This window comes from Bradyrhizobium sp. Crot121, from assembly GCF_059512385.1.
On record NZ_JCAMOR010000035.1, the window covers coordinates 1 to 54,616 of the forward strand.

58 protein-coding genes and 5 pseudogenes are annotated in these 54,616 nt (G+C 59.8%); 37 read left to right on the plus strand and 26 right to left on the minus strand.

The window, feature by feature from the left end:
* The 3 genes and pseudogenes from AC5ZGW_RS26430 to AC5ZGW_RS26440 all read left to right on the plus strand — a co-directional run.
* A pseudogene (locus tag AC5ZGW_RS26430) lies at positions 1 to 99 on the plus strand (IS5/IS1182 family transposase); the annotation flags it as partial.
* A 1,967-nt stretch (positions 100 to 2,066) separates the two neighbouring features.
* Positions 2,067 to 2,684 carry a glutathione S-transferase family protein gene (locus tag AC5ZGW_RS26435; RefSeq protein ID WP_165435118.1) on the plus strand — a complete coding sequence of 206 codons (618 nt, stop codon included), beginning with the start codon at positions 2,067 to 2,069 and terminating at the stop codon, positions 2,682 to 2,684.
* Positions 2,685 to 3,159: 475 nt separating this feature from the next.
* Entirely contained in the window at positions 3,160 to 3,396 is a 237-nt protein-coding gene (locus tag AC5ZGW_RS26440; protein WP_130224903.1) for a DUF2867 domain-containing protein, read from the plus strand.
* 621 nt (positions 3,397 to 4,017) lie between these two features.
* Here the strand turns inward: AC5ZGW_RS26440 and AC5ZGW_RS26445 are convergent.
* Positions 4,018 to 4,569 (minus strand): PAS domain-containing protein, encoded by a 552-nt coding sequence (locus AC5ZGW_RS26445; RefSeq protein ID WP_130224901.1) that lies wholly within the window; start codon positions 4,567 to 4,569, stop codon positions 4,018 to 4,020.
* 498 nt (positions 4,570 to 5,067) lie between these two features.
* Here AC5ZGW_RS26445 and AC5ZGW_RS26450 point away from each other — a divergent pair, with 498 nt between their 5' ends.
* The 13 genes from AC5ZGW_RS26450 (at position 5,068) to AC5ZGW_RS26510 (ending at position 12,572) form a co-directional block, all read left to right on the plus strand.
* Positions 5,068 to 5,379 carry a site-specific integrase gene (locus tag AC5ZGW_RS26450; protein WP_245474613.1) on the plus strand — a complete coding sequence of 104 codons (312 nt, stop codon included), beginning with the start codon at positions 5,068 to 5,070 and terminating at the stop codon, positions 5,377 to 5,379.
* A gap of 440 nt (positions 5,380 to 5,819) precedes the next feature.
* The gene (locus AC5ZGW_RS26455; protein ID WP_130224899.1) at positions 5,820 to 6,233 is read left to right on the plus strand and encodes a cupin domain-containing protein; all 414 of its coding nucleotides are present in this window, start codon (positions 5,820 to 5,822) and stop codon (positions 6,231 to 6,233) included.
* Between the two features lie 269 nt (positions 6,234 to 6,502).
* Positions 6,503 to 6,955, plus strand: a complete 453-nt coding sequence (locus AC5ZGW_RS26460) for a hypothetical protein (protein WP_130224897.1) — start codon at positions 6,503 to 6,505, stop codon at positions 6,953 to 6,955.
* A gap of 123 nt (positions 6,956 to 7,078) precedes the next feature.
* Positions 7,079 to 7,492: a hypothetical protein gene (locus tag AC5ZGW_RS26465; protein ID WP_130224895.1), complete on the plus strand. Its 414-nt coding sequence runs from the start codon at positions 7,079 to 7,081 to the stop codon at positions 7,490 to 7,492.
* A 223-nt stretch (positions 7,493 to 7,715) separates the two neighbouring features.
* Entirely contained in the window at positions 7,716 to 8,381 is a 666-nt protein-coding gene (locus tag AC5ZGW_RS26470; RefSeq protein ID WP_130224893.1) for an ImmA/IrrE family metallo-endopeptidase, read from the plus strand.
* Between the two features lie 258 nt (positions 8,382 to 8,639).
* Entirely contained in the window at positions 8,640 to 8,939 is a 300-nt protein-coding gene (locus tag AC5ZGW_RS26475; protein WP_130224891.1) for a hypothetical protein, read from the plus strand.
* A 377-nt stretch (positions 8,940 to 9,316) separates the two neighbouring features.
* On the plus strand, positions 9,317 to 9,802 hold the full coding sequence (locus tag AC5ZGW_RS26480) for a Rid family hydrolase (protein ID WP_130224889.1): 486 nt from the start codon (positions 9,317 to 9,319) through the stop codon (positions 9,800 to 9,802).
* Between the two features lie 10 nt (positions 9,803 to 9,812).
* A complete protein-coding gene (locus AC5ZGW_RS26485) occupies positions 9,813 to 10,481 on the plus strand; it encodes an isochorismatase family protein (RefSeq protein ID WP_496113985.1) in 669 nt (222 codons plus the stop codon).
* Between the two features lie 128 nt (positions 10,482 to 10,609).
* Entirely contained in the window at positions 10,610 to 10,915 is a 306-nt protein-coding gene (locus tag AC5ZGW_RS26490; protein ID WP_130224887.1) for a hypothetical protein, read from the plus strand.
* A gap of 429 nt (positions 10,916 to 11,344) precedes the next feature.
* The gene (locus AC5ZGW_RS26495) at positions 11,345 to 11,551 is read left to right on the plus strand and encodes a helix-turn-helix transcriptional regulator (protein WP_130224885.1); all 207 of its coding nucleotides are present in this window, start codon (positions 11,345 to 11,347) and stop codon (positions 11,549 to 11,551) included.
* 326 nt (positions 11,552 to 11,877) lie between these two features.
* Positions 11,878 to 12,060, plus strand: a complete 183-nt coding sequence (locus AC5ZGW_RS26500) for a hypothetical protein (RefSeq protein WP_130224883.1) — start codon at positions 11,878 to 11,880, stop codon at positions 12,058 to 12,060.
* Positions 12,061 to 12,080: 20 nt separating this feature from the next.
* Entirely contained in the window at positions 12,081 to 12,278 is a 198-nt protein-coding gene (locus tag AC5ZGW_RS26505; protein ID WP_245474611.1) for a hypothetical protein, read from the plus strand.
* Between the two features lie 87 nt (positions 12,279 to 12,365).
* The gene (locus AC5ZGW_RS26510) at positions 12,366 to 12,572 is read left to right on the plus strand and encodes a hypothetical protein (RefSeq protein ID WP_035691046.1); all 207 of its coding nucleotides are present in this window, start codon (positions 12,366 to 12,368) and stop codon (positions 12,570 to 12,572) included.
* Between the two features lie 167 nt (positions 12,573 to 12,739).
* Here the strand turns inward: AC5ZGW_RS26510 and AC5ZGW_RS26515 are convergent, their stop codons facing one another.
* The 3 genes from AC5ZGW_RS26515 to AC5ZGW_RS26525 all read right to left on the minus strand — a co-directional run bounded on the left by AC5ZGW_RS26515 (position 12,740) and on the right by AC5ZGW_RS26525 (position 14,858).
* The gene (locus AC5ZGW_RS26515; RefSeq protein ID WP_165435117.1) at positions 12,740 to 12,883 is read right to left on the minus strand and encodes a hypothetical protein; all 144 of its coding nucleotides are present in this window, start codon (positions 12,881 to 12,883) and stop codon (positions 12,740 to 12,742) included.
* Positions 12,884 to 12,991: 108 nt separating this feature from the next.
* Positions 12,992 to 13,345 (minus strand): hypothetical protein, encoded by a 354-nt coding sequence (locus tag AC5ZGW_RS26520; RefSeq protein WP_474418946.1) that lies wholly within the window; start codon positions 13,343 to 13,345, stop codon positions 12,992 to 12,994.
* Between the two features lie 1,342 nt (positions 13,346 to 14,687).
* The gene (locus AC5ZGW_RS26525) at positions 14,688 to 14,858 is read right to left on the minus strand and encodes a hypothetical protein (protein ID WP_165435116.1); all 171 of its coding nucleotides are present in this window, start codon (positions 14,856 to 14,858) and stop codon (positions 14,688 to 14,690) included.
* A 476-nt stretch (positions 14,859 to 15,334) separates the two neighbouring features.
* Here AC5ZGW_RS26525 and AC5ZGW_RS26530 point away from each other — a divergent pair, with 476 nt between their 5' ends.
* Positions 15,335 to 15,922 carry a hypothetical protein gene (locus AC5ZGW_RS26530; RefSeq protein WP_496113986.1) on the plus strand — a complete coding sequence of 196 codons (588 nt, stop codon included), beginning with the start codon at positions 15,335 to 15,337 and terminating at the stop codon, positions 15,920 to 15,922.
* Between the two features lie 994 nt (positions 15,923 to 16,916).
* On the opposite strand, the gene AC5ZGW_RS26535 is transcribed toward AC5ZGW_RS26530, so the two are convergent.
* The 3 genes from AC5ZGW_RS26535 to AC5ZGW_RS26545 form a co-directional block, all read right to left on the minus strand.
* A complete protein-coding gene (locus AC5ZGW_RS26535; protein WP_130224875.1) occupies positions 16,917 to 18,011 on the minus strand; it encodes a DUF7482 domain-containing protein in 1,095 nt (364 codons plus the stop codon).
* 61 nt (positions 18,012 to 18,072) lie between these two features.
* On the minus strand, positions 18,073 to 18,690 hold the full coding sequence (locus AC5ZGW_RS26540) for a cytochrome P460 family protein (protein WP_130224873.1): 618 nt from the start codon (positions 18,688 to 18,690) through the stop codon (positions 18,073 to 18,075).
* 9 nt (positions 18,691 to 18,699) lie between these two features.
* Positions 18,700 to 19,347, minus strand: a complete 648-nt coding sequence (locus tag AC5ZGW_RS26545) for a cytochrome P460 family protein (protein ID WP_130224871.1) — start codon at positions 19,345 to 19,347, stop codon at positions 18,700 to 18,702.
* Between the two features lie 972 nt (positions 19,348 to 20,319).
* On the opposite strand from AC5ZGW_RS26545, the gene AC5ZGW_RS26550 reads away from it, so the two are divergent.
* The 4 genes from AC5ZGW_RS26550 to ccmB all read left to right on the plus strand — a co-directional run bounded on the left by AC5ZGW_RS26550 (position 20,320) and on the right by ccmB (position 24,004).
* Positions 20,320 to 20,841, plus strand: a complete 522-nt coding sequence (locus AC5ZGW_RS26550) for a hypothetical protein (RefSeq protein ID WP_130224869.1) — start codon at positions 20,320 to 20,322, stop codon at positions 20,839 to 20,841.
* A gap of 186 nt (positions 20,842 to 21,027) precedes the next feature.
* Positions 21,028 to 22,284 (plus strand): 5-aminolevulinate synthase, encoded by a 1,257-nt coding sequence (gene hemA / locus AC5ZGW_RS26555; RefSeq protein WP_130224867.1) that lies wholly within the window; start codon positions 21,028 to 21,030, stop codon positions 22,282 to 22,284.
* A 294-nt stretch (positions 22,285 to 22,578) separates the two neighbouring features.
* The gene (gene ccmA / locus AC5ZGW_RS26560) at positions 22,579 to 23,205 is read left to right on the plus strand and encodes a heme ABC exporter ATP-binding protein CcmA (protein ID WP_130224865.1); all 627 of its coding nucleotides are present in this window, start codon (positions 22,579 to 22,581) and stop codon (positions 23,203 to 23,205) included.
* A gap of 127 nt (positions 23,206 to 23,332) precedes the next feature.
* Positions 23,333 to 24,004: a heme exporter protein CcmB gene (ccmB, locus tag AC5ZGW_RS26565; protein WP_130224863.1), complete on the plus strand. Its 672-nt coding sequence runs from the start codon at positions 23,333 to 23,335 to the stop codon at positions 24,002 to 24,004.
* A gap of 174 nt (positions 24,005 to 24,178) precedes the next feature.
* Here ccmB and AC5ZGW_RS26570 read toward each other — a convergent pair whose 3' ends face one another.
* The 7 genes from AC5ZGW_RS26570 to AC5ZGW_RS26600 form a co-directional block, all read right to left on the minus strand.
* A complete protein-coding gene (locus AC5ZGW_RS26570; protein ID WP_130224861.1) occupies positions 24,179 to 24,661 on the minus strand; it encodes a cytochrome c-type biogenesis protein in 483 nt (160 codons plus the stop codon).
* Positions 24,658 to 26,655: a heme lyase CcmF/NrfE family subunit gene (locus tag AC5ZGW_RS26575; RefSeq protein ID WP_130224859.1), complete on the minus strand. Its 1,998-nt coding sequence runs from the start codon at positions 26,653 to 26,655 to the stop codon at positions 24,658 to 24,660. Before AC5ZGW_RS26575 ends, AC5ZGW_RS26570 begins: the two co-directional genes overlap by 4 nt.
* 42 nt (positions 26,656 to 26,697) lie before the next feature.
* On the minus strand, positions 26,698 to 27,153 hold the full coding sequence (ccmE, locus tag AC5ZGW_RS26580) for a cytochrome c maturation protein CcmE (RefSeq protein ID WP_130224923.1): 456 nt from the start codon (positions 27,151 to 27,153) through the stop codon (positions 26,698 to 26,700).
* Positions 27,154 to 27,164: 11 nt separating this feature from the next.
* Positions 27,165 to 28,046: a c-type cytochrome biogenesis protein CcmI gene (gene ccmI / locus AC5ZGW_RS26585; protein ID WP_245474610.1), complete on the minus strand. Its 882-nt coding sequence runs from the start codon at positions 28,044 to 28,046 to the stop codon at positions 27,165 to 27,167.
* Positions 28,047 to 28,260: 214 nt separating this feature from the next.
* A complete protein-coding gene (locus AC5ZGW_RS26590; RefSeq protein ID WP_130224857.1) occupies positions 28,261 to 28,884 on the minus strand; it encodes a DsbE family thiol:disulfide interchange protein in 624 nt (207 codons plus the stop codon).
* On the minus strand, positions 28,881 to 29,030 hold the full coding sequence (ccmD, locus tag AC5ZGW_RS26595) for a heme exporter protein CcmD (RefSeq protein ID WP_130224855.1): 150 nt from the start codon (positions 29,028 to 29,030) through the stop codon (positions 28,881 to 28,883). The genes AC5ZGW_RS26590 and ccmD overlap by 4 nt, the downstream gene beginning before the upstream one ends.
* Before the next feature lie 7 nt (positions 29,031 to 29,037).
* Complete coding sequence (locus tag AC5ZGW_RS26600) at positions 29,038 to 29,811, minus strand: heme ABC transporter permease (RefSeq protein ID WP_130224853.1); 774 nt, start codon at positions 29,809 to 29,811, stop codon at positions 29,038 to 29,040.
* Positions 29,812 to 30,495: 684 nt separating this feature from the next.
* Between AC5ZGW_RS26600 and AC5ZGW_RS26605 the strand changes: the two are divergent.
* Positions 30,496 to 31,151, plus strand: a pseudogene (locus AC5ZGW_RS26605) (IS110 family transposase); the annotation flags it as partial.
* A gap of 240 nt (positions 31,152 to 31,391) precedes the next feature.
* Here the strand turns inward: AC5ZGW_RS26605 and AC5ZGW_RS26610 are convergent.
* Together AC5ZGW_RS26610 and AC5ZGW_RS26615 are read right to left on the minus strand one after the other, a co-directional pair.
* The gene (locus tag AC5ZGW_RS26610; RefSeq protein WP_245474609.1) at positions 31,392 to 32,693 is read right to left on the minus strand and encodes a DUF3095 domain-containing protein; all 1,302 of its coding nucleotides are present in this window, start codon (positions 32,691 to 32,693) and stop codon (positions 31,392 to 31,394) included.
* 949 nt (positions 32,694 to 33,642) lie between these two features.
* Positions 33,643 to 34,152, minus strand: a complete 510-nt coding sequence (locus AC5ZGW_RS26615; protein WP_245474608.1) for a sensor histidine kinase — start codon at positions 34,150 to 34,152, stop codon at positions 33,643 to 33,645.
* A 569-nt stretch (positions 34,153 to 34,721) separates the two neighbouring features.
* Between AC5ZGW_RS26615 and AC5ZGW_RS26620 the strand changes: the two genes are divergently transcribed.
* Complete coding sequence (locus AC5ZGW_RS26620) at positions 34,722 to 34,901, plus strand: helix-turn-helix domain-containing protein (protein ID WP_496113987.1); 180 nt, start codon at positions 34,722 to 34,724, stop codon at positions 34,899 to 34,901.
* A 442-nt stretch (positions 34,902 to 35,343) separates the two neighbouring features.
* Here the strand turns inward: AC5ZGW_RS26620 and AC5ZGW_RS26625 are convergent, their stop codons facing one another.
* The 3 genes from AC5ZGW_RS26625 to AC5ZGW_RS26635 form a co-directional block, all read right to left on the minus strand.
* Positions 35,344 to 35,553 (minus strand): hypothetical protein, encoded by a 210-nt coding sequence (locus AC5ZGW_RS26625; RefSeq protein ID WP_130224849.1) that lies wholly within the window; start codon positions 35,551 to 35,553, stop codon positions 35,344 to 35,346.
* Positions 35,550 to 35,741 carry a hypothetical protein gene (locus tag AC5ZGW_RS26630; protein ID WP_130224919.1) on the minus strand — a complete coding sequence of 64 codons (192 nt, stop codon included), beginning with the start codon at positions 35,739 to 35,741 and terminating at the stop codon, positions 35,550 to 35,552. Before AC5ZGW_RS26630 ends, AC5ZGW_RS26625 begins: the two co-directional genes overlap by 4 nt.
* Before the next feature lie 152 nt (positions 35,742 to 35,893).
* A complete protein-coding gene (locus AC5ZGW_RS26635; RefSeq protein ID WP_130224847.1) occupies positions 35,894 to 36,091 on the minus strand; it encodes a hypothetical protein in 198 nt (65 codons plus the stop codon).
* A 1,172-nt stretch (positions 36,092 to 37,263) separates the two neighbouring features.
* Between AC5ZGW_RS26635 and AC5ZGW_RS26640 the strand changes: the two genes are divergently transcribed.
* Positions 37,264 to 37,599, plus strand: a complete 336-nt coding sequence (locus AC5ZGW_RS26640; RefSeq protein ID WP_130224845.1) for a hypothetical protein — start codon at positions 37,264 to 37,266, stop codon at positions 37,597 to 37,599.
* 305 nt (positions 37,600 to 37,904) lie between these two features.
* On the opposite strand, the gene AC5ZGW_RS26645 is transcribed toward AC5ZGW_RS26640, so the two are convergent.
* Positions 37,905 to 38,084 carry a hypothetical protein gene (locus AC5ZGW_RS26645; RefSeq protein WP_130224844.1) on the minus strand — a complete coding sequence of 60 codons (180 nt, stop codon included), beginning with the start codon at positions 38,082 to 38,084 and terminating at the stop codon, positions 37,905 to 37,907.
* Positions 38,085 to 38,279: 195 nt separating this feature from the next.
* On the opposite strand from AC5ZGW_RS26645, the gene AC5ZGW_RS26650 reads away from it, so the two are divergent.
* Together AC5ZGW_RS26650 and AC5ZGW_RS26655 are read left to right on the plus strand one after the other, a co-directional pair.
* Positions 38,280 to 38,813, plus strand: coding sequence for a cytochrome b (locus AC5ZGW_RS26650; protein ID WP_245474607.1), 534 nt, complete (start codon positions 38,280 to 38,282; stop codon positions 38,811 to 38,813).
* A 92-nt stretch (positions 38,814 to 38,905) separates the two neighbouring features.
* Positions 38,906 to 40,197: pseudogene (locus AC5ZGW_RS26655) on the plus strand (IS701 family transposase).
* Between the two features lie 1,032 nt (positions 40,198 to 41,229).
* Here AC5ZGW_RS26655 and hemC read toward each other — a convergent pair.
* From hemC to AC5ZGW_RS26675, 4 genes and pseudogenes are all read right to left on the minus strand, one after another.
* Positions 41,230 to 42,207 (minus strand): hydroxymethylbilane synthase, encoded by a 978-nt coding sequence (gene hemC / locus AC5ZGW_RS26660; protein ID WP_130224838.1) that lies wholly within the window; start codon positions 42,205 to 42,207, stop codon positions 41,230 to 41,232.
* A 197-nt stretch (positions 42,208 to 42,404) separates the two neighbouring features.
* The gene (locus AC5ZGW_RS26665) at positions 42,405 to 42,881 is read right to left on the minus strand and encodes a redoxin domain-containing protein (RefSeq protein ID WP_028164538.1); all 477 of its coding nucleotides are present in this window, start codon (positions 42,879 to 42,881) and stop codon (positions 42,405 to 42,407) included.
* Positions 42,882 to 43,146: 265 nt separating this feature from the next.
* Positions 43,147 to 43,377, minus strand: a complete 231-nt coding sequence (locus AC5ZGW_RS26670; RefSeq protein WP_028164537.1) for an SDR family oxidoreductase — start codon at positions 43,375 to 43,377, stop codon at positions 43,147 to 43,149.
* A 49-nt stretch (positions 43,378 to 43,426) separates the two neighbouring features.
* Positions 43,427 to 43,651: pseudogene (locus AC5ZGW_RS26675) on the minus strand (SDR family NAD(P)-dependent oxidoreductase); the annotation flags it as partial.
* Between the two features lie 316 nt (positions 43,652 to 43,967).
* Between AC5ZGW_RS26675 and AC5ZGW_RS26680 the strand changes: the two are divergent.
* Positions 43,968 to 44,552, plus strand: coding sequence for a Rid family hydrolase (locus AC5ZGW_RS26680; protein WP_349645059.1), 585 nt, complete (start codon positions 43,968 to 43,970; stop codon positions 44,550 to 44,552).
* 63 nt (positions 44,553 to 44,615) lie between these two features.
* Here AC5ZGW_RS26680 and AC5ZGW_RS26685 read toward each other — a convergent pair whose 3' ends face one another.
* Positions 44,616 to 44,861 (minus strand): hypothetical protein, encoded by a 246-nt coding sequence (locus AC5ZGW_RS26685; RefSeq protein ID WP_207230980.1) that lies wholly within the window; start codon positions 44,859 to 44,861, stop codon positions 44,616 to 44,618.
* A gap of 1,202 nt (positions 44,862 to 46,063) precedes the next feature.
* Here AC5ZGW_RS26685 and AC5ZGW_RS26690 point away from each other — a divergent pair.
* From AC5ZGW_RS26690 to ccoS, 10 genes and pseudogenes are all read left to right on the plus strand, one after another.
* Positions 46,064 to 46,168, plus strand: a pseudogene (locus tag AC5ZGW_RS26690) (peptide-methionine (R)-S-oxide reductase); the annotation flags it as partial.
* 202 nt (positions 46,169 to 46,370) lie between these two features.
* Complete coding sequence (locus tag AC5ZGW_RS26695) at positions 46,371 to 46,736, plus strand: c-type cytochrome (RefSeq protein ID WP_028164535.1); 366 nt, start codon at positions 46,371 to 46,373, stop codon at positions 46,734 to 46,736.
* Positions 46,737 to 46,901: 165 nt separating this feature from the next.
* The gene (ccoN, locus tag AC5ZGW_RS26700; RefSeq protein ID WP_130224831.1) at positions 46,902 to 48,557 is read left to right on the plus strand and encodes a cytochrome-c oxidase, cbb3-type subunit I; all 1,656 of its coding nucleotides are present in this window, start codon (positions 46,902 to 46,904) and stop codon (positions 48,555 to 48,557) included.
* Between the two features lie 3 nt (positions 48,558 to 48,560).
* A complete protein-coding gene (ccoO, locus tag AC5ZGW_RS26705) occupies positions 48,561 to 49,292 on the plus strand; it encodes a cytochrome-c oxidase, cbb3-type subunit II (RefSeq protein ID WP_130224829.1) in 732 nt (243 codons plus the stop codon).
* 2 nt (positions 49,293 to 49,294) lie between these two features.
* On the plus strand, positions 49,295 to 49,465 hold the full coding sequence (locus AC5ZGW_RS26710; protein ID WP_028164533.1) for a CcoQ/FixQ family Cbb3-type cytochrome c oxidase assembly chaperone: 171 nt from the start codon (positions 49,295 to 49,297) through the stop codon (positions 49,463 to 49,465).
* Entirely contained in the window at positions 49,456 to 50,337 is an 882-nt protein-coding gene (gene ccoP, locus AC5ZGW_RS26715) for a cytochrome-c oxidase, cbb3-type subunit III (protein ID WP_130224827.1), read from the plus strand. The genes AC5ZGW_RS26710 and ccoP overlap by 10 nt, the downstream gene beginning before the upstream one ends.
* Complete coding sequence (locus AC5ZGW_RS26720) at positions 50,334 to 50,579, plus strand: hypothetical protein (RefSeq protein WP_130224825.1); 246 nt, start codon at positions 50,334 to 50,336, stop codon at positions 50,577 to 50,579. The genes ccoP and AC5ZGW_RS26720 overlap by 4 nt, the downstream gene beginning before the upstream one ends.
* Before the next feature lie 5 nt (positions 50,580 to 50,584).
* A complete protein-coding gene (locus AC5ZGW_RS26725) occupies positions 50,585 to 51,382 on the plus strand; it encodes a DUF2189 domain-containing protein (RefSeq protein ID WP_130224915.1) in 798 nt (265 codons plus the stop codon).
* 48 nt (positions 51,383 to 51,430) lie between these two features.
* On the plus strand, positions 51,431 to 53,710 hold the full coding sequence (locus tag AC5ZGW_RS26730) for a heavy metal translocating P-type ATPase (RefSeq protein WP_130224823.1): 2,280 nt from the start codon (positions 51,431 to 51,433) through the stop codon (positions 53,708 to 53,710).
* A complete protein-coding gene (gene ccoS / locus AC5ZGW_RS26735; RefSeq protein WP_035690432.1) occupies positions 53,707 to 53,901 on the plus strand; it encodes a cbb3-type cytochrome oxidase assembly protein CcoS in 195 nt (64 codons plus the stop codon). Before AC5ZGW_RS26730 ends, ccoS begins: the two co-directional genes overlap by 4 nt.
* Before the next feature lie 174 nt (positions 53,902 to 54,075).
* On the opposite strand, the gene AC5ZGW_RS26740 is transcribed toward ccoS, so the two are convergent.
* A complete protein-coding gene (locus tag AC5ZGW_RS26740) occupies positions 54,076 to 54,303 on the minus strand; it encodes an integrase core domain-containing protein (RefSeq protein ID WP_245474615.1) in 228 nt (75 codons plus the stop codon).
* Positions 54,304 to 54,616: the final 313 nt, after the last annotated feature.

Consider the following 54,616-nt stretch of genomic DNA (forward strand, 5'->3'; position numbering starts at 1 on the left):
CTGAAGCGTTTCAGGCGCGTTGCTACGCGCTACGAAAAAACCGCACGAAATTACTTCGCTGTCGTCGCTATCGCCGCAACTCTGCTCTGGCTAACATAACTGTCCACGCGACCTAGCCGTCGGTCGAATCCCAAGGGGTGCACACAAAAAGAAAGGCCGCCTGCGTTGCCACAAGCGGCCCAAGTCCAGGGAGGAAACGCCCAAAGGGGCAGCGATAGCGATAACCGGCGTGCGCTCGGAGAATTCCGCGCAGATGCGCCCAGCCTAGGACAATGATGTGGTCCAGACGTTCTCGGCGGGTTGGAAGCGTCGGCGTTGAAAAAGACCCTTGATCGAGTGCCGTCGGTAACGCAAATGCCGCGCTTTGCTCGCCCGCGTGTTCGATCGGGCCGCGGCCCAAACGAGGGCGAACTAGTCACGCGACTCGATGGGCTGACTGGATGTCGACTTCGGGCCGAGGTCGTGTATCGCTCCACTGGACGTTGAACGCATTCGCCTGAAGCTGAACGCTCCTCGCGGCTTCTCTCTTGAATTCGCGCGCAAGTTGAGGAGGTGCGTTCTTTCATTTCGGGGGCACATGCGGACATTCATGATCGTAGCGGCTGGACCGGCCGTGTTGGGCTACGCCCCATCGGCCGGCGGCGCTCCCGACTTCTCCCGCCATCAAGGTTGCCCTCGCTGCGCTGCCCAGGGGCGCAGGAGCCGCCTCCGAGGGCGATGCCCGCGGCGCCGCGTCAGGAGTCCGCTCGGCCGGTCCGCACTGCTCTCCCCACGCCCAGAGGGAACCAGCGAACTACCCACCGGCCGGGACACGCGGCACCGGCGGTGAAGCGAGCGGCAGAGCTCTTCACCGCCGCGGCCATCGCCGCCCTAATCGTTCAGGACAGCCGTGGCGCCTACCATGCTACTGGCAGCCCTGCGCATGCCCGGACGCCCAATGCGCAACAGGCGAGCCTGCGGCGGCCGAAGCGCGTAAAGCCGTCCCGACGACCGCGCACCGCTCTGAACGGCTGTAGGTAGTGCCGCTTGCCGAGCGTTTTTGCAGCTTGTCGATCATGCGCAACGTGTAGTCGCGCCGGTCGGTCGCTCCAGCATACGTCGACGATCGCAATCCGCGTCCGCGACCATCTTTTTCCGCGGTTCCTCAGCAAAGACTCGGGCGAGCCACTCAGGCGAAATGTCGTCTTAGCCTGCGAGCTCTGTCTACCGCCTTGTCGATCGCGGCTTGGTTGCGCTCGATGGACACAACGAGCTCATGGCGAGACATTTCTGACATCGCCTTTTGCGGCGGCGGAGCACGGGTCGAAGGATAACGTGACCCGCACGATCCAGGATCTTGAAGGACAAGTCCGCGCGGACGCAGCTGCTCACCCTTTCATCGACCAAGAGCGTCTTCGCAACACAATACGCAAGCGGCGCGATGGTAGTCTGCAGGTCATCCTGGATAGCCCTAGTCCGTCGGCGCCCGGCTGAGTGACGAACGGAAACTTTTTGCCAAGCCGGCCTGTAAACCCCGCCCGGCGCGCGGTGCGGTGGCGGCTTTTCGTAGCTCGGCGCGGGCGTGTTCGGTAATCAGGCCGCTCGCTAACACACTCCGCGGTGCTCTGCTTGCAGACAGCGACACGATGATCGCCAAGACGCCGCATCGTATCTGACTCCGTGAGGGCATGAGCACTCCTCACAGTACTCCGCGGACCCAAGCGGAACAATGTGAGGGACCATCGAATTGCAGCAAAACGATCACTGACCTTCGTACATGCCCTGCAGAGGCTTGCGGCGACCGCGGCAACCAAAACCTGATCCTTGCGAGATTTTCGGAGCCCCTCAATTCTCGACTTTTCGACAGCATCGGCCACTTCCAGGCTCTTGCAGCGCAGCAAAGTTGTACCAGCGGTGGATTACCTCGATGCGGGCCAAGCTCGTGAAATGCTTCGCAGACCGATCAGGCTGATGGATCCGATACACACCGCCTGTGATGGTGCGCGACTGCATGGCGGTTGTCGCCCCGGATGGCGCAAAGTATCCTTTCAGTTTGCGGATCGGTCCTATCCCGAAGGGAAAATCGCATGCTCAAGATTTATGGAGCGCCTCACTCCCGTGCGTTTTGCGTCATCTGGCTCGCAAACGAGATCGGCATTCCCTACGAACTCATTCCTGTAACGTTCAGCGTGCCAAACGCCCGATGCAAAGAACCCTGGTATCTCGCGCTGAACCCGAACGGACTTGTGCCCGCTATTGATGACGGCGGCTTTGTCATGTGGGAGACCGCAGCGATTAACCTTTATCTCGCCGAGACCTACAAGAACTCACTATATCCGTCGAAGCCGCAAGGTCGCGGACGGATGCTTCAGTGGACATTCTTTGCGACCACAGAGGTCGAACCGCCGCTGATGACGCTGTTCAGAAATCGGATCTTCTTTCCGCCGGAGCAGCGGGACGAGACCTTGGCCGTTCAGGCTGAAGAAACCCTGCGCGCAAAACTCGCGATACTTGAGGATCAACTCGTCGAAACTCGGTTTTTCGGCGGTGACAGATGGAACATGGCCGATTTTATGGTTGCGTGCGTGCTGTGCGTTCTCGCCCGTCTAGAGTTGGACCTCACGTCCTATCCAAGAGTTGATGCTTGGCTGGCTGCGAGCCTCAATAGACCGGCGGCGCAGGCGGCTCGTAAATTACGAGAATAGAATTGTCGCGGTCATTGCGGGCGCCTCATCCGCTCGCCCGCCCAACGCCGCTCGGCAGGGGAAGGAAGGTACGCGTTGCGTTCGATTTTTGCCTGGTTACCGGGTTTGGTCTTTCCAGCTCTTCCACGCAGGCAGGGGCATAGTTCGCCTGCGAACGTCCGCGGTGCAACATCATGTTACTCCGACACCAGGAATGAGTGTCGTCGAGTGCGAGGTGCCTTCCGAGAGCGCCCTAGGCAAGGCTCTGATCGAACGCGCGGATTTAGTGATGCATACCGCGCACCACTGTGCCGCCCCGAAGCGGGCGTCATTGAAATCTTCTTTGCGATCTTTGCCCACCGCCGGTCTGGATGAACCTGTTACTGATCGCGCGGAACAACGTTGGAGGCTTCGCCGGGGTTGAGACGCCGACTACCTCCGAAATTCTGAACATCCAAAAGAAGGATCGTTATATCGTGGGACAGAAGACTGGCGCTTGGCCGATTTTCTTTCTGGGGTCGGACGAATTGATTCGGGACGGGACAACAAGCATATGGATTTCCGGCTGTCGATCATGAAGGTTCGCGATGGCAGCGGCCCAAGCGTCGCCGTGTCTACGCTGTGCATGTTTCACAGTCGCTTCGGGTGGCACTACCTGTCCTCCATCACTCCTTTCCACAGATTTGGTTTGCGCAAATTAATGGCGAGTGCCTTTGCCGCTGGGCGCCTGTAGAACCCATATCGTGCAACTGAGATACTATTTCACCGAGGTAACGGCCTTCCTGAGTTCTGTTTAGGCTCAGGCACAAGCGGCTGAAATACACACGCCGATTGGCGAGGTTCGCGACTTCTGCTCAGGGTCAAGAGCGTCGTCCTCCGCAATAGTCGGCCGCCCGTCAACTTCCACTATGCTTCGTTAGCGACCGAAATCGCGCGGCGGTGCAATGTGTCGCGAAGGGCCAAGAGCTGCTATCGTGCGCCTCCTTATATGCTAAACTTCCTGTTCCAGCTCGGCCTGGCCAGGCGGGCGGTTGAGTGTCGCAGGACCTTCTCAACCCGAGAGCGGCCGGCGCGATGGCGGAGGCCAGTGGTTGGATCCATCCAGTCTGTTCGGCACCACTCGCTTCATCAATTCTGTGGCGAGCAATCGTTCCCAATGGTTGTCGAACCGGCTCCAGCCATTGACGCAGTGCATGTCCAAAAATAGTTCGCTCTGCGGCAGATTGGAGAGCTCTTCCCATGAGAGCCGCAGCTGCTTGCGGCGGACATCCCAAACATTGGGTTTCTGTAGCCCGCACTCCGAGAGGCGACCTATCAATATGCTAGTCCAGCCCGAAGCAGCGAAGGGGTAGCCTCACTGCTCCCCCTCACCGATCTTGGAGTTAGAACTACTTGCAGACTCGGAGAGTAAGCCAGGAACAGTCTTGCTGGTATTGTGACGGAAAATGTTGACGGCTCCGATCACCTCGTCCTCGTTGTCACGAATTGGAAAGACATTAACGAGTGCCAGAAGACGATTACCGTTGGGCTGCTCGCAAATCACATCGGCGTTCCGAACGGTGCCGCCGTTGTTGATCACTACGGAAGGTGGTGCAAGTTCGTGCGGCATCACTTCTCCTGAGGGGTAACGAAGAAGGTGTGACCCGCAGTACTTTTCCGAGGTTCCCAGAGACGGCGTGCGTCCCCAACCCGCGATTGCAGCTTTGTTGCACTTGACGACGGTGGCATCCTTCTCGAGAACGTATATCCCTACTGGGATAGAATCCATCGCCTCTTGGTCTGCGAGAATTCCCTTTGCGACGAGGTGCCCGTCGACGACTTCTCCGCGAAAGTCGATTCTGTCGAAGTCGCCATCCAAAATCATTGTGCTTGTTGCTAAGCCACTATCTGTCACGCTGGTTGCCATTTTCAACCTCCTTTGCGCGAGAGACTCAGTAAATCGTCGAGCACCATGGCGAGCAGACGATTTTCCTCGATCGTCCTCTTTTTCACCGTCGCGCGTCATGAGCCTGTGCGCTTTTCCAATCGCTACAGACTAAGACGATCGCGATCAGCGGCTCGATTCAACGTAGGTAAACGTCGGGCATCCAAAGGCGGTCTCGGAACTATACGAAGGTTTATGGCGCTCGCCCCTAAAGCCGACCACTTCCGCGACGGGTCAAAGGACTAAACAGCTCGCGCGGTAGGGCGCTGCGGCGGGCGACTGAGGCCATGGGATAGCGCAACGGGGCGTCCTGTCTTGAGATGAGGGGGTCGCAACCTTCACTCAAAACAGGAGCATCCCCATGACCGACGAGACAGTGACCCCGCTGCGCCGGCGCATGATCGAAGACATGACGATCCGCAAGGTCGCCGAAGACCCAACATGACTGCGTGCAAAGGGTCTATAACTTCGCGGCGTTCCTTGGGCGATCGCCGGGATACGGCGAGCTTCGAGGACGTGCGCCGCTGCCAGCTCCATCTGGCCGCGAGCGGCGTTGGCGTGCCGACCATCAATCAGACCGTGTCGACGCTGCGGTTCTTCTTTACGGTCACGCTCAAGCGTCGCGAGATCGTCGAGCATACCCATGTCATTCACGAGCCGCGCAAGCTGCCGGTGGTGCTGAGCATGGACGAAGTAGCGCGGCTGATCGCGATCATCTTAGATAGCGTATGCGGTAGCGACCCCCCACCCCACACCTCGCTATCGCTGCTCGCCTTGGGCGGTACTCCCTGAGGCGGGGGCCGCCTCTGGCAACGCAGGCGGCCTTTCTTTTTGTGTGCACCCCATCGGTTTCTCGGGTCCTTTGGGCTGACAGAAAAGTGCGGGGTCCGCGCGACCGTGCGCTCCAAGTATATTTTCAATCCATCATATCGCGCTAAATTATTGTACCATTTCGCACACAAAGGCGGTGCGCGATGTGGCCCAATGCCGTCGTCCGACATGTCGAAAGTCCGACTTCCGTCCGACCGTGAGCGGTTCCGGTTTTTGCGCAAACCGGACATTCGGCCGGACCCCACAAGGGGCCGCGAGTGGCGAGTCCGATGCGGAAGGCGAACGGCCATCATAACGCGCGGTTATTGACTTCATCGCGTGGTGTCATTTCCAATTTGCCGCGCGGAATTTCATGCTTACGCGGTACCGGGCTCATCCGGCGCACAATCAGGAGGCTACAAATGTCAGTCCAGAAGCCGGTTCTAACGCCGCCCCACGGTGGCGAGAAGGTGACGACGAGCGGAGGCTCGAGCATCGAGATTAAAGTGGAGAGCAGCCAGTCCGGAGGCGAATATGGCGCTGTCCTGTGGACGGTGCGAGCTGGGGAGGAGCCTCCGATGCACACTCACTCGCGTGAGGACGAGCTAGTCTACGTGGTTGAGGGGCAGCTAATCGCGCGGGTCGGCAATTCCCGCGTTGAGGTGGGGGCAGGCTCCTACGCGGCTCTTCCCCGTGGTGTGCCGCATACGATCGAAGTGGTCGGCGTTCAAGCGACCCTGCTGGCCACCTATGTGCCAGGTGGGCTGGAGCGTTTGTTGGTGCCCCGGAAAGGCGAGAAGCCCGATCCGGCTGCTTTCGGCATAACGTTCCCGTAGGGTCGAGGACCACGGCGCGTGGCGTTCGTGACCGTGCGTCCGCGCGGGCGCTCGGGACCGCGCCAGATGATCGATTGCACGCGCCAGCCAGGTGCGCGTAGGAAGCAATGGGCATCTGAAGGGAGCACGCGACCGACACGAAGGTTTATGGCGGTGCGCGATGTGGCGAATGTCGCGGATCGAGACTGCGATCTTCGTGGCGGCGGTCGTCGTCATGGTCGCGCTGGCGGTGTGGATTGGCCTGTAGCCAAGGATCGAGAGAGGTGACGATGACAGATCGATCAGATAGCCCGACCTATTTGGCGCTGCCACAGAGTGCGCGCGGGGTGCTCGCTGCGATTGAGCAGGCGATCGGCGGCAGCGACAGCGCGAGCGTGTCCTACCTCTCCTTCATACTGGATCACCGCATCACGCATACGGTGGTGTCGCCATCGCTGAAGCTGCTCGACCGCCTCGGCCTGATCGAGATGGAGCCGGGTCCGCGCGGCAGCAACGTGTTCCGGTTATCGAACCGCTGGCGCGGCATTGACGAGGTCGAGGCCAAGCGGCTGTTGGAGTTGGCGGCCGAGGTGAAGCCGCATCGAACCTTCAAGAAGACGCCGGAGTCAAAGCCGGTGAAGCCACCACCGCCGCCGAAGCCCATGATGGTCGAGCGACCGCGAGTCATGCAGCGCCGGGTGCCGTCGCTGCCGACGATGCCGTGGCAGGACGACGGACGGTGATCGGCGGGGCTACTTGCTCCGTTGCTTGAGCGCCCGCAGCCGGTTTCCTCTCCGTTGTGTCCGGCACCACCGCAATCCCTAGCGGCTTGCCCCAGCCGATCCGCCCGGTGCATCTTCTCTAGCGTGGGCACCAAATCACGCGAGACCATCTACGGCGCGTCGATCCGGGCACCGGCAGAGCGGGCGGCCGAAGCACGCAAGCAAGCCGACCGGCTCGCCTGCGAGGCATGGAACAAGCGCATGCTCGGCTTCCAGGGACCGGCGCAGCCGTCCCCCGCGCTGGGTGACGCGCTGAACGCCGGTTATCTCTATCTCCAAGTTCGTTGCTTGGGCTGCAACACCCATCAGACCGTTGTCCTCGACATCGTGCGGCGACCGAAGACAACGCCGGTTCACGAGCTGGAGCGGTACATGCGGTGCAAGGATTGCTCTCAGGTGCGCGGCTATCCATACAAGCGCAGCCATCTCATTGCGCTGCGGACGACCAAGATTTCGGCTAGCGATCCACCCTCGCATTGGTGGCCGCGCGAACGATAAGTGATGTGCAATCCTTACATCATTACCTCCAACCAAGCGGTAAACGGCTCGGTAGGCATTTAGTTGTATCGAATTAAGTGAAGCGTTGCTTACTATTCCTCACCCGATAATAGTGGACCCAGAAACGGATAAATCAATTCGATGGCGGCCCGAGCAGAACCAATCAGTGGCGTCCAGCCTGAATTGCTTAAATGGGCACGCGATAGCACGAACATGACGACAGGTGACGTCGCCGAGAAGCTCAAGAAACGCCCGGAAGAGAATCGAGGCATGGGAGAACGGTGAAGGCGGGCCGACATACGCTAAACTGGAGCGCCTGGCCTACGAAATTTACAAACGGCCCCTTGCGATTTTCTTTCTGCCAGCGCCGCCTGATGAGCCAAAGCCTCGCACCGAATTTCGGTCGCTGCCGGACGCCGATCTGTCTTCGCTGCAGCGCCATACGGTTTTACTGATCCGCAAAGGCCATGCATTTCAGACGGCTCTTGACGAACTTTATCAACGGCGCAATCCGACAGAACGTCCGCTTGGCGAGAGATTTCCCTGTCTACGCAGCGCTTCCATTTCCACTCAGGCGCACCGCGTGCGCGAATTGTTGGGCGTTTCCCTTGATCGAGTACCCGAAGCGAGCAGTGACGACGATGCATTGAAGCTGTGGCGGCGGGCTATCGAGGCGCGCGGCGTGTTCGTATTCAAGGATAGCTTTAAGCAAGGAACGATTTCGGGCTTCTGCCTTAGGCATGAAGAGTTTCCTATCATCCTGATCAACAACAGCACCACAAAAACGCGGCAAACATTTAGCCTCGTGCACGAACTTGCTCACCTGCTCTTTAATCGCAGCGGGATCAGCCGGTTTGACAATGCTGCAATACATGAACTTCCGCCGTAAGACCGCGCCATCGAACGGTTTGCAATTCAGTCGCCGCTGAAATCCTAGTACCGGCACGTGATTTTGCCGTTGCGGTACGAGAACTGAATCTCAATCCACGGCAAGCAAGTGATGAAGAGTTTGCCGCGCTGGCAAGACGTTATCATGTAAGCCGCAGCGTCATCCTCCGCCGCTTCCTCGATCAAGGCCAAGTAACAGGAGCATTTTATCTCGACAAAGATCGGGAGTGGGCCAACCAGCGTGGTCGCGGCGGATCGGGTGAACGCAATCGATGCAAACAGCGTCGGCAAGGAGATTGGCACGCTTGTTTTGTCCGACGCCCAAATAGGTGGCGAGGGCCACAAGGTCGACGTCCCCGTGCTAACCGTCGATGCAAGCGGCAAGGCCACGGAGGTAGTGCCGCACCTCAATGTGGCCGAGATTAGGGGGCGCGCGATTATGATCCACGCGGGCGGCGATAATTACTCCGACCAGCAGTGCGCTTGGGTGGTGGCGGTGCGCACCAGACCTGAGTGTGCAGAACAGCTTGATCGTTACCCATGCAACACAATTCATTAGTTCCGAAATTTTTCTGCAGCCATCCTGCCGCATCTGAAAAATGGCGATGTCTTTCTCTCTCTCACCTCGGTCCAACATCCGGTCGGCGACAAATCCGCCGTAGGAGCGGCGTCATGGTCAAGGACGGCGGCGCGTTGGCACGCGCAACTTCGATTGGTCCAAGGGTGGCAACGGGAGTGCCTGCAGATGCGGCTGGTGGCATTCCTCGCTAGGGCCTCACGCGGCGCGGCGGCAATAACGATCGTCTATCGACTCTATGTCGAGAGGTGATTTCCCTCGCCGGCGTTGCAAGGTCATTCTCTAAAGCATCGTCGTACCAAAACTTTCAGTGCCGGCACCGAGACGCGATGCCGGATTGAGAGGCCAGGAGGCTCAATATGAAAAGCAACGAAGTAAACGCAGCCGCCGCAAATGGCAAAGAGGCCGCCTATTTCGGTGTGCCGTGGGAAGATGCCTACGGATACGCACAGGCGATCAAGGTTGGTGACACCATCTATGTCTCCGGCCAGCTCAGCCACGACGAGAAGGGGAAGCTGATCGCGCCTGCTTCTCTCGACGAATCCGGCAAGCCGGCCGAGTTCTCGATGATGGAACAGCAGTTGCGGGCGACCTACGCCAATGCCGTCAAGCTGTTGGCGAGCTTCGGGGCAACGCTGGACAACGTGGTCGAGGAGACGCTCTATGTCCTCGATGTCGTCGCCGCATTCGCCGCCGCGGGCAAGGTGCGCAAGGAAGCCTACGGCACGGCGCGCCCTCAGTGCGCCAGCAACCTGATCGGTGTGACGAGACTGGCCTTTCCTGAACAGCTCATCGAAATCGCCTTCAAGGCTGTGCTGTCGGCAGCAAAAGCGAAGCCGCGGTGATAAATCCCCGATGTCTAACGAAATCATGACACAAGGACCTGGCACTGCGAGGGCAACGCCCGACATCCTGATCGAGCCGAAGTATTGCGCCTTGGTGCTGGTCGATCAGCAAGCCGGACTTGCTTTCGGCGTGGGATCGATCGATCGCCAAATGCTTCTGAACAACGTGATCGCTCTAGCGCGCACTGCCACCGTTTTCCGCATGCCGATCGTGGCATCCACGTCCGCCACCAAGGTCTACAGCGGTCCCCTGATGCCCGCGATTCAGGCCGCGATTCCCGAAGTGGTCGCGATCGACCGCCGCAACATGAACGTGTGGGAGGACGACGCTGCGCGCGGCGCGATCGTCGCGACTGGACGGCGGAAGCTGATCTTTTCGGGGCTGTTGACGGAAGCGTGCGTGACTTTTCCGGTGCTCTCCGCTCGCGCGGCGGGGTATGAGGTACACGTCGTCGGCGACGCTTGCGGCGGGCTCACTCCAGTCAGTCACGATCTGGCGATGCGACGGATGGAAGCGGCGGGGCGAAGCCGACGTCGTGGATCCAGGTCCTTCTGGAGCTCCAGCGCGACTGGACCCGGCATGAGACCTATGACGGGGCGCGAGCTATCGTGGAGGCTCACGGCGGCGGATACGGCATCGGCCTGGCCTATGCACGGGATATGGATCAAGCCCGCGTAAGAAACCCGCCGATTATCCATCGGAGTTGTTCCTGCGCCTTGAGCGCTGGCGCATGGGGCTGGGTTCCTGGCGTGGGAAATCGTACTGCGAATATTTCATCCTGAAAGCCATTTGAAAGGAACTCTGCGATGACCGATGTCAATGCTAATGCCACCGACAGTAGTGTAGGTTCGCGGCTCCTGCTTTCATTGTTCATTGTGGTGTTGCTGTCGTTCGGTGCGTACGCCACTTTCGTCTCCGCTCCCGCGACACGGGCCAATGCGAAAATCCAACTCGATCGCGAGATTGCAGCTGAAAATCTCGCATTCTGTGAAAAGTTCGGAATACGCGCTGACACCAGCGACTTTGGTGTGTGCAGCCAACAGCTCGCGATTGTTCGACTAAAACAAGCCGACCGGGACCGTGCCGCAGCTGCAGGACTTCCCTGGCTGTGAGCTTTCAGGAGGTTGTTCATTCGGCCCCGACCGAGGAAGCTGAGGTTGCTGACACGGCCAGCCATATTCGGACGGCGCGATCGAATTTCACAAGCTGAAACTTGAAAAATTTTGCGCGCTGGTCGGCTGCGACAATCACTTGAACCTCGGGAATGCCACTCCTGTGCCGAGTTGCGGCGCGCCGCTTTCCGCGCCCAAGATGGGACCAAACGTGCATTAGCCAACCCAAGGTCCTTCAGGTTAAGAGCCGTGTTGTTCCAAGGTGTTTCGGCCAGTTGCCCGGCATTCCAAATTTTTAGTCAGCGGCGGCAGACGTCGAGACGCATGATTAGGGGTTCACGATGATCCGCAGCAAAAGGAGTTGAGGCCGAAACGGACGACGGCGCAGCAGGGGCCGACTCGGGTGGCGGCGCGGATAAACCTCGACGCATGCTCAGCGAAAAACAAGTGTTGGCGATCGTCCCAGTGTCGAGGACCACGCTTTTCCGAATGCAAAAGGCAGGCCGGTTTCCGAGATTGACCAACATCTCTCCGAACCGGCGCGTCTGGTTCGAGAGCGATATCATCGGGTGGCAGAACGAAATCGATGGCCGCGGCCGCGGCCGCCTCAACCATCTCCGCCGGTCGAAATCCTGAGGGGGCCGCAGCGCGTCGGCCGGCGCGAGCCCCGGCTGGGGAAGCGCGGCTCGCCTGTGCGTTATTCCGGACCGGCCGCCACCGGACACCGGCCGAGGCCTCGAACGCACCAGCGGCCAAGCAGCGCGTTTCATCGTGTTTCAAAATTGATCCAGATCAGTCGATTTCGCATCTATCTGCGAGCGTACCATGCGCTCAAAGGGACGGGACATGCTACCTGCACAATCCAAAGCATTGGCGGGATCGCGCGGAAGCGACTCGGGCCAAGATCGACTAGTTTTGGAACTGGGAGGAAAAGCAGCGGATGCTGCGGATCGCAGAAGAGTATGACCGACTGGCTGGCCGCGCCGAAGAATGGGCGCGCTCCGCTGAATTATCGGGACGTCCTGCAAACGAGTAAGGCCGCAGTTGGCGGCTGGTTGCGCAATGTTGCTGAACATCCATTCAAAAAAGTTCCGACACAGTTCCCGAAACTCCACGGCCAGCCGTTCGTTTCTTATCAATTGTAACTAACGAGAGGAGACGAACCATGAGAAAGCTTTCTTATGTTCTCGCCGCGTTAGCAACCATCGCTGTTGCGGCCCCTACAGTCGCAAGCGCTCAGGGATTTAGTGTTCGGATCGGCAGCGACCGAGACTACTATCGCGACCGTGATTATTACGGACCCCGGGGCATGACCGTGGTTGGCATCGCGGATGGTATCGTCGCTATGACGACCGTGACGTAATCATCAGGCGTCACCATTATTGGGACGACTAACGGAAAATGGCCCCTAGCGCGGGGGCAATTTTTTCGTCTGTTGATAGGTGCGATAATGAAACCGAAGCAGTCCGATGTATTTAGGGATAACGCGCAGAACTGCGCCGAGATGGCGGAGCGGGCGAAAGATAAAGCGGCATATAAGCGCTTTAAACGCATGGAAGAGGCTTGGCTGGCGTTAGCCAAGGAGCAAGAATGGTTAGATGGCGAGATACAACCAAACAGGTCCGTGCTAACCGAAGTCCTTGACGGAAAAACGTGACGGGAGAGCTGTCTCCCTGCCGCGCTAACGCACCAGCGGGCAAATGGCGCGTTTCGGCGTGTTTCAAAAGAAAAAGCCCGGCCAGCGATGTACTGACCGGGCGCTGCTAAATGGGCGGGTCACCGCCCATTTCCGCTGATCAAGCCGCGAGCCGCAGCTCGTCGTAATCAACGGCCTTCATTGCAGGCTCGCTTGATGCGCCGCAGCTCGGCCGCGATGCCATCAAGCACCGCGCGCTTCTGTTGCATGCGCTTCGACTGGTTATAGATGCCGGTGACCCGGCTGATCTTCTCGCCGTCATCCTTGGTCACGGCATGATCGAGGCACTTCGCGATAGCGGCGTCCGAGAGCGCGGATGCTCCTTGTCGAGCGGCGGCAGGTTGGCGCAAGGGCTCGCGGTCACATATTCGCGGCCCGCCTCAGCGGCCCAATTGAACAGGCCCGAGGCCGCGCGGCGCATGTGGCGGGCATTGGCGACCAACGCCTTGCTGCCGGGATACGATATCATCCGAGAGTGTGGCGATATCGCGCTTGGTGACCGTGCTCGCGGCCATCTTGCCGAGGCGCGGGCTGATAAACCGCCGCAGATCGCTCTCGACGTTGCTCCATGTTTCGATGCGGGGCCGCATCTCGCCATCGGCCTTGAGGACCGGCGCCTTCATCCATGCGACCCGCTCAGCGATGATCTCATCGACCGTCTTGCCTTGCGCGACCTTGTCGGCCTGTTTCTGCGAGAGCAGCGCGACAAGCTCGGCTGGGTCCATCGCCTTCATTGAGCCCATAAAGCCTGCCGCACGGGCATTTGTGGACTTCCTTCTCAGGGAGCTCCGTACCGCTTAGGACGGCTCCGGCATCGCCGCGACAGCACGGTATTCCCCGCAGCTATTGATACAATACCCCCGGCGAAATCTAAGGCTATCAAAACACGCACCCACAACCGTCCGCCCTCGCTGGAGGTTCTCCACTCGTTTCGGTGCCGTGTGCGGCCCGCACCCGACATGATGGAAGGCTCCATGGCTAAGGTACTAGTGCTCTACTACTCCTCTTATGACATGTCGAAAAGCCCGCACACGAAATCGCCGCGGGGGCGCGGGAGGCAGGGCGTCCGCCGACGTATAGCGCGTGCCTGAGCTTCTATCTTCGGGCCGCCAAGGCAGCCAACTACAAGCTCGATCAGACCGATCCAGTTCTGCGCATCGACGACCTTGCCGAGTACGACGCGATCGTCGTGGGCACAGGCGTGCTTTGCCGGCGTTCCGCGGAGCGGTCGGGTCCTCCGTCGGGGCGATTGTCATTGCTCGGCCAGGCAGCACGATCACCAGCGTGTGCAGCGTCAGACGTGTGAGGGTTTCGCCGTCCAGGAGGATGACGCCGACGCCTCGAACACAGTAGTGGATCGTGGAGGCGCGTTGGTGCGGGCGACCGCCAAGTGCGGGCTGCCGGTCAAATCGTTTTTGTAACAGCTTCGCAACGGGCGCTCGGCTTCGTCGATATTTTCAAGGCGCTCGGAAAGTGAAACTAACCGGCCCGGGCGGCCCGCGCGTTAGTCGGGGCTGTTCATCGTTAGAGCAACATAGCCAGGACCACGCACGCCGCGGCAATGCACATCGCCAGTACGAATATCACTATGACCATATCGCCGAGCATATCGCCTCGTTCGGGTTGGCAGCCGAACCGTGCAATGCTACCGCAGTGGGAGCTGCTGATCGCCCTGCGCTCGCGATCAGCCCATGCTCCCCCGCATGAAGCACCTGACGCCAACGAACGCGCCGTTCAGAAAGTAGGGCCAGACCATCGTGCGACCAACGCGGTTCGGTCCATCCACGACAGCGTCGTTTGGAACATCAACCCACCGCCATCAATGCGTACGCGATAGTGACCATCCTTGGTTTGCCAGTCGGCGTCATCAATGCTCCTCGCTCGCTGCCGTCGCTGCAGGGCCGCTAGCCGCTGTGCAAACTCTCATACCAACTGTTCAACTCAGGGCGCTGATAATCGTGGGGGCGTGACCGATTGTAGAAATCGGCATGACAGTGAATACAACTAACGCTGCATGCCAGATCCGATTGTTCATCTCACATCCAATCCCGGATTTTCTGTGCGCAGTCAGGAAATTCATTCATCCGCATCAACATGCGAAACTGTCTCAGCTCGCCGCTGGTAGTCGTCGGCAAGGGCCTTAAGCCGAGCCGCGATCGCTGAGTCGGTCATGGTTTTGGCGGCGCGGCGCAAAGTCTGTGCTGTCTCTAAATATTTCTTGCCTCGTGGTGAGATCTGGACTGTCATAAAGCCCTCGCGCGGTTTTCGGGCGAATGGTCGAAGGCGGTTTGAAGCCAGCTCACCCAATTGCGGTCGCTTTCCCTGCGAGTTCTGAAGCGATCGACGCACTTCTTGGAACAAAGCGGGGTTCGCCACGAGTAGTGCCGGACGAGACCAAACTTGCCATCACAAACGGCGCATCGCGCAGCACTTCCAGATCTAAGATTATCGGAGCAGTGGGGCATCGTAGTCTCCTCTATCGTCGCTGTTCGTCGATCGTCGTTTTCTACCGTCGCACTGCATGGACCTGTGGCTTTTCCTACGCGTGCAGCCTAGGACGATCGCGGTCAGCCGCTCAATTGATCGTAGGTAATGTGCGGGCCATCCAAAGGGGCCGGGAAATGCTACGAAGGTATAGCGAGCGCGCCCCTAAAGCCAACCACTTGCGCAGCGGGCCGTTCGCGACCGAATTGGCCAGCGGCAAAGTCCGGGCGCGGTCCGCTATGCTGCCGAACGCGGAAGTTCATGGCTTTGGAGCTACGTTAGAGATCGCCTTCACGCTCACGCTGCAACCGGAGTATCCTACCGCGACGCAACAGGAGCGAACACGAACTGAGAGCTCGCGACCGTGTCAGAAAACTCGCGACCGTCAGCGCACGTCGGCACTGGCACTGCACCTCGATTGCAGCCGCGTGTACATTGGCAAGCTCGAAGCTGAAGGCGTGATCCAGTGGCGGAGTGCGAGCGTCCCGCTCGACCAGAGCCGCGTTACGCACCCTCGATACTTACGACCCGAGCGGCTGCAATTGTCGCGCACGCGAGCCGACGCTGATCATGTCAAGGTCAAGACTGAGATGCGGCAGTTGCTCCTGCTGGAGAAGAAGCGCGAACTGGTGCGCCGGACCAATGTCGATGCACTGATCGACGAGGTCGCTGGCACCGTGCTGATGCATCTGAGCGCGCGTTGCAGTCGCGACATGTTGGGAAGGCGCAACATCGATGCGGTGGTGACGCAGATCAGGCGCGAGATCAGTGAGGCGCGCAGCCAGGCGGCCGACGCACCCAACGAGCCGCTGCTGGATGAGCAATGACTGCGTGATTGTTTTGACGGCCCGGCGGCTTGGTCAAATCTTTCGGCTTTGCTCGCTCTTGCTGTGCGAGCGCGGCGTGCGATCTGGCGCGGAATTGCTACGGACGTGACGGCACAAAAAGAAAGGCCGCCTGCGTTGCCACAAGCGGCCCAAGTCTAGGGAGGAAACGCCCAAGGAGGGCAGCGGTAGCGAGTCGGGGGAGCTGAGGGTTGCTACCGGATGACCTATCTAAGATGATCGCGATCAGCGGCTCAATTGAACGTAGGTAAACGTGAGGCATCTAAAGGGGCTCGGATACGATACGAAGGTTTAGTGACGCGCGACTTGGGACCTTGGCGAGGGACGATTCCGCACGGTTGGTGCGATCCGCGACTTGCAATCAAGGATGCGGATCTCGATGCACTGAAGAAGATATGATGACGATGCCAACGTGGACGTGGCGAAGGGGCTAAAGATGCTGAGGACGCGGGTTTTCGTATGGTGACCGTGACAAATGCGCCTCCAGCCCCCGGCGGGAAGATGCCGCTCGAGAACGCCAACCTCGACAAGTATTTCGAGCGGCAGTTCAGTACCGAGGCACGCGCCTACAAGCCGGCACGGGTCGTCCTTCACATTGGTTGCCCAGGAGTTCGACGTGCCCCCGCAAGACTGCTGTCTGGCGGCGACATATGTTTGGGACCGATCGGCGCGGAGCGCGGGCATGGCGAGCGGCCTTCCCACGCGGCCGGGCCAGGCCATCCCGCCCATCGAAGGCCTAGCGCAACCGATCCGGGTAGGCCCCGATCTGCCCGCTCTCGCACGGAAAATGATTGACTCGTTTCAGCCCGCCCCCACAGGGGCGCCTGAGACATAGCACTGCATCAAAAAAACCGCGCACGACGCTGGCGGAATGCGCTTGATTGCAGCTGCGAACGGATTGCTGGGCTTGTAGGGACGACCAACAACTCACGAAGCTACCGCGTCGCACTAATTTGACGTCTCGTTCGTCGAGGAATCACTCGTTCGTGAAACCCACGACTGGGCAGTTCACCAGATGTCCGATCGTTTTAACCGGACCTCCGACAGGGCTTACCAACAAGCCAGCTTCGCTCTTTGCTGCAATGTCGTTACCGTCAGTAATCAGCTTCCGTTGATTGCTCTCAACAGCCTCTTTGGTCCACTCGGCCAGCTGAACATCCCACATCGGTGAATATCCGGCACTGATCTCCTTGAAATTCGCAAGGATATCGAGTGCAGGGCCTTCGCCACTGAGCGCGCTGTTAAGCCCTTGGCGCTCAGGATCCTTCGGTCCGGTCCTACCATTTACGATTGTGTAGATAATCTCCGTCGCGCCGCTTTGCAGGATGTCGCTTTCGGCGGGCGCAAAGGTAGATGCCTCGAGCGCTGCGGATTCCTCGGAGTTGGCGTCGAAGCTGAGGTACCGCAGATGCTTGCCGTCCGCAAATCCGAAGCGCAGCTTCAAGTCGACGGTGCCCTTGTCAGGGCAGATGTTTGCCACCGAGTCGGTCACAAGCGAGTAATCGGGATTGCCGCCGCAGAACGAGATTTTCTCTGGTCCGACGTTGAAGGCGATCATGGGGGCGTTAAAAACAATGTCATTACGGTTTGCCCCCCGGACCAGCGGACTGTAGTGCGCATCCCCAACAGACCCGGCCCGCGCCAACCTAGGCGGGAAGAAGTTTGGCGTCTCTCCGGCCGTCAACGTTTGAACTGGTGAGAAATCAACCCTCCCCGATTTGAAGGTGAAGTTATTGGACGCATCCATTTCCGCAACCCGCGTGCTCGCGAGATCTTTTGCTTGACTGAGGCTCGGCGCCCATGTGAGGCCCATTTTCTTGGAAGTGGCGAAATCGCTTACGTCGGTGAGAACGAACCAGACTGTCTCTCCGGAGGAAAGGCGACCGCGATGAAGCGGCAATCTTACCACTTCTCTTGCAAGATCGACTTGGCCCGAGGTGAGAAACAGCTTCGTGATTCTCCTTTCGGTCGATTCATCCGCCGCCGAACTCCCCTCACTTGCGAGAAAAGACACAAGAAGAACCATCATCGGTCCGTAAACGCATTTACCAAGAGGTTTGCTGAATTTCATAATCGCTCCGATCACTGGCTTTCATAGCCGGCCTTGGCCGGACGACCATTTTTTGGCGCACCTACTTCTTCAGTCCGGGATAACCGGAGACATAGATCCAATCCGTCGCCTTGGCTGGAATGTGGCAGCCCAGACAATCAGCACGAAAATCCTTCGAGGTGGTCTTGACCTTATTGTCAGCATCAAACCAGGACCAGCCCCAGCCGTTACCCCACAGCTTGTTGTCAGGGTGGCTGTTCTTGCTGTCCTTCACCATCATGAACCAACCCTTGAGACGATCTACATGACTGACCGTGCCCGTGGTCATTACTGCAGTCGCTGTGCTCTGGACCTCTTTTACTAAGACCGATCCATCAGGGAACTGACCCGTGGCGCGATAAGCCTCCGCAGCTCCCGGTGAGGCGTAGACGGTGTGCATCTCTTTCGCACCCTTCTCATCGCCTGCCACAGACCAACTTCCCAGGTATTCATAGTTGATGCGGTAATTGTCCGGTATGTGCATGTTGCCGGCCGCATCGACGAGCTGGGCCTGCGCAGAGCCGGCCTGAGCCTGCGCAGAGCCGGCCTGAGCCTGCGCAGAGCCGGCCTGACTGCCCGCCGGCAGCGAGACCAGGCATCCAATGCCCGTTGCGATTATGGACGCCGACAAAGCCGCCATCGTTGGCTTGAGAATCTTCATCGCAGGCTCCTACTTTTTTATAGTCTTGTTTTCGGCGGGCGGCACCGGCACCTGGTCGAGTAACGCGTAGAACTGCGTCCATACGTCATCGCGTTTAGCACTAGCGATATGACAATACGCGCATTCCTCCAGTGGCCTGACCTTGGCGGTGGCGGCCTTCGGCTCGAAGTGGTTGAAGTTGTAGTAACCCCAGCCATTTGTCTCGGGGTACCGTTTGGTGTCTTTGACGGTTACATCGGCGCCGTTAAAGGGCCCCGGAAAGAACCCGCGCCCAGAGGGCTCTTGCCTCGAGCCGTCCGCACGATCGGCGGGCAGCATAAGTTGTAGCTCCTTTACGAAGATGGTTCCTTCGGGGAAGACGCCCGTCTTCTTATAGATTTCATAGGAACCCGGCTCGATGTATACGTTATGGAACTCTGGGAAGTTTGCTTTCCCATTGTTCAATATGTTTGGCGTCAGGGGCGAGCCGACATAAACCCATTCATGGAAGTTTTTCGGTAGCACGAGAGCACCATCACTCGTGTATTCCGGAAGATAGCGCCCAGTCGCATGCCAGTCGTCCGGTGGAGGAAGCTTTGGTTGTTGCGCGAATACCGCCGTTGTGATCGCGCCGACAGCAAGAACGCTGGAAAGCAATAGTGCCACGGTGTGCTTCATGATTTTTCTCCAGTCAAACCGCGATTCGCTCGCGTCGGCGATGAGAGTGACTTCCTCCGCCCAGCAAGGCGAAATTTAACCCAAGGCCCTGCGTCGCGAAAATCGAATGTGGTCATCGAATCGATGCACGTTGGGAATGCGGATCGCGGGCAGTTTATCGTTCGAGACACGATACTCCCTTGGCCAACTCACCTTGCTGCCTCGTAAGGCGGTGGCAATCGTGAATGTTGCAGCTCGATGAGGCGATCTCTGCGCTTAACGTCGAGAGCGTGTAGCTAGTCCAGCACTCACTAGCAGTCTGCTGAAAAACCTCGCCGTAGCGAGAATTTGCTGATTCACTTTTTTATCATGAATTGGTGGAGGCTCGTATGCGGGGCACATTTGTGGATCAGGGCCGGCTGTTGTCGTACATCTCGCCGAGACGTTGGTGCCGCCGAACCGTCCGCCGAGAAGAGTCGAACGCTTGTCCGTGATGTGCTGGCGAGCTGAACCGTAACTTTGATACGCTCTATTCGACCGAAGGATGCCCCTCGATCTCTCCGGAGCAATTGCTGTGCAGGCGTTCTACGGCATGCGGTCGAAAGACAGCTGATCTAGCAATTGGACTGCAATCGCTTGTACTGCTGGTTCGTGGGGCTGTCGCCGGACGATCCGGTCTGGGACCCGCCCCGCTTCACGAAGAACCGTGAGCGGCCGCAGAAACACAACGTGTTTACGAAGCTCATAAACAAGAACCATCCTCGGATCGTGTCGCTATTGTCGGACGAGCATTTTGGACAGGACGTTGATTGAAGCCTGGGCTTCACGGAAGAGCTTCCGCCCCAAGGACGGCAGCGATGACAGCGACGGCGCGAGCTTTCATGGCCAGGAGTGCAAGAACGACACGCATGCGCGGACTAGTAATCCCGACGGTCGCCCTCGCGAAGCCCGCCGGGGTGGGAGGCAAAGCTCTCCCACATCGGCCACGCCACCATGAAGAACCGGCATACTCACTCTCGCCAACGGCACCGCCGAGCGTCGTGCCTCGGAACGGATGCTGAAAATCAAGGCCAAGGTCACCGTATCACTGCCGGTGAGGACAAAGCCTATCATACGGCCTATCATGTGGCCAATCTTCGCGCCTTCACCGTCGCGCCGTACGTGACGCAGAACAACGGCATCACCAAAACTGGCAAGAGCCGCTGGAGCGCCGTCGACGGGCGGACCACGCGCCACCAAGGCTATGGCACGCCGCAATCACGCCGGGCGATGATCGAATGCATCTTCGATTGGGGCAAGCAGCATGGCACAATGCGCAAAACAAAACATGGCGTCATCTGTCGCGCCACAAGCGCAGCCCCGCATGTGCTTGCGACCGAACGCAAGGCACAAGGTAGCGGACTGCATTCTTGTCATGGAGGTGGCTGGATCGCGCTACTTGCCTTTGCAAGTTCACACCAGAGATCGCATTTAGCCGACGCGCATGGCAATAATCAGGGGGCATACAAACAATAACTTGTGCGAGACGAGAGGGCCTGAAAGATAATGAGCCATGGACAACCGGGGCTTCAGCTTTAGGACCTGGCAAAGATGGCAGATCACGTTATAGGGGCGGAATTGCTGGCGAGACCTCAAACTCGCGCTCGTGCTGGCGAAGCATGTCCGTGCTTGAGCGCGATGTCGGGGCAAGGAGCGCCAGCCATGCACTTGCCCGCAAGGGTCGCGTCCAGGCCGGGCGACACGAAGGGCGCGCACCAAGCCTACGAGCGTCACTTCCGCAGGGCTCTCGATCGCTTGCACGATGAGCGGCGCTACCGTGTTTTCACGGATGTCGAGCGCATTTCTGGCCGCTTCCCGGTCGCCAAGTGGCGCCGGCCCGACGGGATGACCACCGAGATCACGGTCTGGTGCTCCAATGACTATCTCGGCATGGGGCAGCGCCCAGAGGTCGTGGCCGCGATGATCGAGACTGCCCGGTGCTGCGGCGTCGGCGCGGGCGGCACGCGCAACATCGCGGGAAATAACTCGGCACTGGTGGACCTTGAGCGCGAGCTCGCCGACTTGCACGGCAAGGAGGCGAGCCTCGTCTTCACCTCGGGCTACATCTCGAACCAGGCCGGCATCTCGACGATCGCCAAGCTGATCCCGGACTGCTTGATCCTTTCCGACGCCTTCAACCACAACTCGATAATCGAAGGCATCCGTCAATCGGGCTGCGAGAAGCGGATCTTCCGCCACAACGATCACGGCCATCTTGAGGCGTTGCTACAGGAGGCGGGCGACCGCCCTAAGCTCATCGTGTTCGAGTCCGTCTACTCCATGGACGGCGACGTGGCACCTATCGGCAGGATCTGTGACCTTGCGGATCAGTACGGCGCGATGACTTACCTCGACGAGGTCCACGCGGTCGGCCTTTACGGCCCCCGCGGCGGCGGGATCAGCGAGCGCGACGGGGTGATGCACCGCGTAGATGTAATCGAGGGCACCCTCGCCAAAGGCTTCGGCTGCATCGGGGGCTACATCGCGGCCTCGCCGACAATCTGCGATGCGGTACGCAGCTTCGCCTCGGGCTTCATCTTCACCACAGCCCTGCCGCCTGCGGTTGCCGCCGCTGCCCTCACTTCCGTGCGCTACCTCAAGCACTCGAATGCCGAGCGCGAGGCACATCAGCGACAGGCGGCTGCAACAAAGGCCGCGCTCAAGGCCGCCGGTCTGCCGGTGCTCGCCACCGACACTCACATCGTGCCGGTGATGGTCGGTGATGCAGAGCGGTGCAAGGCGGCTGCCGATCACCTGCTTGAGCACCACGCCATCTACATCCAGCCGATCAACTACCCTACTGTCCCACGCGGCACCGAGCGTTTGCGCATCACGCCCTCGCCGCTCCACGGAGCGGCACACATAGCCAAGCTAACGGCAGCGCTCGTCGAGACCTGGGATACCCTGGCTTTGGATTGAGCCGTGTCCCTGGGCGAGTTGGGTTCTCGACAGCGGGTGCTCGGCCACACGCGAACAGGGCGCTCCGATGGTTCGGCCAAGAGGCGAGCCTGGGCCGAGCCACCGAAGTTCCGCCATCGACGGGGTCGGAGTCATCGGCCCAAACGTGGCGTCACGTCTGGCACCCGTGCCGCTAAGTCGGATCTCTCACGCGATGTGATGCCAACCTGGGCTCGCGCCGCCGCGAGCGAGAAGCAAGCAGGGGAGCGTTCTAAAAACGCGAACGGCGCGGGGCATAGCTGACTGAAAGCGAAGATGAGCCACACACAATCCTGCCATCTCCAAGTCGCGGACCTCTGGGTCGTGCGCGGTGGGCGCACCGTACTCCGTGGCGTATCGTTACGGCTGGACGCCGGACAGCTCGGCGAAGTAACGGGCTCAAATGGCGTGGGCAAATCAACCCTGCTGCGTGTGATCGCCGGCTTCTTACCTCCGGCGTCCGGCTGCGCGTCATTGAACGAGTGGGGGGCCAAGGATCTGGCGCCTCTCGCAGAGCGCGTCCACTACGTGGGTCACCTCGACGGGTTGAAGTCCGCGCTGACCGCTCGCGAAAACATCCAATTCGGTCTGACCCTTTCTGGGCAGGCCCGGCTGCCCCCTCGGGAGGCGCTCGACCGCGTCGAGCTCGCGCACGTTGTCGACCTGCCGGTCGGCTATCTTTCGGCAGGTCAGCGCCGCCGCGTCGCGTTGGCCCGACTCCTGGCCGCTGACCGCCCTCTATGGCTGCTCGATGAGCCATTGACCGCACTAGACCGAGCCGCACGTGTCATGCTGATGGGTATTGTGGCCAATCATCTCGGACGCGGCGGCTTAGTGCTTGCCGCGACCCACGAACCACTCGGTCTGCCAGGGGCCCTCGAACTGAGGCTTGAGGCGCAATGAGAGCAGTGCCGCGGCGCCCTGCCCGCCTGCTTCGCTTCCATACGCCCCGGAGCGAGAAACAAGGCCTGGCCGATCCTTTTCCTCAAGGGAGACGGTCACACCGCTATGGCGGCGGCGGATGGAGGCCATGACAGATACTCTTCTAGCCGTTTTTTACCGCGATCTCGTGCTATCGCGCCGCATCGGCGGCGGAGGGTCTCTCGCGATAATCTTCTTCCTCGGTCTCGTCACGATCGTGCCCTTCGCGATCGGACCCGACTTGAACCTGCTATCGCGAATCGGTCCGGCCATCCTGTGGCTCGGAGCATTCCTGGCGACTCTGCTAGGCCTTGACCGGTTGTTCCAAGCCGACCACGAGGATGGTTCGCTAGACCAGATGCTTCTGTCACCGGCACCTCTAGAACTCGTTGTCCTGGTAAAGTGCCTAGCTCACTGGTGCGCCACAGGGCTGCCGCTGGTGATCCTCTCTCCTCTGTTCGGCCTGATGTTGGCCCTGGATGGCCCGGCGCTCGGGGGAGTGACCGTGAGCCTGCTAGTAGGCACACCAGCTCTAACTTTTCTGGGCGCGATCGGGGCAGCTCTTACCGTCACGTTGCGACGCGGCGGCCTTCTGCTCTCGATTCTTGTCGTACCGCTGGCGGTGCCAGTGATGATCTTTAGCGTCTCGGCGGCCTCGGCGGCGGCGAGTGGGACGGTGTCATTCCTAACGCCCTTTCTGATCCTCTGCGCGCTTAGTCTCGCGTCCTTTGCGCTCGCGCCGATCGCTGCAGCCGCCGCGCTTCGCGGGGCGGCGGAATAAAGGAAGCAAGCGGTGGAAATAAGTTCGTTCCGAAGCGGATCACGTCAGTGAAACGGCTCCAATCTGTGGCGCGGTATGACTAACGCCGCCGTTCGAGTCGACGCTTGAAGGGAAGAGGTGAAATGCCTCGGCACGTGCATATCGCAAGATAAAACGATCCGACTAATCCCAAAATCACTCTGAAGGAATATCGGCGTTCAATACCAACGCGAGCCGGTCGCACTCGGCTTGGCTCAGCGGATCAGGCGGCGGGAACCGCCTGCGGCGGCGCAGTCCGAGAAGAAGCGGGATCGCGCCTGCCACAAACAGGAGGGCCGGCGTGCCCCAGAGTAGGGCGGTTTCCGAGTCGAATGGCGGTTTCAACAGGATGAAATTTCCATAGCGCCGCACCAGGAAATCGCGCACCTGCGCGTCGCTGTCGCCCGCCTTCAGACGTTCGCGAACCAGTAGCCGGAGATCCCGCGCAAGCTCAGCGCTCGAATCGTCGATCGACTGGTTCTGACAGACAAGACAGCGCAGCCCAACGGAAATTCCCCGCGCGCGCGCTTCGAGCTTTGAATCGGCGAGGACCTCGTCGGGCTGGACCGCGCTCGCCAGACCGGGCGCGAGCCCCGCGAACACGACCAAAAGAATGAGAAAGCGACGGAGCGCGGTCATTCTGCGGGCTGCGGCGCTACAGGATCGCCAGAGAGGCGGCCGCGAATGGCACGACGCGCAAAGCCGATCCTGAGACGCCGATCGGACAACGACACAATTCCTCCGATCGCCATCACGATCGCGCCAATCCAGATTAACGTAACGAGCGGCTTCCAGAACATGCGGGCATCGATCGAACCATCCGGGTGCTGGTCCCCGAGCGAGATATAGACCTGCCCAAAACCTAGGGTCACGATGCCCGCTTCCATTATCGTAGTCTGGCGCACCGGAAACGTGCGCTTGGCCGGTTCAATCGTCGTTACCGTCGACCCACCCTGGCTGATAATCGCACGGACCCCTATTTCGGAATAGTTGGGGCCCTGTCGCTCCTCAAGCTTGACTATGGTGGCTTGATAGAGTCCGAGATCGACCGTCTGCCCCGGCTTGACCGCCGCAATCTGTTCCACGCCCCAACCGGTTGCGGCGAGCCCCAACAGTGTCACGCCGAGCCCCGCGTGGGCGATAGCCGTGCCCCAAGCCGAACGCGGAAGCCCAGTCGCGCGGGCCAAAGTCACCCGCCAGGCCTGCCCTTTGGCCCAGATCCGCGACACTAGTTCGCTGGACGATCCAAGGATCAGATAGACCGCCAAGCCCACACCTATCGGAGCGAGGATCGGGCCGCCACGCAGGGCCGCCACCAGAACTAGTGAAAGGGCCACGCCCGCCGCCGCCGCAACCATCACCCGTTGCGCTGCGCCGAGAAAGTCGCCGCGCTTCCAAGAAAGCGACTGGCCGATCGGCATTAATAGCAGGATGGGAAGGACCAACGGGGCGAAGGTCAGATTGAAAAAAGGCGCACCGACCGAAATCTTGTCGCCGGTCAAGGTCTCAAGTACCAGAGGGTAAAGGGTACCGGTGAGGACGATACCGCAACAGATGGTCAGCATCAGGTTGTTGATCACGAGCGCGCCTTCCCGAGACACAGGCGCGAACAGGCCGCCGGGTCGCAAGGCCGGAGCGCGCCAAACGAAGAGAACGAGCGACCCGCCGATAAAGAGGATAAGGATCGCCAGGATGAAGAGGCCGCGTGATGGGTCGCTGGCGAAGGAGTGCACCGAGGTAAGCACGCCCGAGCGGACCAGGAACGTGCCGAGCAGCGAAAGCGAGAAGGTGAGAATCGCGAGGAAGATGGTCCAGATCTTGAGCGCGTCTCGCTTTTCCATGACGGCCGCAGAATGCAGCAGCGCCGTGCCCGCGAGCCAGGGCATCAACGAGGCATTCTCCACCGGATCCCAGAACCAGAATCCACCCCAGCCCAGGGTGTAATAGGCCCAGTAAGAACCCATCGCGATGCCGAGCGTCAGGAAACTCCAGGCGATCAGCGCCCATGGTCTAATGTATCGGGCCCAGGCGGCATCGACGCGGCCGCTAATCAGCGCCGCCGCCGCGAAGGAGAACACAATCGAGAAGCCGACATAGCCGAGATAGAGCAGCGGCGGATGTATCGCGAGGCCAGGGTCCTGAAGCAACGGATTGAGGTCTTGCCCCTCGAAGGGTGCGGGAAATCGGCGCGCGAAGGGGTCGGATGTGAGCAGAATGAACAGTAGGAAGGCAAACGCAATCCAACCCTGGACCGCCAGCGTATTGGCCCGCAGTTCATCTGCCATGCCGCGGCTAAAGCTCGCCACCGCGGCTCCGAAGATCGCCAGGATTAAGACCCAGAGCAGCATAGATCCTTCATGATTGCCCCAGACGCCCGCGATCTTGTAGACGAGCGGCTTGGTGGTATGCGAATTCTCAACGACCGTTACGAGACTGAAGTCGGACACCACATGAGCGTAGGTCAGCGCCGCAAAGGCGTAGGCCACCAGCGCAAATTGGGTAATCGCGGAAGGCACCGCCATCGAGGCGAGCCCGAGATCGCCGCGGCGAGTACCCCAGATCGGCAGAACCGACTGCAGCAGTGTGACCGCTAAAGCTAGGGCGAGCGCATAATGTCCCGTTTCGACGATCACCCTGTCACTCCTGGACGCTGATATGAACCATAAACGGCAACTCTATTGTGTCTGCGCGGACTGCTCGCCGTCACGCCAAATACCCTGCCGTTTGAGCCTGTCGGCCACGTCCTTGGGCATGTAGCGCTCGTCATGTTTGGCGAGCACAGTGTCGGCATGGAAGAGGCTTAGACCTTCTACCGTGCCCTCGGCCACGACACCCTGCCCTTCCCGGAAGAGATCGGGTAGCAATCCTGTGTAGATGACCTTGATGTGCTTCTTAAGGTCGGTCACCGCGAACGTGACGGTCGACGGGCCCTCATGTATCAGTGAGCCCTGCTCCACCAGCCCGCCGATCCGCAGCCGCGTTCCCAACGGCGGCGCTTTCTCGGCCATTTCGGTCGGCCCGTAGAAGAAGACGATGCTGTCGCGTAGCGCAAAGAGTACGAGACTCATCGCGATCGCCAAAGTTATGCCAGCCGCGCCGATGAGGAGAAGGCGCCTTTTCTTTCTTGCCAAAATTTGTCCTTTCAGCCCGAGCTGTTTGACGAACCCATCAACGCGTGCCAACGCTTCATGTTGTCCGAATGCCTAACCCGCGCATTTGCCACGGCCTCTTCGACCTTCTCTTGCTTACACGCGACCGCGTAGGCCCTGATCAATTGCAGCCACCCGTCGAGATCGTGATCGTTCTTCGCGGGCTTCCCAGCGAGTCCCTCCACCATCGCACTGGTCACCTCCACCCTCTGCTCTGGAGGCGGCGCCGCAACGCCGGTACTGTCTAAGCCGGACCGCGCGGCCTCCACGCCCGGCTGCGGCGCTCCGGCAATAACAGCCAAATGCGGATGCACAGCATCCATCCACGGCGCGTCGGATAGCGAATCCGCTCGTAGCGCCTGCCAGAGTTGCCTTGCTTTTTCTGTGCTGCCGTCTTGCTCGACCACGAGCGCCTGGAAGCCGTGTCCGTCGTTGAGGTCGGCCGCGTGATGCGCCCCGATCTTGGGGATTATAGCCGTGGGGTTGAACTCTGCACCCGTCCGGCGTGATGCTGGCATGTCAAGTTGGTTAGGCGCGCCCACCCTAAGATAAACCGCCAGAGCGATAAACGGCAGCACCACAACAACCGTCAGAAGGGCGCAGATGCGCCTCGGTCGCACCGATGCATGCGGCCGATCCTTCCGCACGGAGTCGACGGAGGCGAGCAGCCGGCGCGCAATTTCGGCTCGCGCCGCCGCGGCATCCTCAGCCGCGACTAAGCCTCGGCGGACATCATCATCCGTTTCAACCAATAGGCTTCGATAGAAAGCGATGTCAGAAGCGCGCGGGTTACGCTCTTCCTGCCGCGCCGAGAGCGGCCGGAGCAGCGCCAGCGAGACCGCGGCCGTCATCATTGCGAAGGCAAGCCAAAGCATGTCTCAAGGTCCTCTACCGCCGACTTCCGCGAACGCGTGACCTTGCAAAAGATGGTACGCTCGCCATTCTCTACGACCAAAATGCTCCTGTAGTGCAGTTCCTTCGAGCCGATCGATCGCCTGCCTGTGGCGCAGGCCAGTGACGCCGCGCGTACGGACAAGATCAGACTTGTTAGACCTGTTGTATATGGATCGAGACTTGGCAAAGTAGCCGTCATGGCCGTTGCGCGCTTGCGATTGCTGCCATCAAAGCGGGACGCGTCGCGTCGGAGATGCCGCCCACCAGCTTGTAGGCGATGGTCCCATTTCCTTTGACTACGTAGGTCTCGGGGACGCCATAGACGCCGAAATCAATACCGGTCCTGCCGGACGGGTCAATGCCGACCTGTGCGAACGGAGTCCCCTTGGCATTGAGATAGCTCCGCGCACTCCCTGGATCGTCCTTGTAGATGATGCCAGTAAGCTTTACCCCATGCTGCCGCAGCGCCGGTTCACGCGACAAGGCCATGAGTGCCTCGTGCTCGTTATGACATTCGACACACCAGGACGCGAACACGTTCACAAGCGTCACATGCCCTGCCTTCAGGTCGGCGCTCGACAGGCCGGGCGGCCCGGGTGTGGCGAGCCCTTCAAGCGGCGCCAACGCGAATTGCGGCACTGGCCTGCCGATCAGGGCCGAAGGCACGAGTGACGGGTTGTCGACGCCAAGCCGCACCGCGAGCAGTGCGGCAATTCCCAGGAAAACCAGACTCGGGACCGCCGCCACAATGCGGACCAAGCGGTGCCGAGTGGCCGCGATATCGGGTGAGAGGAATTTCGAGGGAGGAGTGTCGTTCATGAGCGATTGCCGAGACGGCCTGGTGCAAGGCGGGCCAGCGCATGCAGCTGAAGCCGATAGTCTAAGAGGATTGCCGCGATCGTCCCGATCAGGATCGTGCCCGTCACCAGATAAGCTGCCACGATGAACCCGCCATGCTGAGCCATCGCACCCTCAGGAAACAGTTTCGACCGATTGCAGTCGGGCCCCAGCGGATTCGCCAACGGCCGCCAGCATGATCGCGAGCCGCTGAGCGCGGCGCCGCATGATTTCGTTGCGGATCGCCATAACGTGGAGCGTCGCGAATAGAAGCGTGTATGCAAGCGACATGACGAGCAGTGGCCATAGCATCGGGCCGGCGATCGTCGAGCCTTCAATCCGGAATACAGAGGCTGGCTGGTGGAGGGTATTCCACCAGTCGACCGAAAATTTGACGATAGGAATATTGATGAACCCGACCAGCGTCATGATCGATGCGGCCCGCGCGGCCCTGCTGGTGTCCTCGATTGTCTGCCAGAGTCCGATCAGACCGAGATAGATCAGGAAAAGGACCAGCACGGAAGTAAGCCGGGCGTCCCACACCCAGTACGTGCCCCACATCGGCTTGCCCCAGAGGGAGCCGGTGACGAGGCAAGTAAAAGTGAAGGCGGCACCGAGCGGCCCGGCAGCCTTCTGCGCCGCATTCGCAAGCGGATGGCGCCAAACCAACGAGCCGACCGCCGAGATCGCCATCAGCGTATAGGCCAGCATCGCCACCCAGGCGGCCGGAACGTGAATGTACATGATGCGCACCATCTCGCCCTGCTGGTAGTCGGGTGGTGCCGTGAACGCACCGAAGAGGCCGAGCGCAAAGGCTAACGCCGTCAACCCCCACAGCCACGGCAGCAGCTTCGCGGCAACGTGCAGAAAATTGGTGGGATTGGCGTAGGCGATGAAACTGACCTTCAAGTTCCCGATCTCCTGAAATCGACAGCCTCGGATGTATGGGTCGAGAGCTCTTTCTAGATTGGTTGCAAACGGCTAGTGCCCAATAAAGTCGGTGGCGCGCCTATCGCGTGATACAATGCATCCGTAGCAGCTTCGCCAATTACAATCGGTTATCGTTTCGATGCCGTTGGCGCATCTGAATGGAACACTTTGCCACGTATCAGCGCAGTCGAATGGCCTGACCGGCTTAACCGGTTTTGACGTCTGCGAATCACGGGGGTTGAGCGCGAGAGAGATTAGTGTCGATGCCAGAGATTGAACCGAGCACGACCTCGAAGCTGACCATCCACCTGAAACTTTTGCCCGGATGGACTAGACGTGTTTCGAGCGAAGCAGCGACTTTGCTCCGACGATCTTTCCCTTATCCCCACGATCCGACGCGGGTCGACTTCGTCTTCCAACAGCGACTCGATCATGGCGGTCGGGCTCTAGGAGCTGTTGGGCAACCACATCGACGCGCGCCAGGCTTTCCGGCGATATCCGAAGCCGTCATCCGTCATCCCGTCTTGGATGTGCAGCGTTCGCACGACGGTGTCGTTCGGCATGCAAATTTGGGAACTATGACGTAACTGCGATCGACGATTCTGAACTAAGGTCATCCTATTATCGTCGAGCTCTCGCGATCAACCGATTCGCAGCGCTACCATGAGGCGGTACGTCGGGCTCGACGTCTCGCAAAAGGACGCTTCAGTATGTGGGATCGACTATAGCGGGGGCGGGTAACGTTCGAAAGCAAAGCTAAATCCGAGCCGGGGCATTGACTGAACTGCTTCCCAAGCGTGGCACCAAATGCCGAACGTATCGGGTTTGAGACCGGCGCAATGGCGAGCTGGCTTTCGCACGAACTGCGACGCGTCGACGTTCCAGTTGTCGATGCTCGCCACGCACATGCCGTACTCGCAAATCGCCTGAGAAACAGCGATCAGAATGACGCTAGGGGACTGGCCGAGTTGACGTCGGCTGGTACCGGGAAGTGAAGTCAAGAGCGAAGAGATTCAACGGACCCGTGCTATTCTAGTGGTTCGACCTCGGTCGGTCGGGATCCGAGGAGATATCGAAAACCAAGTTCGCAGCATCATTGGAGAGTACGGCCTGCTGTTCTCGATAGCTTTCGGTTTCCAGTTTCGGAAACAGATTATCGAGTTACAAATAACGATCATCAGCTGCATTCGGTAGTTAATCCCGTTCTTCTGGTCCACGACCAAGTCCGTCAGTAGCAAGGAAGGTTTGATGAGGAAGTTCGCCGACCGTCCAAATCGGATGAAACCGGACGGCGCCTCATGACGGTCCCTGGCGTAGGGTCGCGCAAACTGGCGAACTCCGCCCGACATCCCGCTGTTGTTGCGATTATTGGTCCGTCAACCAGACGAACACCAACCCTATATTCTTGTTTGGTGTCGGACGCGTATCACCGGCATTCGCAGCAACACGCAGTTAATCTGGGGGATGCTCCCGAATTGTCGTCGCTCGAGAACGGCGAGCAGCGCGACAGCGCGGCCGTCTCCACCCCCGCATCGACAATGACGCGATCCTTTCCGATCTCAATCACGGTGCGGCCGCTCGCCGGCGTCGATGCTCCTATTCGCTCTATAGTGACCATTCGTGCCGCGCGGCAGCCTCACCCGCCTTTTTTTGGCGGCAGCCGCGGCATAGCCGCCGTCGGCCCCATCAACGAAGTGGACGTGATCGGACTGAATGTTTGAAGGAACGTAACAGGTGAGATGTGCGCTTTTCTGACGATGTGTACCCGCCAAACAAACGCCAGAACGCTCGGCGAAAATCAGTCGAGCTTCGATAGCCTCTGCGATTTCCGGCGAACAATCCACCGTCATTTTCAGTCCATCATCGAACTTCCTGAAGTCCGTATTCTGCCACATCTCCCGTCGATACTTGGAGGGTTCGAAGCGGCCAATGCGAATACCTGCCGCAAGAACGATTCGCGTCTTGATTGCTCGTAATGCATCTGCCGCGGCAGTCAGGAGGTTCGCGTGTGGGGAGTCCCTGCTAAGCAGTCTCTGGATCTCGCCTCCGAGCCAGCTGGGTAGCGGACCGCCCTCCGGCAACGGATGTCCCGACCGGCGCGACGAAAATTCAATCAGGGTCAAAACGTCTGCCACCAGCGCCCTATACGACGCCTGATCTTCGAGCGGTAAGGCAATAATAGACAGGATGACCCCCTGCTCGGTAGGGATTGGACCGAACCCGCAATAGAGCCCTGATAGATTAGGCTTGGCATCCAACGGTGCGCGATGTATCGCGAATTCTCCTTTCTTTAGCTGCGTTTCCGCCCAGGCAACGCCACCCCCGGTGAACATGGCATACGAGACATTCTCGGATGCGGCATATCGCGCGACACGGACATCGTGACCGGCCGCGCGGATCTCCGAAACGGGAACGATCGTGACTCGAAGCACAAGACCGAGAGAATCTTCGGCCCAAGCCGCAGTTCGCGCCAATTCATACCGCACGTCATCGAGATACTTACCCGGAAGGGCTACGGTCGCTCCGTCGCCGCCGAAAACATAAGGAAAGCCGAGTCTAGGTAACGCGTTAGTTATCGCGACCAGCACCGCAGCAGCTACGGTGTTGACTGCCTTGTATCGACCGATCTCTATCGCCCGAGTCGATTGGACAACATCGGCTACCCCGATGAACCAGTCGTCCGGCAGAGGAAGATAGCGATCGAAATTCGTCAGTTGCTCGAAGTTGGCGAATGGCTTCAGGTCGGCGTAGAAGTCCTCTGTATTCGTGCTTGCGGAAGCAAGTTCTTGAGCAATCTTGCTCATCAAGCCGTCTTGGGGCGATGTCATTTGCTGGTTCTCTTTGTCGTTTTTCTCACTCATTCCACTATTCCGATACATGCGCGTGACATGACATAGTCCTTGTCCGATGCAAGATTGATGTGTTGAGTAACTCGCGACCCTTCGTTGGCAGTCGAAAGATATTGATGTCGGCTGCGCTGCGCGATATAATCACCACTTCAGCCAGCAATACCTGCGATATCTTCACTACGTGCATCTTTCCACGTTCCCACCATGCGCATTCCGACGACGGCGTTTCGCCGAAGCAATGCCGACTCCATGGACCATTTCTATTTCTGCGGCGCCTTAAGTAAAGTTATTGAAACTATAGAGGATCGCGATAGCTTGGAGTTGCGCCGCGAAGCTGCACCGCCGAGCCATTCACGACGCGCAAGGCGCGGAAAGACGAATTGCCTCTTGTAGGTCGTCTTCGCCCGGCTCTCTTCCATGTGACAGGTCGCTTGTGCTCAATGTCGTTGGGAGAGGGCAAAGTCTGGAGCGATGAAGATGAGCTAATCTCTTCTAAACGTCCGATACTTACACCTCGCGAGGTGAAGCGGATAAATGCCTTGCGACAACGGCTTTGCGGAACGGGCGATCGAGATGATCGGAGTTGATTGATCGCCTGGCGATCCGCTTTTCCGCGGGGCTCGCTCCGCGTACTGCACGATGCCATCGTTGTCATCGATGATAACGACCGAGGTTACTCGGCCGATGAATCGAGGGGCTGCGCACCCGAGAACTCTAGTGAACCCAGCTGCCGCTCCCACCTAGCCTCAGGCGACGCTTATACATTGGAGGCGAACCGATTATGCTCGGGGTCCGCACTTGAGGTGAGTACACTCATAATCGCCGTGATTGGATTGGTTCATTTCGACTGAACTATCCTGAACGGCAGACGGTGACGTTGTTCGCAACTGGGACGCCAAAGCTGCCTGCTTCGTAAGCAAGTTGAAATGCTGTAACCCGCCCTGAGCGCTCCTGGTCTTCCTCATAGCGGCAGCGCTAACCGGATAGTCAGGCCGCAATCCTCATTCGTTTCTGCCGAGATCCGTCCACGATGAGCCTCTATAATGCGCCGGCTTATGAGTAGGCCTGAACTCATTCCAGAATCCCTTGTGGTGAAGAATGGATCGAACACGTGATTCATATCGTTTGTGTTTATTCCGGAGCCAACACCGCAATGTCGAAATGTCGCTAACATTTCGACTTCATCAGCACGGCACGATATTTCCAGCCTTCGCGGCCGGCCGTACACATCCTTCATCTCATCGATGCCGTTTCGCAGCAGGTTGAAAACAACCTGCTGTAGCTGCAAGCGATCTCCCCTCAACTCCGGCAACCCTTCATCGATGTCGGCACGCACGGAAATGGATGACTTCTCGAGCTCGTCACGAAACATGCCTAATACTTCCAAAATGACGCCGTCGATCCTGATGAAGCTGAGGCTCGCCTGAGCCACCGTTGGCCAGCACTTCCAATCCACACTCGATCGCAACATAGCGCGTTCCTTTGTCTACAGACCTGGTTAGCAGCCTCGACCGCCTTCGATATCTCCATTCGACATCTTGACAGCCAACAGCTGTGGGCCTCCGCGCTGGTTATCAGCGCAGTCCGTGGTTGATTCACCTCGTGCACGATCAAACCGGCAAGCTCGCCCAAAGCCGCCAGCCGCGAAGCGGTCGAACGCTCAGGCGGAGTTGCGTCAAACACCCTTTCGGCGGCCTTCCTTTCTGTAAATAGCACAGCCCCGGCTAACGCTCGTGACCGCTGAAGAACTATCCCGAAGCGCGCTTTCGCAAGTCCTTCTTGGCTTCTCGCCTCGAGAAGAGCCAAGGTCGCGTTTTGCTCTTCCTTACCTCTTTCGCCCTGAACACTTATCGACATCGCCAACTCGGTCTCGCTGGTTTTGCGGAACACATCATTGCTGAAGATGAGTCACGAGAAGCTTCCGGGTGATCGGGCGATCTCGTCGGACTTTTCGTTGAGAGCAAACTGTCTCGCATCCAGGATGTCACCATCCCAGAGTGCAAGCACATGCTGAAATGAAGATTGGGAATGCTACCGATAATGACTGGTTATCGGGTGGTAATTCGGATGAAGCCTGCAGCAGCCGATATGCTCGCCGCCAAGACATCCTCAGTTGAGCAGATCGCATGGGTGATCGGTTATAGAAGCTGCAGCAGCTTTCTCCGTGCCTTTCGCCAAGTACATGGATGCGTCCCGGCGAAATCCGAGGGTGATGGATAGAACTTCGATTGAAGATACGGCGAGCTGGCTCGCAGCCGCAGCAGGCAAGGCCTGCCGGCATGCGATCGCGTCTGAATCAAGGCCCATGATAAACGGTTATCGGATAGATAGTCACAGGGCATTTCCCTTTACCCGGCGGCGAGGGCTGCGAAGTTGATGAGCTGGACGCCTCGCTGAACCCGGACAACGGCCACAACGGCAGCCCGGACCGATGCAGACCAAGTGCATAGTAGGTCCGCCGCGCCCCTGATAGCGGCGCAATAGCAGACCTCTCCAGAAGTCCGAGTTGGGCCATGACTGGACATCTCGCCGGTCACAACGTGCCACCCCTAGCGGTTCCGAATAATCGGCACCACATTTTGCACGTTGTGACATGATGGCCTGAAATCGCAGCCATTGTGATTAAGCGATTTCAAAGCACCCGTGGAAGCGGCTTTCCTCCCTAAGCTCCCGTGCCATCCTGTTTGCCAATCACGCAGTGCCATGCCGCTAGGCGCTCGGCGGGATGCTGCTTCATCCACTCGGCGAGCTGCGGCGCGCCCATCAGGCAGGACTGCATCGAGACGTCAGCGAAGTCCGAGGTGGTGACGGTCTGCTCGTGGCAATTTTCCGGAGAGGAGAGACTGCAGAGCAAGGCGATGATCTTGATCACGACAGGAGAACCCCGTCGCTACGATGGGCAATGGGGCCGCTGACCTTATGACTTATCGGTGCGTTGTCCTGCTGCTTGCTGGCTGGATCAGCCGGCGGAAAGATGCTGTCATATATCGCGCGGGCTTCTCCAACTAGACGGGCCCGCTCTCGCTCAGACTTTCGGACAAATCGAACAACTTCGCCGATATTCGCTCCAAACATTAGTTAGAGAACATGCCCGCTATTAGATGATGATAATCATTCCACCTTGAATTAGTATCTCAGCCCCAACTTTGAAGCTCTGCAGGCGGTAACGACGGAATAAAAAGCTCGTGACTGGCCGCGCTGGGGCCATAACTTCATGATCGTGCGCGGATGATCTTGATGGCCTTGGCCACCGTGCGCGGATTCAGGCCTAGCGCGTGGATCACTTCCTTCTTTGTGCAGCCGAGATTGCACTCGAGGTAGCCGCGCACACGCTCGACGTTGAATGCTTCCAGATCCTTGGAGCCGGGGCGCAGGTTCAGCGCTTCAATGGTGCAGAATTCGAGAGGCATGCGTCTTTCTCGCGAGCTGACACCACTTCAAAACGTGACATGCTAGCGGCCAAGGCCTTGAGCTGACCCGCAATCGCTGAGTCGCTCATGGTTTTGGCGGCACGGAGCAAACTCTTTGCTGTTTCTAAATATTCCTTGTCTCCTTGTGAGATCTGGACCGTCATAAAGCCCTCGCGCGGTTCTCGGGCGGCTGGTCGAAGGTGATTTGGAGCCGGCTCACCCAATTGCGATCACTTTGCCTGCGGGTTCTGAAGCGATCGACGCACTTCTCGGGGTTCGCCACGCGTAGTGCCGGACGAGACCAAACTTGCCATCACACACTGCGCATCGCGCGGCACTGCCAGATCTAAGGTTATCGGAGCAATGGGGCATCGTAGTCTCCTGTTGGTACTATCGTCGCCGTTCGTCGATCATCCTTTTCCACCGTGGCACTGCATGGGCCTGTCCGCTTTTCCTACGCGTGCAGCCTAGGACGAGCGCGGTCAGCCGCTCAATTGTACGTGGGTAATGCGCCGGCCATCCAAAGGGGCCAGGGAATAGTACGAAGGTGTTGGGAGCGCGCCCCTCAAGCCGACCGCTTCCGCAACGGGTCATGAGCGCCGTTTTTGGCGGCCAAGCCGTCACTTCCGGTCTACGCTGAACAGCAGACGTAGTGACCGGCTGTTGTCAGATCTCTGAAGGGCCAAGAGGCGACGTAACGCGTCCGGGTCAGCTCGGATCGAGTGGCGAGTCGGGGGACTTGGCTTCGTGCCGCCACCAGACCTGAGTGTGCAAGAACAGCTTGGTCGTTACCCATACAGTTCCGGATCTTCTGAAATTTTCTCTGTAGGCATCTTGCCCTATCTGCAAAATGGCGATGTCTTTCCCTCTCTTACCTCGGTCCGGCATCCGGTCGGCGACATGGCGCACGACAAATCCGTTGTAGGAGCGGCGTCATGGTCAAGGACGGCGGCGCGTTGGCACGCGCAACCTCGATTGGTCCAAGGGCGGCAACGGGTTTAAAAGTTTCTGCAGATACGGCTGGTGGCATAACCTCGCTACGGCATCACGCGGCTCGGTGGCAATAACGATCATCTATCGACTCTATGGCGAGAGATGATTTCCCTCGTCGGCGTTGCAAGGTCATTCTCGTTGGGTGATGGGAGTCATCTTTTACACGAACAGGAGCTACCATGAAGATTGAAGTCCGCAGCCTTGCGATTGCGCTCGCAATTGCCGTTCCTATCGCAGTTACCACCACGGCCAAATCGTCTGCTGCGCCGATCAATGGCACGTCGATCAAGGCGGCAATAGCCGCCGTAAAGACGGACGTGCGCTATCGGGTGCGGCGGGATCGGGGCACACGCGGAGTGCAACGCACGCCGAATGATTATCCCTACCCTTCGTACTTGGACTATCCCACCTATAATTCGTACTGGCGCTATCCGACCTATAATTCATATTGGCGCTATCCGACCTATTACTACCCCGACTTCTCTTACGGCTGGGGTGACTACAATCGGTGGTGACGTCAAAGCTTGGCAGCGTGCGGCTCCCTCGAGCCGCCGATCGCCAACATGTATTTGAGAGATTTTAGCGTTCCTCGGTGCGCACGTCGCCCTTGGTCACGAGCGGTAAAGTTCAGATTGATCGCGATCTGTCCGCTTGGCCATTAGAAACTGACATCTACGCCTTTAGTACGCGCCCCAGTCACAAAGCTCAGTATCAGCCCACTACACGACTGAACAGGCAATCCAATGCCCGTCCTGAAGAACAGCCAGCATGAGCTGCTCGCTTATCCCGGCTACAACTGTGCAAGAAGATGGCGCCGCCGTCACGGAAAACCCGGACGGCTGGGTTTCGAGCGATCTTTCAGGTCGGGCCGCTGCGCCGTCCGGCTCGATGACAAGTTCTCTGCGAACTTTTCTGCGAAGATGGATGAAGGCGAGCGGAACACCATTGCAAGCGAATTGAAGCTGCTGCCCACAATCTCCGCGGCCACTGCGATGATCATCTCCTCTTGCAGTCCGGGTTGAAGAGTGCCGGACGCTCGGACACCGATGGTGTACGCTTGGGCGATGGGTTTGTCATAATTTAAAGTTGGGCGCCGGGGAGACCATCAGCCAGCTTACCAAGCATTCAAATCTCTGGCGACGCGCCGCCACTGTTCATCAACCGCTGCGGCGGGCTCAAGATCGGAGTAATCGCTTTGCGCAGCACTTCCTCTCGCTACGGCGCCGGTGCCCAGGCCTTCCATTGGCTGACCGTCATGCTGGTTCTCGCCGCTTATGTGGTGAGCAAGGGCGACCCCGATTCGCTCTATTCCGCCGGCGCGGACGGGCTCCGCCGGATTCACGAGACGCTTGGGGTGCTCGTGTTCATTGTCGTCGTGCTGCGGCTGCTATGGCGGCTGATCGACAGCACGCCCATGAAGCAGCCGATGCCGCGATGGATGGCTGCGGCCGCAAAACTCGTCCAGTTCGCGCTTTATGCGCTCCTCACCGCGATTCCAATAACGGCGGTGCTTGGTACCTGGCTCTTGGGGATTCCCGTCACCCTTCCCGGATTCGACATAGCTCCCCAGATCGCGAAGGCGCATCGACTAGGGCAGCTGATCATGGAACTACACACCACCCTCGGCAACGCCATCCTCTGGGTTGCCGGCGTGCATGCAGCCGCGGCTCTCTTCCACCACTTCTATCTGCGCGACGAAGTATTTCAGTCGATGTCTCCGGGCGGATGAATGATTAGTCGTACTGAGTCAGACGGTCGCAGTCATTGAGGCTGAGAATCAAGTAATTGAGGAGATTCAATATTTGGCGCGCGAAGGGCCAGATGAATCTCGATCAGGGTGGAGATAGCGAAACGCGGTTTGGGGAGTATGTAGCCGGTCTTGGAAGCGTGATCGGCCACGTGGAGCGGACGAGACCGCTGCGCGACTATTGCACGGGCCTGATGCTGCCTGGGGAACGCAAGAGCGTTGAGCCGATGGCGGCGCGGACGGCTCCAGCGCGGACGGCGGCACAGCACCAGTCGTTGCTGCATTTTGTCGCCAACGCGGCTTGGTCGGACGAGGGCGTGCTGGCCAAGGTGCGCGAGATGGTGCTGCCGGCGACCGAGAAGAGCGGAACGATCGAGGCCTGGATCATCGATGACACCTCGTTCCCCAAGCAAGGCAAGCATTCGGTCGGCGTGCACCACCAATATTGCGGGCAGCTCGGCAAGCAGGCCAATTGCCAGGTCGCGGTGTCGCGGTGTCGCTGTCGGTTGCCAATCTTGCCGCCAGCCTTCCGGTGGCCTATCGGCTGTACCTGCCGGAAGCCTGGACGAAGGATCGTGCCCGGCGGAAGAAGGCAGGCGTGCCGAAGCAGATCAAGTTCAGGACCAAGCCGCAGATCGCGCTGGAGCAAATCCGCTGGGCCTGCGAGAGCGGTCTGCCACGCGGCGTCGCGTTGATGGATGCGGCCTACGGCAGGGACGCGCGGCTGCGTGCAGGCATGACGGAGTTGGGCGTACCTTACGTGGTCGGCATCGTGCCGACCATCTTGATGTGGGCCCCTGGCAGTGGCCCACGGCGGATGGACAAGCCGATGAACAACACCGGCCGCCGCGACGAGCCCGAACTGGTCTCGGCCAAAAAAGTGGCACTCGGTTTACCGAAGCAGGCCTGGCGCACGGTGACGTGGCGGGAAGGCTCGGCCGACCAGCTATCCTCGCGCTTCGCGCGTGTGCGTGTCCGCGTCGGGTACAACAAACTGATCCCCGAGAAGCTGTCGCCTGAGTGGCTGTTGATCGAATGGCCGGAGGGCGAAGCAGAGCCAACCAAATACTGGCTCTCCACGCTGCCGGAGAACGTCAGCTTCACGCAGCTCGTCGATCTGGCCAAGCTGCGCTGGCGCATCGAGCGCGACTATCAGGAACTCAAGCAGGAGGTCGGGCTCGGTCACTACGAAGGGCGCGGCTGGCGTGGCTTCCATCATCACGCCACCCTGTGCATCGCGGCGTACGGCTTTCTCATCGCCGAACAGGCGACGATTCACCCCTCAGGACCTCGTTCTGCCGCGCCAATCCAGGTCTCTCCCTTACCCGACAATTATCGACCCAGAGGATCTGCCCTTGCGGCCTGAACGCCACGTCCCGAACTCGATCGCAACCATGCGCGTGCGGCTGAGCCGGGCCCTCAGCAAAACGGTCATACGATGCCCTTGTTGCGGCGCCGTCGCAGCATCATGCACGCCCAGAAAAATCATAACGCAGTAAGATTAGTTCGAGCTACTGCCGCGAGGCGTTTTTCGTCTGAATCCGCCGAGAGTCCCGGCAGAATCACTCGGTCTCATGTCGCGCCGCCCTTCAAGGAACGGTAGTTCCTTGGGACGGCTTAACCCCACAAGCCCGCTATTAGTCTTCGATGGTGCAGCCTATGCTACCTTCTAGGCCGCGTGTGCGGTCTGCAATCTCGTCCAGCGCCGCCCGCAATGGGCCCCGCTTCTTGCCGCGGTCGGATGCGGAGAAGCCCTCCCATGCCGCGTGGCCTCGCAAATGGGGCGCGAGGGTCTCGAGGTGCGCTCCATTGCCGTTGCCGAGCGCCCGGCCAGGTCGGATGTTCGAGCAAGACCAACAATGCGGGATGGCTTTGCGACTCGCTTTCCAGTTCGTTGCGCTCGAATATGAGACTTTGACGTGCTGCCCCCGAAAAGCCGCTCGCGTCAGGCGGGGATTGGCTGCGACGCAGATTTCACCGTTCCTGTGGTTGAGGCTAACGGAAATCACGTTGCTCGTAGAAGGTTGAGACTCTCTTTCGCTCCTGCCAGCGTCGCGCCACTCTGCGGATCTTTATACCCGGCATCGATCAGCAGGCCTCGAAATGGTACGATTGCTTAACAGCGGAACGCGAACAGATCTGCGGATGAAATGGCAAGGATGACTTCATCGATGTCGAGTCTCCTCGAAGCATCTATCTGCTCTCTTACGTCCTTCGGGCAACCTGAGAAGGCAAAGCGCCAAACCAATTCGTTGGGAATTAGCCAAGCAAGTTCCGTCACAAGCTGCGGTTGGCGCTCGTCGTTGTCCGGCCGTAATTGCGAGCGAAGCGAAGCAATCCCGAGCCTCACCTGTGACTCCGGATTGCTTCGTGGCTTCGTTCCCGCAATGGCGCTCCATCACACCGGCCGGCCGCGCTCGATAATCTCGGCAGCACCTCTGGCGAGCAGCTCCATTCCCACTGCGCGGCCGAGTTCGCGCGGGCGGCTTGCTCGACCAACACGCGAGGCCTCGATGATCCGACCGCCCGCATGATCGAGCACGGATGCGGCGAGCTGCATCTCCGCGCCCGTGACTTCCGCAAATCCCGCGATCGGCGAGTTACAATGGCCATTGAGCACCCACAGCACCTCGCGCTCGGCGTCGGCGCACGCGTGGGTCGTCGCGTCGTCGATCGCTGACAGGATACGGCGCGTCTCGAAATCGCGCGCGGCGCATTCGACTGCGATTATCCCCTGCCCCACTGCCGGCAGCATCTCGGCAATCGAAAATTCGTACGCTATCCGGCTCGTAAGCCTGACGCGCTCAACGCCTGAGCGCGCCATGATCAACGCATCCGCAGGCCCCACCTCACCGCCATCTGGCAGCTTCTGCTTTGCGCCCTGGTCAAGCTTGCGCACGCGGCTGTCGGCGGCGCCGCGGAAATGGATGACCTCGATCTCCGGAAACAGCCGCCGCACATAGGCCGCGCGGCGGACGGAGTTGGTGCCGATCTCGAATCCCTTGCCACGCGTGCGTTTGAGCTCGTCGACCGAGGTGCCCGGCCGCAGCACCAGGACGTCGCCGGGCGGATCGCGCGAGAGCGTCGCGCCGATCACAAGCCCGGGCGTGTCCTCATTGCCCGGCACGTCCTTAAGCGAATGCATCGCGGCGTGGAGCCTTCCGCTAAGCACCGCCTCGCGAATCTGCGCCACGAAGGCCCCACCTTTGCCGCCATGCGGCAAGAGCTTGCCAACCTGGTCGATATCGCCCGTGGTCTCGAACTTGACGATTTCGACCTCGGTGCCGACGGCTTTCAGGCGTCGTGCGATCTCCTCAGTCTGGGTGATCGCCATTGCGCTTTTGCGCGTGCCGAGCCGCAATCGATCCGATAGCATACGTATCCCATTCAAGGCCCGCGGGCCTCACTCCCGCAGGGCGCGGCGATCGCAGGCGGCCAGCACCGTGCCCCGGTGCCGACCCGGCTTTCCCCCGCCGAACTCTCCCGGGCACGATTCCGCATCGATAACGCGGCTGCGCGGCTCTAGAATCGGCTGTGCCATTCATCGAGCTCCCGCTAATCGGCCGCTGCTCGTCAGTTCTTTGCCAAAGATTTGAGGTGGCGGACAAATCCGAGCACATCGTCGGGCATCAGACGGCCGATCGCGCGGGTCGAATACACGGCCGTCACCACCCGGCCTTCGGGATTGAGGACGAAGCCAGTTGCCTGGAGACAGACGGGATCGTCATTGACGAAGGCGCCGGTGACTGCGGAAACCGCTCGCGCGTTGGCGCCGTAAGCGACCGGGAAATTGAGCTTGTGCTTTTCGACGAGCATCTCCGACTTTTCCCGATCGTCTACCGATACAGAGACGACCTTGAGGCGTTCCCCAGCGAATTTGTCCGCCGCTCTCGCAAAAGCGGCAAGCTGAGCATTGCAGTACGGACACCAGGAACCGCGGTGGAATAGGACCACACCGAACCAACCGGCGAGATCGGCAGGCAAATGGATTTCGCCGCCACCGACGCGAGCAAAGGTAAGAGAGGGAAAGACATCGCCATTTTGCAGCATCACAATTGCACTCCATGTTTGAACTATTTGGCGCTCAAGGCGCCGAATGATCTTTTATCGCTTCCTCTAGCGCCGGCTTCAAACCGAGCAAGCGCTCATCGACCGCAACCGGGTTCTCGCGATTGAGCGCGATCATCCGAGCCGGGACCCGGCCGCTACGGATCACCTCGGACGCCGATTTCGATGCCTTCTGCGATGGCGTCGGCAACGGCGGAGGCCGGTTGGCGCGTAAAGCCAGGTTCGGGCCCGGCGGGGTTTGACTTCATCATTTGCATATCCGTCTCGCCGGGATAGAGAGGACATGGATGCCCTCCCTTTTCAACTCGCGCCGCGGCGGTTCGCCGAAATAGGCAAGCCGAGCCTTTAGCGTGGCATAGGTCTCGTAGAACGGCGCGCCGACCGGCGCGATACCGGAGGAAACATTCACCATCATGGCGTCGCCGCTGTTGCGGATCACTAGCGGTGCCGCCCGCGTCAGCAGGATCGGTGCGGTCACGTCGATTAGGGCCTGCAGCTCGGGCTCCGTCCGTGTTCTCCCGACGACCGACCCGCACCGCGCTGGCGTTGTTCACAAGGGCATCAAGGCCGGCGAGAGCGGCAAGAGCCTGTTCGAGCGTCGCGGCGCAGCCGTCGGCCGTCGCGACATCAGACGCTATGCCGTGCATCTCGGCGCTCCCGGTTTGCATCGGTCGAATGACTTTGGCGACGACTTCCCTGCGGCGTCCGCTGATCGCCACTTTCGCTCCCTTCGCCAACCACTGGGATCTCAACCCTCCTCACGTTCAGGACAACGTGGCTCTCACCGATTGATAGGTGCCGGACGGCCGCCCAATTCCACCAATACACCCGCAGTTGCCCGCAAGAACGGGAGTTACATCCAGGAACAAAGTAACTTCGCTGCCCCCCGAGAGCGGGACGACTTCAACTACGTCGTTGCTTTGCATCTCGAGTCTCCCGGCTTCTCAATCCGGCATCGCGTCTCGGTCGCCGCACTGGACGTTTCGGTACGACGATGCGTTGGAGAATGACTTTGCAACGCCGGCGAGGGAAATCACCTTTCGCCATAGAGTCGATAGACGATGGTTATTGCTGCTCGCCGTGCCGCGTGATCCGGTTGCGAGGAATGCCACGCTTGAGGGCGCGGCCCTTCAAAGCGCGCGCGAAAAGTACTTCGACTATATTGCTGGTGCTAGCCTTGACCGAAGCGAACCGATCGAAAGCGATGAGCAGGCCCGGGCCGAAATTGCCAGTGATCTTTCCGAAGCCCTGGACGATACCCTCCACAATCACACCGATAAGCTGAACAAGTTGAGAGAGCTCCATGTCTTTGGCCAGCTCAGCCACAACGAGAAGGGGAACCTGATCGCGCCTGGTTCTCTCGATGAATCCGGCAAGCCGGCCGAGTTCTCGATGATGGAACAGCAGATGCGTGCGATCTACGCCAATGCCGTCAAGCTTTTGGCGCGCTTCGGGGCAACGCTGGACAATGTCGTCGAGGAGACGCTCTATGTCCTCGATGTCGACGCCGCATTCGCCGCCGCGGGCAAGGCGCACAAGGAGGCCTACGGCGCGGCACGACCTCAGTGCGCCAGTAACCTGATCGGCGTGACGAGACTGGCCTTTCCTGAACAGCTCATCGAAATCACCTTCAAGGCTGCGCTGTCGGGGTAGAAGCGAAGCCGCGGTGATCTCCGCCACATCGGCGGAGCCAAAGTCGTTCCCCAAAGCCCTCTATCAATCGCGTAGCTTTTTGATCGACTTCACGCAGTGCGTCATGAATGCGTATATTCGTCCTGACTTGCGGATATCCGGATGGATCAGCAACCGCAGCTCATCGTTGAGCGCTAGCTCCACTGCCTCAACACGTATGACATCACCAAGCATGCGGCGCAGGTAACAGACGCCCAGACCCGCAACGATCGCGGCCGCGACGCCGACAAGCTGAACCCGTCCGGTAGGCGATGTTGTCGTGGTGTACACGTTCTTCAATGAATTTGGACGCTTCGAGGCCGGAGAGGGTCCCAGTGTAGGATACCCATTGGCAATCAAACAGCGCGCCAGTGCCGGGCCAGGAACGCAACAGAGTTGGAAAGGCAGACATAGGGCCGGGCTTCATGGTGCGGAAGATCACCTACTATAAGGATGCTCCGAATAAGGCGACCTATGAAGAATTTCGAAACCGGCGCTCGGCGGACTCCGCCTCTCTCCCGATGGCACGATCCCCCCACCCTCCATGGTAGAGGTCGACGCCGCGGCAAACGCTACCCCAGCCGTGCTACTCGAGTTGGGCGAACCCGATACTGTCGAAGCGCAGACTTCTGTCGATACTGCTTATGCGGACGCCATACCGCCTGCGAGATGGGCGGCGCCGAGCACGGACGCGGCACCCTGTCGCCGGAGCGGCTCCTATAGAGTTTAGGTCGAACGCGGATGACGGCGTTTCCGCCTCCCCTCCATCTCTGCCAAAGGCTGAGCCAAGGCCGACTGCGGAGGCTGAGGTGAGGTCGCTGCCGGATCAAACACGCGCTGATCGGCCTATTTTGAATCCGAAGGCGCCTAACGCGACGACGGAAGACGCGCTTAGGCCATTGCCCACCCTTGTCGGCGACCGACGCCGGAGGCGACAACTATGCTAAAGCACACGACAAACCCACTGCGGTTTCAATCGCGGCCCGGCAACAAGCGCGCGTCAATCGCAGCCCTCCTCGCTTCGATTGATCAGGAGGTGGAAGCTGGTGCCGGGTCCTGAGCGCCGACGGCAGGCGCCCGGCGAGACAACGGGAGCTTCTGTCGCCGCGATCGAGGCGTTGTAGGGATCGATGCGACGCCTCCCCGCGAGATTTTCGCCAACAGCTCCGTCAGCGGCCCGCGCGCCGCGCCGCGTGCTGCTGTAGGGAGGACTGCCACCAGCCCCCGCTCCTCGAAATCGACGTTTCTATTTACAGAGACCTCTAAGCCCGATCAGCGGGAAGCATATGTTTGTACTGCACCGTCTATTTTCCCGCACAACGTCGATGGCATCGATTCCATAGCCACAAGTCATTGGACCGTCGACTTTCGCCGTCCTATTTTTTGTTTGTTTGCGAGGAGATCGAAGGATGAACGCGTACAAAAACCTCGAGGCGGTATCGCCGCTAACGCTTAGTGCCGGATCACGCATCAAGACGGCAAGCAGGGACTCGTTTCGGAACGAGTACTGGGACAACAAAGAGCCGGAACTCTACGCCGAGGTGGTGTCGGGCGAGCCATTATTCGCGTGCGCCGACAAATTCGACAGCGGTACCGGTTGTCGGTCTAGACCGCAGTCCCGCCTGCGCTTTCCTTCACCGATTTCGAGGGAGGAATGTAGAGAACCTCTTTGTTGTCGGTGCATCCGTCCTTACCCGATAAGCCCTTAGAGGCATGCGCGCGCGTCGACTCGACGACGACCTCAACAGTTAGGTTGCGCGGCTGCGCCACCGCTGATCCCGATCTAAAAAGGATGTTCCAATGAAAGGCGGAGTGTTTATCGCGGTGCTCGTACTTACGGGAGTAACCACGAATCTCAGCTACGCACAGGACGCCGAGCACGGACAAACCATCTTCAAAGCTTGCGCAGCATGCCATGCGACGGATCATGCCAATCGCGTCGGGCCGGGCCTGGAAGGAATCATTGGCAGGAAGGCGGCCACGGCTCCTGGCTTCAGCTACAGTAGCGCGATGAAGCAGTCCGGCATTGTGTGGGATGCGAAGACCCTCGATGCGTATCTGGAATCGCCACAGAAGGTGGTTCCCGGAAATAGAATGGCCTACACAGGGCTGAAGAACCCGACGGACCGGACGGACCTCGTTACTTATCTTGCTACGTTGAAGTAGCGACTCGTTGAGCGAGGCGTCAGCAAGATGTCATCCATTTGGACGTTACGTCGCTACGCAGCTGCGGCCGACGCAGGCGACCGGACCCACCAGGCGATTTGACCTGACCTTTGAGTTTTCAATGCAGACCAAATCGGAATTCCGGTTTTGGAAGGCAGCAAGACAATGATCGGACAACTGACCAAGGCTGAACGTCAATACGCGCTATTGATCCTGCTCGCGCTCGCGCTGTGTGGATTGATATTTGGCATAGCAGGCAAGGACGATCCGCTCGGCATTCACGGCGCGCTCATCGGGGTCGCAGCGCTTGCCGGGATATTCAAAGTCATTTCGGTCTACTACGATCCTGAACCCGGCGACGAACGCCTCAACCGCTATTACGACGATCCGACGAGATTCGGCATTATTCTCGCGATGATATGGGCCGTGTTCGGCCTCTTTATAGGTGACTGGGTGGCGTGGCTCTTGGTGAAGCCCGACTTCACTTTTGATGCCGGTTGGGCCAGCTTCGGGCGGCTGCGTCCCGTTCACACCACCAGCGTGCTCTTCGGCTTCGGCGGCAACGCACTGATCGCCACATCCTACTACGTACTACAGCGGACCTCGCGCGCGCGCCTGCCCGATCAGCTCAGCCCGTGGTTCGTTCTGCTCGGCTACAATCTGTTCTGTGTGCTCGCCGTTACTGGCTACATGATGGGTATCACCCAGTCCAAGGAATACGCGGAGCCAGAATGGTACGCGGATATCTGGCTGCTGGTGGTGTGGGTCGTATACTTCGCCATCTATCTGCGCACGCTCGCACGACGCAAGGAACCGCACATCTATGTGGCCAATTGGTACTACATGGCCTTCATCCTGGTGATTGCGATCCTGCACATCGTCAACAACCTCGCCGTCCCCGTCTCGTTCGGCAGCGCCAAGAGCTACTCGCTGTTCTCCGGAGTGCAGGATGCCATGACCGAATGGTGGTACGGTCACAATGCCGTCGCTTTCTTCCTCACCGCCGGCTTCCTCGGCATGATGTACTACTTCGTGCCGGTACGCGCCAGACGGCCGATTTATTCCTACCGGATGTCGATCATCAGCTTTTGGGGCATCACCTTCTTTTACATGTGGGCGGGCTCGCATCACCTGCACTACACGGCGTTACCGCAATGGGTGCAGACGCTGGGCATGACGTTCTCGCTAATGCTGCTGATTCCGTCGTGGGCGTCCGCCGCTAACGCGCTGCTGACGCTGAACGGCGCATGGGACAAGGTGCGGGACGATGCGACGCTGCGCTTCATGATGGTGGCGGCGGTGTTCTATGGTATCACCACCTTCGAAGGATCATTCCTCGCCATCCGACCCGTCAACTCGCTTTCCCACTACACCGACTGGACCGTCGGCCACGTCCATGCCGGCGCGCTCGGATGGGTGGCCATGATCACGTTCGGATCGATCTATGCCATCGTGCCGTGGCTCTGGAAACGCGACCGCATGTATTCGCCGCGGCTCGTCGAGGTGCATTTCTGGCTCGCCCTTGCCGGCGCCGTTGTTTACGTCTTCGCCATGTGGAATTCCGGCATCATCCAGGGGCTGATGTGGCGGACCTACAATGAGAGCGGCACCCTCGCTTATACTTTCGTCGACTCGCTGATTGCGATGCATCCCTACTACATCGCGCGCGCCATCGGCGGTCTGCTGTTCCTGATCGGCGCGATCGTTGGCGCCTACAACATCTGGATGACGATCAGAACCGGCATTCGCAAGGTGCATGAATCTGCAACCGACATGCCATCGCCGGTGCTCGGCGGGACCGTCCTTCAACCGGGAGAGTAAGCCGTGTTCGGACTGCACTATCGGCTCGAACGCAAAGCCATCGGCCTCACTCTCGGCATCATCCTTGTGGCCAGCATCGGCGGCCTCGTAGAAATCGCGCCGCTCTTCACCATCCACCAGACGGTGGAAGACGCGCCCGACATGCGCGTCTACACGCCGCTCGAACTGGCGGGCCGCAACATCTACATCCGCGAAGGCTGCTACGCCTGTCATTCCCAGATGATCCGCACCCTGCGCGATGAGGTCGAACGCTACGGCCCCTACTCGCTCGCGGTTGAATCGAAATACGACCATCCGATGCTGTGGGGCTCGAAGCGCACGGGACCGGACCTCGCACGCATTGGCAGCAAATATTCCGACGAATGGCACGTCGCGCACCTCAACAACCCGCGCGATGTGCTTTCCGTTTCCGTCATGCCCGCCTATTCGTGGTTGCTGAAAACGACGCTGCGCACCGATGATCTCGGCGCGCACCTGAAGGCCCAGCGCGCCATCGGCGTGCCCTACACCGACGACATGATCGCGAATGCGAGCAAGGACGCCTACGGCCAGGCCGCGCCGGAATCACCCTACGCCGATGGCGTCACCCAACGCTACGGCAAGGCCACCAACGTCCGCGCGTTCGACGGCAGGCCTGGCGAACTCACCGAGATGGACGCCCTGGTCGCCTATCTCCAGGTGCTCGGCCACCTGACCGACGCGGCGCACAAATCCGTCGCAAAAGCTGCGAGGTGATCATGGATCTCGGACACGGTACGCTGGTGTGGTTCTCGAAGTCATTCGGCTTGTTCTATCTGATCGCACTCTCGATCATCACCGTCGTCTACGCCTATTGGCCGTCGAACAAAAAGGCGTTCGATCGCGCCGCGAAGTCGGTCCTGCACAACGAGGATGGACCATGGCGGTAGAAGAACGCGACTACTACACCGGTTATCTCACGACCGGGCACGAGTGGAACGGCATCAAGGAATTGAACACACCCGTTCCGCGCGCGGTGTACTTTTTCCTGTTGATTGCTTTTGTCTTTTCGGTCGGCTGCTGGGTGTTGATGCCCGCGTGGCCACTCGGCGTCAGCTACACCAAAGGACTGCTCGGCCTCGACCAACGCAACATCGTACAGGACTCGCTGAAGCGAGCCGCCTTCGGCCGCAGCGCATGGACTAAGCAGATCGAGGCCAAAAGCTTTCAGGAGATTCAAGCCGATCCTGCGCTGATGAACATCGTGCGTCAGACCGGCCGCACCGTGTTCGGCGACAATTGCGCCGCGTGCCATGGGCTCAACGCGCAGGGTGGCCACGGCTTCCCGAACCTGACCACCACCTCATGGCTGTGGGGCGGCGATCCGGACGCCATTGCCGAGACCATCCGCGTCGGCATCAACTCGCCGCATCCTGACAGCCGCACCTCGCAGATGCCGGCTTTCGGCCATGATCAGATTCTCCAGCCAGCTGATATCGACAAGGTGGTGGCCTTCGTGCGCTCGCTCTCCGATCCATCCACCGCGAAGACCGCAAAGCCCGGCGATGTGGACGCTGGCAAGGAGATATTCGCTGCCAATTGCGCCGCATGTCATGGCGAGGATGCTAAGGGCAACAGCGACGTGGGCGCACCGAACCTGACCGATAAGTTCTGGATCTACGGCGGCGACGTGCAGACGATCACGAACACGCTGTGGAATGGACGGCAGGGCCACATGCCGTCATGGGAGGGCCGCCTGACACCGCTCGATCGCAAGATCCTGGCGCTCTACCTTTTCGATGAGAGGATGCCCGCCCCATGAGCAGCGCGGCGGCATCCCATGGTGGGTGGAAGGCGAAGTCCATCGTCTGGCTGTCGATCGGCATCGGACTGATCGTGTTTGCCGCCGCCAATGCGCATCTGCTTTACGTGGCTGTATCCTCACAGCCGGACTGCGTCGCTCATCTCTCGCACGGCGAAGGCAACGGCACCAAGAGCTTCAGCGCGGCGACCTCGTCGTGTTCATCTAAACCCTCCATGACAACCAAAGCGCAGGTGGAATGATCGACATGACCATGATCCCGACCGTCTTGCCTCCGCTTCCCACAAAAAACCGCTGGCATCGCTTACTTGTTCCCGCCGATGCCTTCACATGGCTTACGAAAGGCTGGCACGACCTGACCGTGCAGCCGATGACGAGCCTGAGCTACGGCCTGATGATCTTTCTCGCGTCCGTTGCGATTGTCGACGGCCTGTTTCGCCTAGAGTGGGATTACATCCTATTTCCTGCGTTCGCCGGCTTTATGGTGGTGGGCCCGATCCTCGCAATCGGCCTGTATGAAAAAAGCCGCCGCCTCGCCGCCGGCCTGCCCGTCAATCTCGCGAACATGATCTTCGTCAGGCCGCGATGCGGCGGACAGATCCTGTTCGTGGGCGTCCTGTTGTGCCTTTTGATGATCACATGGATGCGCGCGGCGGTGATCATCTACGCGTTGTTTTTCGGCCTGGTGCCGTTTACCGGCCTCGAGTATATCGCACCGATGCTATTCACCACGCCGGTCGGCTGGGCGATGCTCATTGTCGGAAGCGCCGTCGGCGGACTGTTCGCGGCCTTCTCGTTTGCCATCAGCGCGTTTTCAATTCCCATGATGTTCGACAAGTGCGTTGACGCCCTCACCGCCATGGGCTCGAGTATGGCGCTGGTCTGGAACAACCTGACCGTGATGCTGACCTGGGGTGCCATTGCGCTTGCACTGTTCCTGCTCTCCCTTGCCACTGGAATGCTGGGCCTGATCATCGTGTTTCCCCTGCTCGGGCACGGCACCTGGCACGCCTATAGCGCGATGGCGGTCGAAGCCGCAATATAACGACACGCCGCCGGCGGAATGCCGGCGAAGTGCAGAAACGGAGTGCCGATGAGTTGTTGTGCGCCCAGCGCTGAACTCGCTCTCGCGATGGCCGATCCCCACACCGCGAATGAGGAAGTGTTGCTCGCGAGCCGTATCATCGGCGACGGCGTCCGCCAGACTGACCTCTCGGTGCCGGGCATTCACTGCGGCGGCTGCATCCAGAAGGTCGAAGTGGCCCTCGGCGCGCTTCCCGGCGTGGAAAAAGCGCGGGTCAATCTCTCCTCCAAGCGGGTCGCAATTCGCTGGCAGGCGGACAAACCGCCCGCACCGTTCATCGAGACACTCAACAAAATCGGTTACGAAGCATACCTTCACGATGCGGGCACGGACAAGACCGAGGAGACACTGAAAGAATTGATCCGCGCGCTTGCGGTGGCAGGTTTCGCCGCCAGCAACATCATGCTGCTGTCAGTGTCGGTATGGTCCGGCGCGGACGCCCCGATCCGCGACATGTTTCATTGGATCTCCGCGCTGATCGCTTTCCCCGCGCTGATCTATTCGGGCCGCGTATTCTTTTCTTCCGCTTGGCGCGCGTTGCGCCATGGCCAGACCAATATGGACGTTCCGATTTCCATCGGCGTGCTGCTTGCCTTGGGCATGAGCCTCTACGAAACGTTCCATCATGAAGCGCACGCCTATTTCGACGCCGCAATATCACTGTTGTTCTTTCTCCTGATCGGCCGCACGCTCGATCACATGATGCGCGAGCGCGCACGGACCGCTGTCCGAGGCTTGGCCCGCCTGTCCTCGCGCGGCGCGCTCGTGGTGCAGGACGACGGCACCCACGCCTATCTGCCGGTGAACGAGATCCGGCCGAATATGCACATCCTGCTGGCGGCGGGCGAGCGCGTGCCGGTCGATGCCCGCGTCGAAACAGGACAATCGGAGATCGACTGCTCGCTGGTCTCCGGCGAGAGCCTGCCGCAGCCGGTTGCACCGGGCGCGGCGCTGTCCGCGGGTACGCTGAACCTGACCGGCCCGCTCACCATCGTCGCGACGGCTGCCGCGAAAGATTCATTTCTCGCCGAAATGGTACGAATGATGGAAGCGGCCGAAGCCGGGCGCTCGGTCTACCGGCGCGTTGCGGACAGCGCCTCGCGGCTTTATGCGCCGGTCGTGCATGTCACCGCACTCCTGACATTCATCGGCTGGATGATCGTGGAAGGCGACCTGCATCGCGCGGCAACCATCGCCATCGCGGTGCTGATCATCACCTGCCCCTGCGCGCTCGGCCTTGCCGTGCCCATGGTGCAGGTCGTTGCCGCGCGGCATTTGTTCGAGAGCGGCGTCATAGTCAAGGACGGCGGCGCGTTGGAGCGCATCGCCAAAGTCGACACCGTAATCTTTGACAAGACTGGAACGCTGACCATGGATCGGCTCCGGCTCATGAATCGCAATGACATCGATCTCGCGGCGCTGGCGATCGCCGCTTCGATCGCGGCCCATTCACGTCATCCCTACTCGCGCGCGCTGGTCGCCGCGGGACGCGACAATGCCGTCACGCCTGTGGCGCTGAACGATCTTTCAGAGCAGCCGGGCGCTGGAATGCAGGCCACCATCGGCACGACGACCTACAGGCTGGGCCGGGCGGACTGGGCGCTGACGGCGGCAGCCGAACAGTCGGCCACCACCGGCGTTGTCCTCTCCGAGAACGGGCGGCTGCGCGCGACCTTCCGTTTCGATAGCGATCTTCGCCCGGACGTCCGCGAGGCCGTGCTTGCCATGTCCAATCAAGCATGCCGCGTCGAGATCATGTCTGGCGACCGAGACGAACCGGTACGCCATCTTGCATCGGACCTCGGACTTGCCTACCGCGCCGGCGTCTCGCCCGCGGACAAAGCGAAACACATCGCTGATCTGACGGAGGCAGGACACCGCGTGCTGATGGTCGGCGACGGTCTCAACGACGCGCCTGCCCTCGCCGCCGCCCATGCATCCATGGCTCCGGCCACCGCCGCCGATGTCGGACGCAATGCCGCCGACCTCGTCTTCCTGCACGACAGTCTTCTCGCCGTGGCGCAGGCCATTGCGGTTGCGCGCAATGCGCGGCAGCTCGTGCGCCAGAATCTCATCCTCGCCATCGGCTACAATGCCATTGCAGTGCCCATCGCGATCCTCGGCCATGTGACACCGCTGGTGGCGGCGGTGGCGATGTCGACCTCGTCACTGCTCGTGATCGCCAATGCCCTGCGACTGCAGGGCTGGCGCTCGCGCAAAGAGCCGCGCGGGCGCGCGCCCGCTGGCGATATCTCCGGCCGGGCACTTGCGATGGAGAAAGCCCGATGACAGATTACTTCTTCCTGATTCCCGTTGCGCTCGCGCTCGGCGCCATAGCGCTCGGCGCGTTCATGTGGTCGCTGCGAAGCGGCCAATATGACGATCTTGCGGGCGCCGCCGAACGAATCCTGTTCGAAAGTCGCGATGGGCCTGACAACACAGCGAGGGCGCACGGGGACAAGCCGAGTCACCGCAACTAGTTGTTCAGTCCCGATGTGAGGTGGATTGGATCGTATCTGAATCGCCCGGGATTGTCGGTCCAAGCTTTGCTGTTCGCTCATAGGGTGTGGTGTGAAGCCTTGTAAGTCTTCAATCGGTTGGCGAAGTTGTAGGAAACGAGGAATGCCGCGAGGTGATCGCGGAGCTGGATCCTCTTAGTGATAGCGTCGGACGGTCGCCTCCTTGAGGGTGCGGTTCATTCGCTCGACCTGACCATTGCTCCAGGGAGAATTAGGCTGGCTCAGCCGATGTTCAATGCCATGGCTCCGGCAGGCGCGATCAAAGGGATGGCCACGCCATCTGGCGGTAGGTCCCTCGCCGGTTTCTGGGCAGTAGATCGGCGAACTGAATGACGTCGTCGGTGAGCGCAGTGTGGATCTCATACGGCACCGCGTGAATATACCTAGTTCGGCCGCAACCACTACTCGGTCGGCCGCAACTGGATATTTGTTCAGCGTCTTCAATCGAAGGCAACGAAGATCGAACCGATCAAGAGCCAGATCAGGTGAGCACGGAAGGGCCCTTCACCCGCAGGCTGGATGTCTACGCGAGATGGCATTGCCCCGCTGTGCCGAAGCCGAGCTGATATGGGCCTGAGGCTTTTGGACGTGGCAGGCGACCCGCCAGCGCCCTACAGCACCCCGATGATGTAAGGCTACGCGTGGCGACTGCAACAGCGTCATGGCCGGGCTTGTT

What these genes read in the sequence shown, in the direction of transcription:
- AC5ZGW_RS26485 (WP_496113985.1), top strand. Translation starts at nt 9,813, where the DNA reads ATGTCTAACGAAATCATGACACAAGGACCTGGCACTGCGAGGGCAACG.
- AC5ZGW_RS26610 (WP_245474609.1), bottom strand. Translation starts at nt 32,693, where the DNA reads ATGAGTGAGAAAAACGACAAAGAGAACCAGCAAATGACATCGCCCCAA.
- AC5ZGW_RS26725 (WP_130224915.1), top strand. Translation starts at nt 50,585, where the DNA reads ATGACCATGATCCCGACCGTCTTGCCTCCGCTTCCCACAAAAAACCGC.
- AC5ZGW_RS26500 (WP_130224883.1), top strand. Translation starts at nt 11,878, where the DNA reads ATGACCGACTGGCTGGCCGCGCCGAAGAATGGGCGCGCTCCGCTGAAT.
- AC5ZGW_RS26695 (WP_028164535.1), top strand. Translation starts at nt 46,371, where the DNA reads ATGAAAGGCGGAGTGTTTATCGCGGTGCTCGTACTTACGGGAGTAACC.
- ccoS (WP_035690432.1), top strand. Translation starts at nt 53,707, where the DNA reads ATGACAGATTACTTCTTCCTGATTCCCGTTGCGCTCGCGCTCGGCGCC.
- ccoN (WP_130224831.1), top strand. Translation starts at nt 46,902, where the DNA reads ATGATCGGACAACTGACCAAGGCTGAACGTCAATACGCGCTATTGATC.
- ccmB (WP_130224863.1), top strand. Translation starts at nt 23,333, where the DNA reads ATGACAGATACTCTTCTAGCCGTTTTTTACCGCGATCTCGTGCTATCG.
- AC5ZGW_RS26570 (WP_130224861.1), bottom strand. Translation starts at nt 24,661, where the DNA reads ATGACCGCGCTCCGTCGCTTTCTCATTCTTTTGGTCGTGTTCGCGGGG.
- ccmD (WP_130224855.1), bottom strand. Translation starts at nt 29,030, where the DNA reads ATGGCTCAGCATGGCGGGTTCATCGTGGCAGCTTATCTGGTGACGGGC.
- AC5ZGW_RS26620 (WP_496113987.1), top strand. Translation starts at nt 34,722, where the DNA reads ATGACTGGTTATCGGGTGGTAATTCGGATGAAGCCTGCAGCAGCCGAT.
- AC5ZGW_RS26590 (WP_130224857.1), bottom strand. Translation starts at nt 28,884, where the DNA reads ATGAACGACACTCCTCCCTCGAAATTCCTCTCACCCGATATCGCGGCC.
- AC5ZGW_RS26645 (WP_130224844.1), bottom strand. Translation starts at nt 38,084, where the DNA reads ATGATCATCGCAGTGGCCGCGGAGATTGTGGGCAGCAGCTTCAATTCG.
- hemC (WP_130224838.1), bottom strand. Translation starts at nt 42,207, where the DNA reads ATGCTATCGGATCGATTGCGGCTCGGCACGCGCAAAAGCGCAATGGCG.
- ccoP (WP_130224827.1), top strand. Translation starts at nt 49,456, where the DNA reads ATGGCGGTAGAAGAACGCGACTACTACACCGGTTATCTCACGACCGGG.
- AC5ZGW_RS26740 (WP_245474615.1), bottom strand. Translation starts at nt 54,303, where the DNA reads ATGAGATCCACACTGCGCTCACCGACGACGTCATTCAGTTCGCCGATC.
- AC5ZGW_RS26615 (WP_245474608.1), bottom strand. Translation starts at nt 34,152, where the DNA reads ATGTTGCGATCGAGTGTGGATTGGAAGTGCTGGCCAACGGTGGCTCAG.
- AC5ZGW_RS26530 (WP_496113986.1), top strand. Translation starts at nt 15,335, where the DNA reads ATGCTGCCGAACGCGGAAGTTCATGGCTTTGGAGCTACGTTAGAGATC.
- AC5ZGW_RS26545 (WP_130224871.1), bottom strand. Translation starts at nt 19,347, where the DNA reads ATGAAGCACACCGTGGCACTATTGCTTTCCAGCGTTCTTGCTGTCGGC.
- AC5ZGW_RS26665 (WP_028164538.1), bottom strand. Translation starts at nt 42,881, where the DNA reads ATGCTGCAAAATGGCGATGTCTTTCCCTCTCTTACCTTTGCTCGCGTC.
- AC5ZGW_RS26435 (WP_165435118.1), top strand. Translation starts at nt 2,067, where the DNA reads ATGCTCAAGATTTATGGAGCGCCTCACTCCCGTGCGTTTTGCGTCATC.
- AC5ZGW_RS26505 (WP_245474611.1), top strand. Translation starts at nt 12,081, where the DNA reads ATGAGAAAGCTTTCTTATGTTCTCGCCGCGTTAGCAACCATCGCTGTT.
- AC5ZGW_RS26455 (WP_130224899.1), top strand. Translation starts at nt 5,820, where the DNA reads ATGTCAGTCCAGAAGCCGGTTCTAACGCCGCCCCACGGTGGCGAGAAG.
- AC5ZGW_RS26635 (WP_130224847.1), bottom strand. Translation starts at nt 36,091, where the DNA reads ATGCCTCTCGAATTCTGCACCATTGAAGCGCTGAACCTGCGCCCCGGC.
- AC5ZGW_RS26525 (WP_165435116.1), bottom strand. Translation starts at nt 14,858, where the DNA reads ATGACAGTCCAGATCTCACCACGAGGCAAGAAATATTTAGAGACAGCA.
- AC5ZGW_RS26495 (WP_130224885.1), top strand. Translation starts at nt 11,345, where the DNA reads ATGCTCAGCGAAAAACAAGTGTTGGCGATCGTCCCAGTGTCGAGGACC.
- ccmI (WP_245474610.1), bottom strand. Translation starts at nt 28,046, where the DNA reads ATGCTTTGGCTTGCCTTCGCAATGATGACGGCCGCGGTCTCGCTGGCG.
- AC5ZGW_RS26535 (WP_130224875.1), bottom strand. Translation starts at nt 18,011, where the DNA reads ATGAAATTCAGCAAACCTCTTGGTAAATGCGTTTACGGACCGATGATG.
- AC5ZGW_RS26550 (WP_130224869.1), top strand. Translation starts at nt 20,320, where the DNA reads ATGAAGAACCGGCATACTCACTCTCGCCAACGGCACCGCCGAGCGTCG.
- AC5ZGW_RS26480 (WP_130224889.1), top strand. Translation starts at nt 9,317, where the DNA reads ATGAAAAGCAACGAAGTAAACGCAGCCGCCGCAAATGGCAAAGAGGCC.
- AC5ZGW_RS26445 (WP_130224901.1), bottom strand. Translation starts at nt 4,569, where the DNA reads ATGGCAACCAGCGTGACAGATAGTGGCTTAGCAACAAGCACAATGATT.
- AC5ZGW_RS26510 (WP_035691046.1), top strand. Translation starts at nt 12,366, where the DNA reads ATGAAACCGAAGCAGTCCGATGTATTTAGGGATAACGCGCAGAACTGC.
- AC5ZGW_RS26490 (WP_130224887.1), top strand. Translation starts at nt 10,610, where the DNA reads ATGACCGATGTCAATGCTAATGCCACCGACAGTAGTGTAGGTTCGCGG.
- ccmA (WP_130224865.1), top strand. Translation starts at nt 22,579, where the DNA reads ATGAGCCACACACAATCCTGCCATCTCCAAGTCGCGGACCTCTGGGTC.
- hemA (WP_130224867.1), top strand. Translation starts at nt 21,028, where the DNA reads ATGCACTTGCCCGCAAGGGTCGCGTCCAGGCCGGGCGACACGAAGGGC.
- AC5ZGW_RS26710 (WP_028164533.1), top strand. Translation starts at nt 49,295, where the DNA reads ATGGATCTCGGACACGGTACGCTGGTGTGGTTCTCGAAGTCATTCGGC.
- AC5ZGW_RS26540 (WP_130224873.1), bottom strand. Translation starts at nt 18,690, where the DNA reads ATGAAGATTCTCAAGCCAACGATGGCGGCTTTGTCGGCGTCCATAATC.
- AC5ZGW_RS26520 (WP_474418946.1), bottom strand. Translation starts at nt 13,345, where the DNA reads ATGAAGGCGATGGACCCAGCCGAGCTTGTCGCGCTGCTCTCGCAGAAA.
- AC5ZGW_RS26640 (WP_130224845.1), top strand. Translation starts at nt 37,264, where the DNA reads ATGAAGATTGAAGTCCGCAGCCTTGCGATTGCGCTCGCAATTGCCGTT.
- AC5ZGW_RS26730 (WP_130224823.1), top strand. Translation starts at nt 51,431, where the DNA reads ATGAGTTGTTGTGCGCCCAGCGCTGAACTCGCTCTCGCGATGGCCGAT.
- AC5ZGW_RS26720 (WP_130224825.1), top strand. Translation starts at nt 50,334, where the DNA reads ATGAGCAGCGCGGCGGCATCCCATGGTGGGTGGAAGGCGAAGTCCATC.
- AC5ZGW_RS26460 (WP_130224897.1), top strand. Translation starts at nt 6,503, where the DNA reads ATGACAGATCGATCAGATAGCCCGACCTATTTGGCGCTGCCACAGAGT.